We start from the raw sequence: 57,671 nt of genomic DNA on the forward strand, positions 1-57,671 counted from the left end.
TTTAGCTTTTGCTATTTCTTTTGCTTTTTCTTCTTCTTTAACTTTTACTTCTTCTTTAGCCTTTACTATTTCTTGCGCTTTCTCTTCTTCTTTAGCTTTTACTTCTTCTTTAGCCTTTACTATTTCTTGCGCTTTCTCTTCTTCTTTAACTTTTACTTCTTCTTTAATTTTTGCCTCTTCTTTAGCCTTTGCTATTTCTTGCGCTTTTTCTTCTTCTTTAACTTTTACTTCTTCTTTAATTTTTGCCTCTTCTTTAGGTTTTACCATTTCTTGCGCTTTCTCTTCTTCTTTAACTTTTACTACTTTTGCCTCTTCTTTAGGCTTTACTATTTCTTGTGCTTTCGTTGTTTCTTTCGCTTTTGCTACTTTCTGCGTCTTTATTTCTTTCTTTTCTTTAACTGATTTTTGTACTTTCGCTACTTGCTTCGTTTTCTCTTCAGTTTTCTTTTCAGTTGGTGCTGTACTTGATAGGAAAGAAACGTTTGCATAAGCAGTTTTTCCTTTATACTCAAATTGCAGCCATCCGTCTTTTACTTGATGCGTTGATTCAATTACATCATCTTTTTTTAGTCTGCCAAGAATTTCTGAATCCGTGTTTGCTTCAGTACGTACATTTAACAAATTCGCCGTTACATGATATACATCTTTTGTAAACTCCGAACTTACAAACACTTCTTTACCATTCAACTCAATTTTTGACCAGCCATCTTCGGTATTTATGACTTTTAACTCTTGCCCATTCTTTACTTTTTCGACCACTTTTGATTCTGTAGTCGGTTTTTCACGTACGTTAAGTACATCTGCTGTTACGATTGTTTCTGCGGTAGCAGTTGTGGTAAACGCTCCTAATCCAAAAACAGTTGCTGTTGCTGCGCCAATTACTTTTTTCATATTAGCCTCCATTAAATTTTTTTGAATTTTATCAAATGCCTCCGTAAAATTGTATAATTTTACATAATATCAAAACATTTGCAACAGTATATTAATACGGCTTAATATACTGTTATTAAAAATCCTCACTTCAATACTAACAAATTCTTATTTCTAATTCTATATATTATAAATCTCCTTATCTTTTATAAAAGCTCCATGCCCTTCTTCACACTAAATAGTTGTGGCAATTCCCGCCAAAAATAAACTTACGATTGCTAAAATTTGAGTAGCGACTATAGCCCCTCTTAAATGAAACTTATAATCTTTATATCCTTTCATACCTTCCGTACTAGGAATCACAACAAACCTTGGAGTAATCCAGCAAAAAATTAGCCAATCAATTATAAGTAAATCTACTAAATTGAAAATCATTAAAATACCAAAAGTGTGTAAATAGGCATCCATATACATTAACTTTTCATGCTTATGTAGTATATATGTAGAAACGAAAGGACTACCGAAAAGAATAGTATTATATACAATATTAAAATAAATGGTTTGCTTTTTTTCATGAATCGATTTTGGAAAAACTACTTTTTGAATATCTTTCGGATAATCAGTTAAAGAAAGTCGTGGATTATAATATAAGGACCCTAAAATCATTACGGATAGTACAATAGACATGATGACACCAACGTACATCATTTGCTCAAATTGATTCATAAGCTTCATTCACCCTTTTCTGTAATTACTATGATGGTCATTCACTTAATTACATATTGTATGTACGTACATAATCAAAAATTAACAACTAGCTTTAATAGCGAAGCAAAATTGTTGCAATGCAAATTTAATACAGTGGAAGCCTAATTGATACAGATAGGATTGGTGAAACCTATGAAAATTGAACATATTGCAATTTGGGCAAATGACTTAGAATGTATGCGTGATTTTTATATGAAATACTTTAATGGTAAAGCAAACTCTTTATATTATAATAAAACGAAACAATTTGAATCTTATTTTATTACGTTCGAATCTGGAGCAAGACTTGAACTTATGCGTAAAAAAGGGATTGAAAATAAGCCTAATTTAAACATAACTGGCTATGCTCATATGGCTTTTTCTGTCGGTAGTGAAGAACGTGTGAATGAACTGACAAAGGTGATAAAAGATGCTGGTTATCCTTTATTAAATGGACCACGTTTTACTGGAGATGGCTATTATGAAAGTGTAATAGGCGATCCAGAAGGCAATCAAATAGAAATTACGATTTAACTTACCCTTTTCCACCACCTCCGTATTTTTCCACGGATTAGGCGGTGCTGTTGCTGAGGTGCCAAATGAGGCAACTGCTTACTTTTACCGAAAAGCACTATCAAACATGTCAATATTCGCTACTTGGGAGCAACCAGAAGGTGCCGCTGGAAGTATTCGATGGGTTGAAGACTTCCGCTTAGCGATGCTTCCATTTACAAAAGGTGTCTACGTTAATACGCCTGACCTATCCATTAAAAATTGGCCAGATGCATACTTCAGTTGCAACTTTGACCGATTAATGAAAGTAAAAGCGAAATATGATCCGAAAAATGTCTTTAACTTTCCGCAAAGTATTCCGCTTTTTTAACTGTTTAAATATTTTTTCAAACTGCTAAATAAACATTCATTTTATATTGTTTATTTAGCAGTTTAGTATAAAGACTCTTTTGTTTACATAATAATATTAAGGATTATAAGATATTACTCTTTTACTTCTCTTTTTACTTATAATTACTCTTCCTATATTAAAAGCAAAAGCGATAAAAAAGATAATACTACCCATTAGAAACACTTCATTATAACTACGAATAATTCCTTGCTTATATTTCTCCTTTAGTTGTTTGTAAATCTTGCTCTCCTCATCAGTTTTTAATACTATCTGTTGTTTTTTATTTATTGCTTGCAATACTTTTTCCCTTTCTAAATTTGACAAATCACTTTTTTTAATCACCGTCACTACTTCCCTATTTATCTTCTCTTTTTCAACTAACAACTGATGATTCAGAAACATCACCAGTATTGCTACCCCAACAATACTTCCAACTGTTCTAGAAATATTACATACACTTGCAGCAACACCTGACTTTTCAATCGGTACACTTAAAACTGCTGTTGTTGTATACGGTGCTAATGTGCACCCAGTTCCAATCCCAACGATTATTAATCGCCAAATATAATCCCATGTAGTAAAATTTGAATCTATTTGACTAAATAAATATGATGCTACGATAAATGTTAATAGCCCTATACTACCTACTAATGAGCTTCCCCGATTTGCTGCAATTGGTGTTACGATTACTGTAACAAGCATTGAAACAATCGCTAGTGTGCTAATTATTAAACCTGACTGTAATTCAGACATACCTTCTACTTGAACGAAATAAAAAGCAAGTATAAACAAAAAGTTCATTAATCCCATTCCAACAAAGAATAAAGAAAAATTCGAAATTGAAAACTCTTTATTTGTGAATAACTTTAATGGCAACATTGGATTTTCACTTTTCTTTTCAATGATAAAAAATAATATAAAACCTATGAGTGAGAGCATAAAAAGAAGTATTAAGCTTATCGTGCTTAAATGGTTTGTATTTACTTGTATGAGTGCATATACAAGTAAGCATAGTGCAGATGCAGAAGTAATCATACCTGCCCAATCTATTTTAGAGCTTGCAGCATGATCATAGGATTCCTTAATACAAAGAATCACGAAGATGAAAGATAATATACCAACTGGAACATTAATAAAGAACACCCAGCTCCAATTCAATTTGTCAGTTAAAATGCCTCCAAGTGAAGGGCCAATTGCCGCTGCTAATCCCCCAAAAGCTCCCATGATGCCTCCTATCATACCTTGTTTCTCTCTCGGTACTAAATTAAGACCTAGCGGCATAGCAACTGGTACGATAACTGCTGCGGAAATTCCTTGTATTATCCTAAAAGCTACTAATGTATGAAAAGAAGTGGCTATACCACACATAAACGAACTAATAGAAAATCCCAATAAACCAATAATATATAGCTTCTTGCGACCAAACTGATCCGCCAGACGTGCTGCAATTAATAAACACGATACAAAGGCAACATTATAAGTATTAGCAACCCAAGAAATTGTATCAATTGAAGTATGAAATGTCTTTGTCATTTCTGGTAATGTGATATTCACAATATTTGAATCTAAAATCGCCATAAAAAATCCTGCAATTAAAGCTATTAATGCAAATTTATTCCTCATTTCTGCCACCCTTATTCGTTTTATTGATTTAAAATGCCACTCACAAATAAACTTACACATGTCTCTATATACTCTTCTAATTGAATTTCTTCTTCCGATATACTTACATTCATAATGTATAAAAACAATTGTCCATAAAACATATTCGCTATCAAACGGTAATTACAGGTAGAAATGTGTCCCTTCTCACCAAGTTGCTTTAAATATTTTTCTAAGTGATTCACTAGATGTGAATTCAACTCATGTAGTAATGCTTTCATCTCACTATTTTGTCTTGATTCTATTAATGCAGCCCAAATATAATTTAGCTTTGGTAAATTGGTTTGAATATATGTTTCCGCCACTTTCGTAAGGTCCTTATGTAAATCACCAGTAAATTGCTCTTCTATTTCCTCTAGCAAAGCAACTGGTGTCGTCCGTAAAATAATACTCTCCCTAAAAAGATTTTCCTTATTTTTAAAATTACGGAATATCGTTAATTCGCTTACTCCTGCTTTTTCTGCCACTTCACGAATGGTTGTCGCTGTATACCCCTTTTCCCCGAATAATAAAGTAGCAGCTTCCATAACTTTTTCTCGTGCTGTTAATTTCCCCATCTATATTCCTCCATTCAATATGTAAGTAAGTAATTACTAACATATTATCACAAAAGAAAAATGAAAGTAACTAGTTACTTTCATTTTCTGGAATTTCATTATCTAATTTCTTGAAAATAAAAATTTCTCAAATATTAACAAATCGTCTCATTTCCAATCTTCCAGCTAAACCATCTCCCGTGCCCTTCTGTTTCTCCAACCGTTTCACGATATTCGTTTCCGTTAATATAATAATCAATATGAAGGTCACGATCCCACATGTTGTTATACAGGTGGAATACATCACGTTTTGCGCCAATTTCTTGTATTTGTTTTTCTAACTTATGTTTTACTTGTTCTGGTATTTGATTTGCAACATGTGTATGGAAAATACAAATAACAGCTTCTTCACTTATTTGTTCAATAATAGATGATAATAGCTCTACACCGTCTCCTTCTATTAATTGGACAGATTCATTTTTCACTAAAGATGCAGCTTGATCAAACATCTCAAGCCTTTCTTTATGTTCTGGCCAAATTAAAGCACGTAACCATAAATAATCTTCCTCATTATGTAAATCATTCACATGTAAGTCCAGTCCAATTCTTTCTACGACAGATGGGCTTTCTTTTAGAAAATGCGGCACATTTTCCCCTCTTATTTCAGAAGTTACATGCACATTTGAATTTATATTTCCGTACATTTCATCCGTCCCGTACGAATAACTATATTGGTCCCAGAACAGTTGCAACCCAGAACTTGTCCCAATTTCAATTAACGCTAACGGCTTCTTCACTTTGTTAAATATGTAGCAGAAACTTGGGTATAAGTATGCGCACCGTCTTACTTCATTTGTTTGAACCAGTTTCGTTTGTAACAAAGTAATGATTTCTTCTCGGTACTCTTTACAGAAATCTTTAAAATGATTAAAAGCTTTATCTAAATTTGTATCAGCATTTTCAACTAAACTACTATAATACGTTTTTAAATGATGTTCTTTCCCTGCTAGCAATAAATAATGTACTGCACCTAATAGTAAGTTTGGGACTGGTTGACCTACCTGAGCATAGGACGATAGTGTAAGTACTTCCTCATCTTCAGCAATTTTCATTGATAAATATTCATATAAATCACTTGACCCTTTACATTCCTTTATTGAAAAGTTTCGAAATAAGTTTGAAATTTGTTCTTTTGTACACATTAGAGTCCCTCCTTTTTATTTTTCAGAATAATCTTACCATTATAGAAAGAATAATCCTATAAAAAGGTACTCGATTTAGTCACTTAAGGATACGTAAGCTTTTTCGAGATAATTTCAAACTGTAATTTTTTTCTATTTATCACCTTAAAAGAGCTTGTTAAATAAGATTTTTAGCGAATAAAACGTTAAATAGTTTAAAATTATCAGATAACACTAGATATTTTAGTCTATTAATTATTATAATAGAGTATGAGATGGTTATATAATTGAGACAAAAAAGGTATACACCTAGGTGGGGCCTAGGCGGTGTTTCTCTTTTACGGCTTAGACATAGAAAACACCTACACTTTTTTGCCAATATAGGGGATGGAGAGATTATCATGAGCAACATGCAGCAAAAAACAGACGTTATCTTAATTGGTGCAGGAATTATGAGTGCAACGTTAGGCTCATTACTAAAAGAATTAGCACCAGAATGGGAAATTAAAGTTTTTGAAAAACTCGCAAGTGCCGGGGAAGAAAGCTCTAACGAATGGAATAATGCAGGTACAGGGCATTCTGCGCTATGCGAACTGAACTATACTTCCGAAAAAGCTGACGGATCTATAGATATTAGTAAGGCTGTAAAAGTGAATGAGCAATTCCAGCTTTCAAGACAATTTTGGGCATATCTTGTAAAGAGCAAATTAATTCGTAATCCACAAGATTTTATTATGCCACTACCTCATATGAGTTTAGTACAAGGGGAAAAAAATGTTGAGTTTCTAAAAAACCGTTTTGAAGCGCTTTCAAAAAATCCACTGTTTCAAGGAATGGAATTTTCTGATGCTCCTGAAACATTAAAAAAATGGCTTCCACTCATTATGGAAGGCCGCACATCTAATGAACCGATGGCGGCAACGAAGATTGACTCTGGAACAGATGTTAACTTCGGTGCATTAACACGTATGTTATTTGATTACTTAAAAACAAAAAATGTCGAGCTAAACTACAAGCATAGTGTCGAAAATATTAAGCGCACGAAAAATGGTTTGTGGGAAGTAAAAGTACACGATATGAATAGTGGTAAAATTGAGCATCATACTGCTAAATTCGTCTTTATTGGCGGCGGTGGCGGTAGCCTACCTCTACTTCAAAAGACTGGTATCCCTGAATCAAAACATATCGGTGGATTCCCGGTAAGTGGACTATTTATGGTATGTAAAAACCAAAAAGTTGTAGAGCAACATCATGCGAAAGTGTACGGTAAAGCTAAGGTTGGTGCTCCGCCAATGTCTGTACCTCATCTAGATACGAGATATATAGACAATAAAAAAGCTTTACTGTTTGGACCATTCGCAGGCTTCTCACCTAAATTCTTAAAAACAGGTTCAAATCTTGACTTAATCGGTTCTGTAAAACCGAATAACGTCTTAACGATGTTAGCCGCTGGTGTAAAAGAAATGGGACTTACAAAATACTTAATTCAGCAAGTTATGTTATCACATGAAAAACGTATGGAAGAATTACGCGAATTCATTCCGAACGCGAAAAGTGAAGATTGGGATATTGTAGTTGCTGGGCAACGTGTACAAGTAATTAAAGATACTGATGCTGGTGGTAAAGGGACACTTCAATTTGGTACAGAAGTAGTAAGTGCAGCTGACGGCTCAATCGCCGCATTACTAGGCGCATCACCAGGTGCTTCTACTGCTGTTCACGTCATGCTTGAAGTATTAGAAAAATGTTTCCCAAGCCGCATGATAGAATGGGAAGAAAAAATAAAAGAAATGATTCCTTCATATGGCATTTCACTAACTGAAAATCCAAGATTGTTCCAAGATCTTCACACTTCTACTGGTCGTACACTTGGATTAAACGAAAAAGAAACTGTTCATAATTAATGAAGAAATAAAAAAACGTCCGATATATTCGGACGTTTTTTTGTCTACTAAAAATTATACTTATCAATATTATCTTTCGTAAATACAACTCGTTCTGGTAATACGATAATTCCATTCCCTTCTGCCTCATAATCATATCCTTGAATGGAGTTTGGCTCTACCTTCACTTTTCCAATTCCTTTTACTTCGAAGCTATCCCCTACTTTTAACTTCTTCCCTTTTACAACAATTTCATTTGCTACATACGTTGCGAGAGCACCTTGTTGTTTTACATCCCATAAACCAAATTGTGCTACTGTTCCTCGTTTTACGTAATCACGCATAACGTTTGGTGTAGAGAAGCCAGTTACGACAACCTTTTTATCCATTTTTAAATTTTCAGCTGCTTGTGCCATTGCCGGAAGTGCCGTTGCATCTGGACAAATGACTGCATTAATATCAGGATACGTTTTTAAAATATTCTCTCCTACTGACAAAGACTTTTGCGCATTATTTTCACCGTACTGCGTCGTTACAATTTCCCAGTTCGGATATTTCTTTTTAATAATTTCTTTCGCTTTCGTTACCCATTGGTTTTGATCCGTTACTGTCGGGCTAGAATAAAAGAAGGCTACTTTTCCTTTATCTCCAATTTGCTTTGAAGTCATTTCTATTAATAAATTAGCAAGTTGGTCTGGTGTTCCTTGGCTGATATAAAAAGAACGATCTTTCGGATTCACATCAGAATCCCATGTTAACACCGTCATCCCTTTTTTCTTAGCACGTTGCAGTGATTGCGATAACCCATCCACTGACGTAGATGAAACCATAATCGCATCATAGTTTTGATTAATGAAATTGTTTATATATTTAACTTGCCCTGAAACACTCGCTTCAGACGGTCCATCATACTTCACTTGCACGCCTAACTTATCTCCCATCTCTTTTGCCCCTTCACCACCCGATGTGAAGAAACCAACTCCTGTTAATTTCGGAATAAATGCAAATTTCACATCATCAACCTTTTTCTTATCTGCTGTTTGGCTAGAACACGCAATCAAACCGATTAAACAAATACATACAATCAATACAATCCCCAGTTTTCTCTTCATGACATTTCCCCCTTATGCAAATTCTTTCTTTTCTCCGCTAAGAATTGATGTAATTTGAAATGTCTCATAATAACTGAAAGAATAAGGATAATACCTATTACTACATTGGATTGTTCATTTGTTAAACCCGTCATTTGCAAGCCATACTGCATGAGCCCAATGAAAATACTCGCCAGTACAGTACCAATAATGCTTCCTTTTCCGCCTGTAATAAGTGTACCGCCTAAGACGACTGCTGTAATGATTGGTAAAATTGTTTCACTTCCCATATCAGCACGTGCGGAACCGAAGTAGGCAGTTAAGAAAGCGCCTCCTAATCCACCTCCTAACCCTGAAAGTATGTAAGCAATAATGACTACTTTTTTCGTTTTAATCCCGGTGTATTTTGCTGTATTTTCGTTCGCACCTGTTAATTTTACATGGCGCCCGTATATAGTTCGGTGAAATAATACAGTACATAAAACTGTTAATACGATCAGTAGCCATAATAAATTCGGTATTCCTATAAAACTACCGTTTGCCAGTTGTACAAATGTGTCAGGTAAACCGCTTATTCCCTCGTACCCAGAAGCACCTGCCCCTCCTGAAATGACGAGGGCAATTCCCCCGTATAAAAACATCGTTCCGAGTGTAACGACGAGTGGTTCTACATCCGTCATTTTTATAATGAGTCCGTTTAAAGCGCCTGCTAAACAACTAATTATTAGGGCGATTATAACAACAAACAAAATAGGTATTCCGTTCATCCAAAGTACACCGATTAAGATTGAAGTGAGCCCCATTATTGAGCCGATCGATACATCAATTCCTCCTGTTACTATAACAAAAGTCATTGGTATCGCCGCAATTGCGATAAATAGGAAATCATTTGTACTAAAAAGGAGATTACTAATATTTAAGAAATCACTATTTATTAAACTAAAAAGGATGAATTCTACAAGAAGTAATACAATTAGAACCCCTTCCCATCTATATACATACTTCATAGATTCATCCTCCTTTCTGCCTTCCACTTTTTCATAACACTATCTAATATGATGATAAGTAATAATAAAAAACCTGAAATAGCATTATTCCAAAATGCTGGTATTTTTAAAAAGACGAGTGAGCTACTTATTGTTTCTAAAAATAACGCTCCTAATGCAGCTCCAAATAAAGATCCTGTTCCTCCTTTTAAATGAATTCCTCCTAGTACAGCGGCTGCGATTACTTGTAATTCTAATCCTGTACCTGTTTGATTTGGCACGAAACCGATATTCATAACAAATATGCAACCAGCGAGCGCAGCGCTTATGCCTGAAATCATAAACGCATATATCTTCACTTTATTTACAGGTATACCAATAAGCCTCGCGCCATCTTCATTATCACCTACCGCATAAAAGTATCTTCCCAATGGCACTTTTCTTAAAAAGAAGTATAGTAGTAGTAAAATAATAAGAACGAACCATACAGTTATAGGTAAACCAAGAATGATGATAGATGACAGCTGCTTAAAATCGTTTGGAATATCTTCAATCCACTTCCCGCCTGTGAAAATTAACATTGTACCTCTAATAATTCCTAACATGCCTAATGTCATAATAATGGCTGGTACCCGAAACTTCGCAACTCCAATACCATTTACGAAACCAATAATGGCCCCAAGTATAATAGCTACAAATATCGACAAGAATGTACTATACCCATTCGTTAACATCATTCCGCAAACTGCTGCACTTAACCCCATGCTTGAACCAACTGATACATCTATATTTTTCGTAAATAAGACGAACGATTGACCGATTGCTAGCACGACTAAAATAACGCTTGATTTCATCAGTAAAGATAACGAGTTAAATTGAATAAAACTAGGGTTTATCATTCCTACAATAGCTATATAAATTAGTAGTAACAGTATGATAGACGTTTCATGCATTTTTAACATATGTTTCATTCCGCTACACCTCCGTATGCAAGGCGTGTAACTTCATTCACACTCAGTTGTTCTTTTTCCATATGAGAAACAAATCGCCCATTTCTCATTACATATACACGGTTTACTAATTGGACAATTTCTTCAACATCTGAAGAGATTAATAAAATTGCGAGTCCTTCCCTTTTCATTTTTTTTATCGTCTCATACACTTCAAGCCTTGCTTTCGCATCAATTCCGCGAGTCGGCTCATCAAGAATAATAATTTTAGGATTACATGCAAGATACTTCGCAAGCACGACCTTCTGCTGATTACCTCCTGATAAAGATGCCAGTTCTTTATTCATATTCTGTACAACAATTCGGAACTGTTCTATAAACGAATTAACTAAAGCGCTTTCTTTTTCTTGATTTATAAAAAAGCGATTATTTTGATATAAACTTGCTGCTGCAATATTTTCTTTAACAGAAGCAATTGAGAAAATTCCATTCCTCGCCCTATCCTCTGGCACATAAACTAGTCCTTCGTCTAGCCTTTTATGCAAAGAACACGTATCAATTGATTTTCCACCCAATAAGATAGACCCTGATTTTATAGTTTTCAATCCAAATATCGCTTCTGCTAATTCCGTTCTGCCAGATCCTATAATGCCAGCAACACCTACAACCTCACCCGCATGTACAGTGAATGATATATTTTCGAATGCGTGACCATTTATATCAACCACTTCTAATATTTTTTTCGTCTTTACTGTCTCTTGAACTACTTCTATTTTCTCTTTCTGTTTATATCCTTTTGGCAATAGTCCCTCCATCAGCATGTCATATGTATAGTCACATACATCACCTTGGCTTACAACCATTCCATCACGTAGTATTGCTACTTTGTTGGCAATTTCAAAGATTTCTGGAAAACGATGCGTAATATAAATCATCCCAATTCCTTTTTCTTGTAAACTTTTCATCAACACAAAAAGACTCTTAATTTCGTGTGTTGTTAATGTCGATGTTGGCTCATCTAGAATAAGAATCTCAGCTTCTCTTATTAATCCTCTAACGATTTCTACTAACTGTTGTTGCGCAATCGATAATGTTCCTCCTAGTTTATTAAGGTCAATATCCCATCCTAAGCTGCTAATCAATTGCTGAATCTGTACTTTTAGTTTCTTTTTCTTTTCTTTTAACCCGATACATATATTTTCTTCAATAGTCATATGCGGAAAAATGAGTGGTTCTTGCGGTATTAAATAAATACCTTTTCGGTGTGCTTCTGATGGATTTGAAAACTGTTGCTTCCTTCCTTTTACATACATCTCTCCATCATCATACGAATATAACCCCGTTAATATTTTCATTAATGTTGATTTCCCGGCGCCATTTCCCCCCACTAAAGCGTATATATCTCCGCGCTCTACTTGTAAGTTCACTTCTTTTAATACAAGTTGATTTAAAAACGCCTTACTCATTTTCTTTACTTGTAATAAAGGTACGTTCTCCACATGATGTCACCTGCCTTTATCCAGAACATTTTTTGAGAAAATGATTATTTGTTCTACTTGTTTTGTAGCATTGTATATTCCTTTTTTTATATCTAGAACACTTTTTTCTACGTACTATTAATCGTTTCAACTGGAATAAACAAAATATATGGTACATATGTTTAAGCTGTGGTCAATTGTTGAAAGGGATGAAGAGTATGACTCAGCTGAACTTTGAAGAAAATTTATTAACTAAAGTAGCTTGGTACTATTATAAAGACCAATTAACACAACAGGAGATCGCGTCACTTCTTCATATTTCAAGAAATAAAGTCGTCCGGTTATTAGATAAAGCGCGGAGTGAAGGTATCGTTACATTTCACGTAAAAGGGACTGGTTTGCACTGTTTAAGTATTGAGCGTGACCTAATGAAAAAATTTCACTTAAAAGATGCTTTTATTATCCCTACCCCAGTAAACAATTATCACGCTTCTCTCGGAAAAGCTGCTGCACAATATTTAGAAACTCATCTCCAGCAAGGCGATTTACTCGGTATTGGCTGGGGAGAAACAATTAGCAAAATGCTAGAAAACATTCATTTTGAAAGTTCTATCAACCTTTCAATCGTAACGCTCACAGGCGGGGTAAATCACTATCTCCCGAGAAAACAAAACTATTTACACTACATGCAAGGCGAACTTCACATTATCCCTACGCCGTTTCTAGCGTCTACAACCGAAATGGCACAAAGTATTCTATCAGAACCGAGTGTAAAAGATATGCTTCAAGTCGCTTCACTTGCTCATACGGCTGTTGTCGGTATTGGGGGATTATCTCAAGACGCTACGATTGTAAAAGAAGAAAAATTAACACTACGTGAGATGACATATATTCGTAGTCAAAACGGTGCTGGCGATATTTTAGGACAGTTTTATAATACAAATGGCGATTTATTAGAACTCTCGCATCACAATCGTCTAATTGGCACGCCCCTCTCTATTTTGCGCAATATGAAGCATGTCGTCGGTGTTGCTGGAGGTACTGAAAAGATAGATGCAATTTATGGTGCCTTAAAAGGAAAGTTTATTCATTCATTAATTACCGATGAGGAAACTGCCCTCTCCTTATTACGAAAGGATGGTGATTGTTAATGTCCCATTTATTAGCTTTCGATGCTGGTACAGGGAGCATTCGAGCAGTTCTTTTTGATTTACATGGTAATCAAATTGCAGTAAGTCAAAAAGAATGGATTCACAAATCTGACCTTCGTTATCCAGGCTCTATGAACTTTGATGTAGTAGAAAATTGGAAGCTAGTACAAGAATGTACGAAAGAGGTGCTTCAAAAAAACAACACTCCTGCCTCTTCTATTCTTGCTATTAGCGCTACAAGTATGCGAGAAGGATTTGTTTTATATGATCAAGATGGGCAAGAAATATGGGCGTGTGCAAATGTTGATGGGCGCGCATCCGTCGAAGTTAGTGAATTAAAAGAAATTCGGTCACATCTTGAAAAAGATTTATATACAAAGTCTGGTCAGACTTTTTCATTAGGTGCTTTACCACGCCTACTCTGGATAAAAAAACATGAACCCGACGTCTATAATACTATTCACTCTTTTACAATGTTAAACGATTGGATCTTATATAAATTAAGCGGAGTGCTGCAAATCGATCCTTCAAACGGATGTACGTCAGGTATTTTTGACTTACAAAATAGAGTGTGGGATAACGATGTCGCTAAGGAGTGCGGTCTATCTTTGCCATTTTCACCAACAGTAAATGAAGCTGGTACAGTAATTGGCAACGTTACAAAAGAGTGTGCAGCATTAACTGGATTACGTGAAGGGATTCCTGTCGTCGCCGGGGGTGGAGATGCTCAAATGGCATCGCTCGGAACAGGAATCGTGAAACCAAATCAAACGTTAATATGCGGGGGTAGCTTTTGGCAACAAGAAGTGAATGTTACTGAGCCAATAACAGATCCACATGCTGCGATTCGAGTAAATTGTCACGTCGTTCCGAACCTATGGCAATATGAAACAATCGCCTTTTTCCCAGGTCTCGTTATGCGCTGGTTTCGAGACGCTTTTTGCCAAGAAGAAAAGAAACTTGCTGATAAACTTGGTGTAGATGCTTATGAATTACTAGAAGAACAAGCGAAAGACGTACCTGTCGGTTCACATGGCATTATCCCTACTTTTTCAAACGTTATGAACTACATTTCTTGGCGTCATGCCGCACCTTCATTCTTAAATTTAAGTTTAGACGCTGACAAATGCGGAAAAAAAGAACTGTTTCGTGCTATTGAAGAAAATGCAGCCTTCATTACACTTGGAAACTTAAAATTAATAAAAAATCTAACTGGCACATTCCCTTCTGAAGTTATTTTTGCTGGCGGTGCCGCTAAAGGAAAACTATGGCCACAAATTCTATCAGACGTACTCGGTATTCCTGTAAAAGTACCTGTTGTGAAAGAAGCAGCTGCTTTAGGAACTGCGATTGCTGCTGGAGTTGGTGCTGGCATATATTCATCTATGGAAGAGACTGCCGAACAATTTGTACAGTGGGAAAATACATTTGAACCAATCACTGAAAATCACGAGCTATACAAAGAATTCTATGAAACATGGAAAACCGTATATAGCAGTCAGCTCGCTTTAGCTGATAAAGGACTTACAACACATATGTGGATTGCACCTGGTGCACTGTAACTCATTTACATAAAGGAGTGAACTGTATGTTAAAAGCGAATGAAAATGATTTCTCCTATCGCTTCGGTGATAACGGGCCGAAATATTTAATACAAGGCCCGAATATTGATCTTGGTCTTGTTGTCATTCAGCCTGGGCAAGAATTTCAAAATCATTACCATACAACGTGTGAAGAAGTTTTTTATGCGTTAGAAGGTGAAATAGACTTCTATGTAAATAACGAAAGAGTTCCGATTAAACAAGGTGATGTCCTGCAAGTTCGCCCTCATGAATCTCACTATCTGATTAACCATTCTGACAAACCTTTTAAAGCTGTTTTTATAAAGTCACCACATTTACCAAATAAAGATACGGTACAAACGGAAAATCCAACATTAACGAAGGAGTGATTTTGAATGACTTGGGGATTTAAAAATCGATTAAATACAATTTTACCTGATGGTAGAGCGGTTATGTTAGCAATAGATCACGGTTATTTCTTAGGACCAATTCACGGACTAGAACAACCACTTGAAACAGTTAAAAACTTACTTCCTTATACAGACTCCCTCTTTTTAACACGCGGTGTACTTAGCTCCTGCATTCCTGAAAACTGCAACACACCGATGGTTATGCGTGTATCTGGTGGCGCTACTGTCGTCGGTAAAGATTTAGCGAATGAAACAATTGTTACACCTGTGAAGGAAGCAGTGAAGCAAAACGCAATTGGCGTTGGCGTTTCTGTTTTTGTCGGATCAGACTATGAAACACAAACTGTTACAAATCTCGCAAATGTAGTTTCTGAAGCTCATGATTACGGCCTACCAGTACTCGGCATTACCGCAGTCGCAAAGGAATTACAAAAACGTGAAGCTCGCTTTCTAGCACTTGCTTCCCGCGTATGTGTTGAAATGGGTGCTGATATTATTAAAACGTATTACTGCGAAGGATTCGAAAAAATAACGAGCACATGCCCTGCCCCAGTCGTCATCGCGGGCGGCCCAAAACTAGATTCAATTGAAGACGCATTAAACATTACGTACAATGCATTGCAAGAAGGAGCAATTGGAGTAGACATGGGCCGAAACATATGGCAATCCGAGCACCCAGCTGCGATGATCCAAGCAATACATGGCATTGTGAAAAATGGATTGAATGTGAAAGAGGCACTTGAACTTTATGATGATGTGAAGAATTAATGTGAAAAGACAGACTATTTATTAGTCTGTCTATTTTACTTTACAGTGAAACTTTCTTAATCCGTCTTCTAATATGATACATACTTAAATTTTATACACCTTCAAATGATTACTCTTGTTGATCGCTATTAAGCTTTGAAACTTTCTTACCTTCTCTATAATCAAGACAAGACACTTCAATTAATAAGCCATTAAATACTGTAAAATAAAAACCATAACTACTACCTCGCATCGAATAAGGTTCCTTATCTATTTCAATGCCGCCTGCTACTAAACGATTATACGCTTGATCAACTTCATTTGAAGTATCCACTAAAAAACCAATATGAAAAGCTTCTGGATACATCACTTCCTTATTCCCCTTAAATGCTTTGGGGTCGCTTAGCACCAGTATAAATCCACTCTCATCACTCATTACTAATAATGCCTTTCCCTTTTGCTCTAAAAATTGAAAATCAAAAAATGTTTCAAAGAAATGTCTCGCTTCTGATAAATCATCAACACATAAATTCAAATGATTTAACTTCATTCACTCATCTCCTTTTAAGCAGAGGGTATGTAGACTCATTTTCATAACACTTAAATATGAAAGGTAAGATATTCAAGCGTTCCGTCTAAGACTATGCTTTATAAGTCTAATACTTTTCTCCATAGCCTAGAACGTTTTTTTAAATGAATGAAAGATTTCCTATCATTCCCATCCCCCCAGTCATAAAAAAGAGGATACATGATTGCTTCTACAACATGTATCCTCTACTTATATATTACGACTGTTGATAAGCCGATTTCGATGATTTCACATAATAAACTGCATGATCCACATTAATAATATGATCTGGCTTTGGTTTACCACGGCCCGCTCTATGTCCAGCTAAGTGTTCTTCACTTGTTTCCCAGTTTTTCCATGCTTCTTCAGATTCCCAGCGAATCATTACGACAACTTCTTCGTCGCCGCGTCTTACTTTTTTCACGAGAACACTTAAATCGATGAAGCCTTCAAATTTTTCAATAATACCTTCTCCAGTGAAACGTTCTACAACTATATTTGATGTACCTTCTTTTACTGTAAATGTTTTCGTTTCGATAAACATATATCCCACTCCCTCTTTGTTATACGAATACTAGTATTCTTCTATTATAATTGATTATGATAATTATTTTCAATTGTAAAGTTTTAATTTTTTGAATTATGCTGATTTCTTTTCTATCGCCTCATCTAAAAATTTGAAATATGGAAGTAACATCCCTATTAAAGATGTAACACATATAATTGCACCGATGATTACATATAGCGCTCTTACTCCCCACATTTCACTCAATATCCCCCCTACTAACACACCTAATGGCATAGCGGATCGTATAAAAAATAAACGCACTGAAAATACTTGTCCTATCATATTATTTGGGACGGTTTGTTGGCATATTGTCGTGTTATGAACATTGAAAAATGCAATACAAATCCCTGCTATTACTTCAATTATTATTGCAATGATAATACTATGATTGAATCCTAATGAAATGTATGTGAGTCCCCCTATAAACAATCCTCCAAGCATAAGTATACGCCGGCTTTTATATGTTACTTTTCCGACTAATACTGAGCCAATTACGTAGCCAAGTGGAAAACCCGCCATGAAATAACCGTACTCTGCATATCCCGCTGACAGCTCGTCTTTTATATAAGGAAGATTTGTGACCATCGTTACCCCTACTCCAAACTGCACGAAAGTAAGAAATATACCGAGCCAAACGATGATTGGTTTTGTGAAAAAATATGTAAAACCGTGAAAAAACTGTTCTAGCCACGTTTTCCGAATAGGTTGCGACGTTCTATTTTCTTTTATATAAAATAAGAAAGTGCCACTAACAAATAAACATATGCATACGAAAGATAATGTAAGTTCTGTTCCAATCAAATGAATGACTACTCCGCCTAATACTGGCGCAAGAAACATCATAAGGCGAGTCATTCCATCAATGTACGCATTTGCATCTTGAAGTTGTTCTTTCCCTACAATGCTCGGTGTAATTGCTTGACTTGCAGGTGTATAAAGTGGTGTAATAAGTCCCACTACAATTTGAACAACATAAATGTGCCAAACTTCTATACTACCCGAAACTAGCATCACCAAAGGTAATAAAAATACGGACGCTCGTATCCATTGTGAAAATATCATAATCCACTTCCGGCTCCATTTATCAATAAATGGGCCACTTATTAATTGCAATATGAGTGATGGGATGAAATATAATAACCACATACTACTTAAAGCCATTTCTGATCCTGTTAACTCATATACTAGAATTGAATTACATAACGTTCCGAAAGCCCCTCCTAATTCAGAGATTGCACTACCAATCCACATAAAAAAGAACGAACGATTTTTCAATATATTTTTCAATTTCACACACCAACTTTTCTTTTATATTCCTCCCTTTATGTACATTCTCGTTGTTAATTATCTATTCAAAAACATATCTAATTCTTTCGCTAAAGACTGTACTGCTTTCTTTCTTAATACATATTTTCCGTCATGTATATCAACTAACTTCGCTGCACGTAACAATTTCAAATGATGGTGTACAGTCGATTTACCGAGTTGCAATCTTTCCGTTATTTCCTGTAATGTACGTTCTTTTTCAAACAACATTTTTACAATTCGCAATCTCGCTTCATCTCCAAGAGCCTTATATTTTTGAACTAAAAAATAATTCGGTTCATACGGATCTTCAGGATGAATACTTTCATTCGCAACTGGATAATGAAATACTTTCGTATCATCAATATCTGCTTCAATATTCCACGGTCTGTACGTCATTTGCGGAATAAGAAGTACGTGATGAACACTTGGCTCTGGCATATAGTTCACTCCGCCAGTCGCCCACTCGACAAACTCTTCCGGCTTCATCTTTTTATTCATTTCATTTTTTGCTTCATAATCTCGTTTTAATATAGAAAGTATTTCTTCTTCCTCACTCTTAATTACACTCTCATACCACCCTGTCATTACAGCGATTAAATGAGATTTCAGCACTTGTACATCTACATCACATATAAAGCGAATGTACGTAGAGAAAAACTGATGATCATGTGTTAATTCCTTTAGTTCATGTATTGCAGTTCCATCTCTACTTGCGGCTAAACGTCTTTTTTTCTCATATTTCTCCCCTAAAAACGGTAAACATATATACTTCAAATCTTCTTCTGAAAGTGAATCGATTTTAGCATGAAACTGCGATACACCCTGTATGTCTTCTTCATACAACAACTGAAGCAATGCTTTCCACGTATTATTTTCTTCGACAAATTGTAAGTGCTCTCTCATTTCTTCTGTTAATGATTTCTTAATTTCTTCCCATTCATTTTGACTCTTTTCAAGTGTATCAATTAACCTCTTATGAGTACTTGCTGCAATGCCAAGCGCACATTCGAAAAGTATCGAATATTTCACTTGAACGTTATAAGTTTCCCTCTTTCTACTCGTTATGTGATAGACCTCCATTTTTATCCCCTCCTTGTTTGCTATATATCAAATTCTATTTTTATCGAATTTAACCTTCTATATTTTTAGAATTATTTTGCGACTTCAAAAAAACTCTAATCCATGAGCAAATAGAGAAAGGTTTATACTCTTTTTCATTCTGACTCAATTAAAGCCTTGATTATTAAGTATCATATTAAAAAGAAGTTTTTTAATGGCTCTGTTATAAGTTGTCTTTCACCCTCTTGTGCAACTATAGAAAAGGTTTATTGAAGAGAAAAGAGAATTGGTTTTATTAAGAAAAATGAACAGGAGGCTATACGAATGGGAAGAAAAGAAATGTTGCAAAATGGAGTCCAACAAGTTTTTTACGAAGAAGAATGGTACCCACCAATATCAGAAGCGTTAAAGAATCTTACGGTTGAACAAGCATGTTGGCAACCAGAAGGTGCTGCCAGTAATACGATTTGGGAAAATGTGAACCATTTATTAATCTTTAAAGAACGCCTACTTTCCCGTTTACATGAAGACGACACATTTGTTGCTCCACAAAATAATGATGAGACGTTTATCCAAGGTGGACCTAATGATGATGCCGCTTGGCAGCAAACCGTAAAGCGAACGCTTCAAGTACATGATGCCTTACAATCTTCATTAACCGCCCTTCAAGAAGCAGAACTAGATCAACTAAGTCCTTCTCTACCAGTTTGGCAACAATATATGAATATCCTTTTGCATGATGCTTATCATACAGGACAAATTATACAGCTTCGGAAACTTCAAGGTTCATGGCCAACTCACCGTTCTTATTTATAAAGTGAAATTTTAATCAGCTCTTACCAATCGTGATTTTGCGGGCAGCCCATCCCCACCTCACTTCTTTGCTTTCCTTGAATTTTGAGGTAAAAATCTTACTGCCCGTTAATGCGGAATAAACGATGTTTAAAATCGCATACGTTTAATATCCAACAAAACAATTGAAAACAGCTAATTGTTCGATAATTACTGCGATTGCTCAAAATAAAGCAAATTAAAATACATTGATTCCTAACATAACTTACATGCTTCATAACTTCTAATCATAATCCAAATTTGGAAGAATAGATGCTTTTTTATATACAAATAATAACTCTCAAGGAGTTGTTGACATGCATTTCATATTGAATATGTTAGGGATTTTCGTTGTCATATTAATCATTTTCTTATGTTCGCCTAATAAAAAACATATAAAATGGAGACCGATTGTAATTCTCATCCTATTGGAGCTTTTTATTACGTGGTTTATGTTAGGCACAAAGCTCGGCAGTATTATCATTAATAAAATTGCGTCATTTTTCAGTTGGCTACTAGCATGTGCGAATGAAGGTATTCGATTTGCATTTCCTTCAGCTATGGAAAGTCAGCACATTGATTTCTTCTTTAGTGCGTTACTTCCTATCATTTTTGTTATTACTTTTTTCGATATTCTTTCTTATTTCGGAATCTTAACTTGGATTATTGATAAAGTAGGTGCAGTTATTTCAAAGATTTCTCGTTTACCAAAGTTAGAAAGTTTCTTTTCGATTCAAATGATGTTTTTAGGAAACACCGAAGCACTTGCGGTTGTTCGTGATCAATTATCTGTTTTAAAAGAAAATCGATTATTAACTTTTGGAATTATGAGTATGAGTAGCGTTAGCGGATCCATTCTTGGTGCTTATTTATCAATGGTTCCAGCAACATATATTTTCAGCGCAATCCCATTAAACTGTATTAACGCATTAATTTTAGCCAATGTATTAAATCCTGTGGAAGTTTCGAAAGAAGAAGACGTTGTTTACACACCTTCAAAACATGAAAAAAAGGATTTCTTTTCTACTATTTCAAACAGTATGTTAGTTGGGATGAATATGGTTATCGTTATTTTAGCTATGGTAATTGGTTATGTAGCTTTAACAGCATGTTTAAATGGGATTTTAGGATTTTTTGTAACGGGGTTAACAATTCAAAAAATCTTCTCCATTATCTTTAGTCCTTTTGCATTTTTACTCGGTTTATCAGGCAGTGATGCTATGTATGTAGCTGAATTAATGGGGATCAAAATAACGACGAATGAATTTGTTGCAATGATGGATTTAAAATCAAACTTAAAGTCGCTACAACCGCATACGGTTGCGGTTGCAACGACATTTCTAGCTTCTTTTGCTAACTTTAGTACAGTAGGTATGATTTACGGAACTTACAATTCATTATTTGGCGGAGAAAAATCATCAGTCATCGGTAAAAATGTTTGGAAGCTTCTTGTTAGCGGGATGGCTGTTTCTTTATTAAGTGCTATGCTCGTTGGGCTATTTGTATGGTAATTAATTTTTATAATAAAAGACACCCAAGCCAATTGAGTGTCTTTTATTATTATTTTCGAATTTGCCCATTTCCACGAATCACATATTTTGTAGAAGTTAATGCTGGAAGCCCCATTGGTCCTCTTACGTGTAACTTTTGTGTACTGATACCAATTTCCGCTCCGAATCCAAATTCGGATCCATCTGTAAAACGAGTCGATGCATTATGATAAAGTGCCGCGGCATCTACAGAAGTAAAAAACTTGCTGACGTTTTCCTCGTTTTCAGTAATAATTGCTTCAGAATGCATAGATCCATACGTATTTATATGATGAATCGCATCTTCAACAGTGGAAACCACTTTCACTGCTAGTGTGAGAGATAAAAACTCAGTTTCCCAGTCTTCTTCTGTCGCAAGTAAGATAGAAGAATCAATCGCCACTGCTTTATTATCACCACGTAGCTCCACTCCTCTTTCCTTCAAGGAAGAAAACAACTCGCTACCATATTGCTCTGCCCAATTCTCATGAAGTACAATCGTCTCAATTGCATTACATACAGATGGACGCTGTGTTTTTGCATTTATAATAATATTAAACGCCATTTGTTTATCTGCTGTTTCATCAATGAATATATGACAATTTCCCGCACCTGTTTCAAGTACTGGAACAGACGCTTCTCTCACAACAGTATCGATTAATTGTTTGCCACCTCTTGGAATAAGAACGTCTAGATAATCCTTCATTGTAAACAACTGCTTCGCGCTATTTCGCGTTGTATCTTCTATAAGCTGTACGCTTTCTTGAGGTAAGCTTGTTAGTTTGAGCGCTCTGTGAATAACGGCAACGATGGCCTTATTAGAATGAATAGCAGAAGAACTACCACGTAATATGACTGCGTTTCCTGTCTTCAAACAAATTGTAGCTGCATCCACTGTTACATTCGGTCTTGCCTCATAAATCATGCCTATAACACCAAGTGGTACGCGCATCTCCTGAATAGATAGTCCATTTGGCCTTTCCCATGCACTTACACATTCTCCTACAGGATCACGTAATTCAATTAGCTGCTTAATCCCCTCTGTCATATCAATAATACGATTTTCAGTTAGCAGAAGACGATCAAGGAGTGAATCAGAAAATCCTTTTGCCTTACCTTCTTCAATATCCCTCTTGTTTTCTTCTAAAATATAAGCTGTTTCTAATATTAACTGATCAGCTATTGCGGAAAGTGCTTCGTTTTTTTGCTCTGTAGATTTAAGCACAAGCTCTCTAGCAACCTCTTTTGCTTTTATCCCCTTTGCCAACACTTCATTCATTTTTATTTCCTCCTTTTTAAAGTGAAACCCAATGATCCCTATGGATGACTTCATAACTATGTCTCTCGCCTCTTACTTGAATATCTTGGCTTTGCATACCTTTTACATCTCTTAGTTCCTCTGCACTATATGTGCATTGTCCTTTTCCTATTACGCGCCCTTGTTGCGTTACAACCTCTACAACTTCACCCACTTGGAAAAATCCTGATACATTCGTAACACCAGCTGGAAGTAAACTCTTACCATGCTGAATGATGGCAGTAGCTGCCCCAGCATCTACTTCAATTTGTCCGCTAACAAGCGAATGTAAGGCAATCCATTGCTTGTTCATCTTCATTTCTTTTTGAGGAGCATTACCAACATACGTTCCATCACCCTTACCCTTCAAAACATCTACAAACTTTTCCTGTCCACGTCCTGTTCCGATAAATACACTCACACCAAGAGAGAGCGCTGTCTTTGCAGCGTCGATTTTTGATTTCATACCGCCAGTCCCAAGTTTTGAGCCAGCATCTCCTGCAAGAGAAGAAATTTCTTCCGTAACTTCAGGAAGAAAATAATATTTTTTTGCATCCGGATTTTTCTGAGGATTTTTGTCATATAACCCGTTCACATCCGTAAAGATCATAAGCATATCCGCCGAAACAAGCCCGCTTACTAAAGCTGACAGCATATCATTATCACCGAACGTCAGCTCCTCTAAAGAGATGGAATCATTTTCATTAATAATTGGAAGAGCGGAGCGGTTTAATAATTCTCCTAACGTAGCGTAAGCATTACTATATTGTTCTTTTCTAGAAAAATCACTCCTCGTCAGCAAAAGTTGCGCAGTAACGATGCCATATTTACGGAATTCCTCCGTGTACGCCTGCATTAACAAACTTTGTCCGACAGCTGCTGCAGCCTGTTTCCCTTTAATCGTTACAGGTCTGCTAGGATATCCTAGCGCTGAAAAACCTGCAGCGACGGCTCCAGATGTAATTAACACAACCTCGTGCCCCTCTTCTTTCAACCGAGCCAATGCGGCAACGTGATCTGAAAGCTGTTCTGTAGAGATGCCTCCGTGACTATCTGCCAAGGAACTACTCCCAATCTTTACAACAACTCGTTGTTTTTTCACTTTTTTATCCCCCAAGTCTAAAATCAAAGTTTTTTATAAATTACACTTCATTCACTTTGTAACTATATCTATTCTCATCAATGCTGCAATGAGGTATTTAAGAGCAAAATAAAAATGACCGCTTCGCCCTTAATAAAATAAAAAGGACGAAACGGTCATTGTTCCGCGGTACCACCTTAATTGATATACATAGATATCCACTTGGTGCCTATAACGCAGGCGAACGCCTAAACTTTCATTTAAGACTCAGGGATAGGTTCGATATATTCTATACGAGGAATCTTTCAGCCGGTGAATTCCACTCTCTTTCGCAAGAAGACATATGTACTAATTCCCTTCAACGATTTTCAATCTAATTTTTTTATATTATGCGATATAGTTCGATTCGGTGTCAAGAGGTATTTTTAAAAATAAATAGAGCCGCAAGTTATTTGTATGAAATTATCGCCCTACTGAATGAAAATACAAAATGATATAAGTTTAACTCATATTCATAAACATAAAACCTTACATTATAGTGTATATATTTACATAATGTCGAATATAATTAATTTTTATCTTTTAGTGTTGCAAAAAGGAATATATTCTCTTAGAATGTTTCTTTATATTGCACAGGGATGTTATTCTTATTCTAAGAAAATAATATCAAACCGATATAATTGATTATAAAAGGAGCAAGATTGAGTTATTATGGATAAACAAATTGGATTCATCGGTTGCGGAAATATGGGAATGGCTATGATTGGCGGAATGATAAACAAAAATATAGTGTCTTCAAATCAAATTATTTGTTCAGATTTAAACACTGCTAATTTAAAAAATGCTAGTGAAAAATATGGGCTAACTACAACTACCGACAACAATGAAGTAGCTAAAAATGCTGATATTTTAATTTTATCAATCAAACCAGACCTATACGCGTCAATAATTAATGAAATAAAAGAAATAATCAAAAACGATGCTATCATCGTTACGATCGCTGCTGGGAAAAGTATTGAAAGTACTGAGAATGCCTTTAATAAAAAAGTAAAGGTTGTAAGGGTAATGCCTAATACTCCTGCTCTTGTTGGAGAAGGAATGTCTGCATTATGCCCGAATGAAATGGTGACAGAAAAAGATTTAGAAGATGTACTAAACATTTTCAATAGTTTTGGTCAAACAGAGATCGTAAGTGAAAAATTAATGGATGTTGTCACATCCGTAAGTGGTTCTTCACCAGCTTATGTATATATGATTATAGAAGCGATGGCAGATGCTGCTGTACTAGATGGTATGCCAAGAAATCAAGCATATAAATTCGCTGCTCAAGCTGTGTTAGGCTCTGCAAAAATGGTACTAGAAACAGGAATACATCCAGGTGAATTGAAAGATATGGTTTGTTCTCCTGGCGGAACGACAATAGAAGCTGTAGCAACATTGGAGGAAAAAGGACTGAGAACAGCGATTATTTCAGCTATGCAGCGTTGTACGCAAAAGTCTGTTGAACTATCTGGTCAAACTAAAAAGTAAAACTGTAAAAGAGATCGCGTTAGCTATGAATTCATATGAATTTAATTAGAAATTCACTACATGATAAACGGCCAAACTCATATATAATTGAGTTTGGTCGTTTCAGTTTTAATTATATTAAAATAATTTCATTCAAATCTTCTTTACAGGTTCTGTTTTATCCCTTACCTATTCCCTACTATGATTGTGTAATTTTATTAGAAACTAATAATTTTTCAATGCACTTCGGTAACATATCTAATAGCGTTTCAAATGCGTAGTTTACATCTAGACGTTCTGTCCATTGATGTGCATCTTTTCCTACCGGCCCCATATTTAATACTGGAACATCAAACTCTTCTAATTCCTGAAGCGGAATTGAATAACCTTTATCCCATAATGGCATATTGTCTACAAGCGAACTCATTGAATCCAGTGGATACTGCAAGCCTACATAACTTAAATCTGAAATCCCCCCAAAATAATTTTGGTTTTCAAATGTAATTTTATGATTGTAGTGTGCATACTTTTCCATTTCTACAACTACCTCTTTTATTAAAGGATTGTTGCGTGAACTCACAGCTGGATAGTACGGCGGAGCGAAGAAAAGTACAATCATCGGTGCCTTTTCTTTACATAAAATCGCTAATTTATCTACTAAATCAATGGTTACCGCACGATCATCTTTATCTCCTCTATTTTTTATAATATTAGATTGAATATGATTTATTTTTTCTCGTCCATGTTGCTCAATTGCATATGTGATAAGCTCTTCATAAGTTAATACATTTACTTTGAGATTAGGTGGTATAAATGGATTATATTTAGAAAAACGATATGCATGTTTTTCATACGACTCTTCTATTTTCTCTGCTACTTTCGTTACTTTTTGACGTAACAATGAAACTACATCTGTCATTGATTTTTCTAATAAAAACAAATTAAATAATGTAACTGCACGATGCGGAATTTGTACAGAATAATCCTCTTTTAAGTCCCTTTGAAGTAAGTTAGTTGGCGGAGGACTCGCTTCCCCTTCTACAATATCACAAAGGTCTGTGTTTAACTCTAATTCTGCTGTTATTAATGAAGCCATATAACTCCCATTTAACCCTGCAAAAGGTTCACCTACATGTGTCTCTTTTCCGTAGCAAAGAAAACCAGGTAACACTTTACCAATAGAGCCAGTGTAAATATACTTATTTTGGTCACCAGGATGTCTTGAAAACATAGGCTCTGAGTTTAGTACCGTTTTATACTCTAAATCATGTTCTCTTGCTAACTCTAGTAATCTTGGAACAGCAGCTCTCATCCCTACAGAGTTTACTTCTTCATCTGGTACAGCCAATAAAAGAACATTCCCATCAAATCTTTCTTCGCAAGCTTGCTCAATCATTGCCATTTGTAATGCGAGGCCGCATTTCATATCCATTGTTCCTCTACCAAACAGCCATTCTCCATGTTCTATATCTTCACGTACATGGTCTGGAAGTTCATCTTTATGAGAATAAAACATAGATGTTAACTTTTTAGGATTAAATGCATCTTCTTTCCACATTCCGTAATCTTGTACATCTACAACATCAAAGTGACTTACTAGAATTACAGTATTTTTTGTACTATCGCTTTTCTTTACTAGTGCTGTAACAAAATATCGTCCGTCCCCTGTCGGATTTTTTTGCAAATGGTGCGGGTTTTGTTTGAAATACTGTAAGTCAGATAATTGTTCCACAACAAAGTCTGGCAATATTACTTCAGCTTCTGAACCGGTAATACTAGGAATTTCAACAAGACTGCTTAATAATTGAACCAATTGTTCTTTTGATTGCCACTTTGACATATAAATCCCCCTATTTTCCGCATTATGAAAACTAATTCCAGTATATGAATAAAAAATGACGACAGCTATCAAAATTATAGTTCTGATGTACTGCCGATTTTTATTGATATTTCATGAGCCGCTTGTTTTACCTTGCTAATAAGAAAAGATAGTCGATCATCATTAATACGATGACTAATTAACCCAACACTTAATGCTCCTACTACTTTATGATTAAATCCGATAATAGGTGCAGCTACTGAAGCTGTCCCTTCTGTTTTTTCACCATAACTGACAGCATATCCTTCATTTTTTATTTGCTTTATTTGATTAAGAAGAATTTGCTTTTGTTCTGGTAATGAAGGAAGTAAATACTCTACAATATGTTCCATTTCATTCGTTTTCATATTGGCAAGCATCGTTTTATTTGCAGCACCAATTGAAAGTGGAATTTGTTCTCCTAGATTATCGATAACTCGAATTTTTAAAGGACTATCAATTCTTTCAATGATAATAGAATGTGTTCCGTTTGGAATATTCAAATAGACACTTTCTTCCACTTCAGAAGCCAAACGTTTCATCACTTCTCTCGCAACAGATCTATAGTCTACCTTCTCCAATTGACGCAACCCTATTTCCATCCACATTGGTCCAATTTTGTACTGTTTTGTCTCTGTAATTTGTGTAACTAACCCATGCTCCATTAGAGAGTTAAGTAATCTATGTACTGTACTAACCGGGAGATGTGTTCCATCAGCTATATCAGAAATAGCCCAATACTCTTTTTCATTTGTAGAATTCAATAATTTAATAATACTTATCGCTCGATCAATGGACTGTACCATAACTCGCCTCAACTTTACTCGTAATATGTTAGTACGCTTAATTAACTATCAATTTAGCAAACATTCGAAATGAAATCAATCTATTTATTTAATTTTCTAACAATAAAAACATATCACTAACAACGAATTGAAAACGCAAACAAAAAAATATTGACTTTTCTTTTTAATTATCTGAAAATTATAACAAGATTTCACATCACGGAATACATTCCATAATACGGAAAAACATCAAACGTTATTCTATCAACTACGAAAGTGAGGAAAACAATGGCGCAAGTAAGCAATACAAACAATGAATTAAAACGTACGATGAAAAGTAGACACTTATTCATGATTGCACTCGGTGGTGTGATTGGAACCGGGTTATTTAACGGATCTGGCTTTATTATAAGTCAGGCTGGACCTGGTGGATCCGTACTTGCCTTTATTGCTGGTGGATTATTAATGTATTTCGTTATGCTATGTCTTGGTGAACTTGCTGTAGCCATGCCTGTTTCAGGTTCTTTTCAGGAATATGCTACTAAATTCATCAATCCTGCAACTGGCTTTACAATCGGATGGTTGTATTGGTTAAGCTGGGCGAATACGACCGGTCTTGAATTTACAACTGCCGGTATTACAATGCAGCGCTGGTTTCCTGATATTCCTGTTTGGGTTTGGTGTTTAATATTTGGCGTTACCATCTTCACTATTAACGCATTATCTGCTCGTAGTTATGCAGAAACAGAATTTTGGTTTTCAAGTATAAAAGTATCTGCCATTATAGCTTTTATAATTCTTGGTGGCGCCGCTATGTTCGGTTTTATTGATTTAAAAGGCGATGAACCAGCTCCACTTCTTTCAAATTTCGTAAATCATGGTGGTTTATTTCCGAATGGACTTGCAGCTATTCTATTAACAATGGTTACAGTCAATTATTCCTTCCAAGGTACAGAGCTTGTCGGAATCGCAGCAGGTGAAAGTGAAGATCCAGCAAAAACTTTACCTCGTTCTATTAGAAATATTATATGGCGCACAATGTTTTTCTTCGTCTTAGCAATCTTTGTTCTTGTTGCTTTAATTCCTTGGGAAGAAGCTGGATTAACAAAGAGTCCATTCGTTGCTGTTTTTGATAATATCGGTATTCCATATGCAGCTGATATTATGAACTTTGTTATTCTTACTGCTGTTCTTTCTGTCGCAAACTCAGGACTATACGCTGCTACTCGAATGCTTTGGTCTTTATCAAAAAACGAAATGGCTCCAGCATTTTTAAAGAAATTATCATCACGTGGGATTCCTCTCAACGCTTTAATCATGACAATAGCTATTTCTGCTTTTTCTCTTTTGACAAGTGTAGTAGCTGCTGAAACTGTTTACTTGTGGCTCATTTCAATTTCCGGAGTCATTACCATTATTGTTTGGATGTCAATTTGTGTTTCTCAATTCTTTTTCCGCAAACATTATTTAGCAGACGGCGGAAAATTAGAAGACTTAAAATTTAAAACGCCACTTTATCCACTCGTACCAATTCTTGGTTTTGGATTGTATGGCATTATATTAATCAGTCTTATTTTTATCCCAGAACAACGACTTGGAATCTATTGCACTGTCCCATTTATCATCTTTTGCTACACTTACTATCACTTTAAAGTTAAGAAAAGAAATTCTACTAACACTCATAGTGAAACTAAAATTAGCGAGACTTCGTAATATTTGACTATACATAAAAGACTACACATGGCGTTTCACTTCATGTGTGGTCTTTTTTCATCATTTTAATATGATTTCATCTGAATTTAATGAATATATCCCCTTTCCTACAAAAGTAGTAGAGTGTTCATTTAAACACTTACTACCTCAGTGGGATTTATCACATTTCAATATAATAGCAAATAGGTATATCGGATATAGATGTACATTACTAGGCTTATACATATTTCAACTTTAGAATTATATTCACTATTCAATTGGTAGTTACCAATAAAGAAAGAAAGGAATGATCATAATAATACAGAACATATACGAAACTCATTTACATGTAAGAAATTTAGAGAAGGCAATAAATTTCTATCAAAACAAGCTAGGATTAACGTTAGCAAGAAAACTCTCCAAAAGAAGAGTGGCTTTCTTTTGGGTCGGAGAAAATAAACAACAAATGCTTGGACTATGGGAAGTACATAACATTGAAGACTTTGAGCCGAGACATTTTGCTTTTGGTGTAAATTTAGAGTTTTTAATGACTTCTAAAGCGTGGTTAGAGGAACGTGGAATAGCAGTGATAGGAAGTCAAGGAACAGGAAATCAAGAGCCAATTGTCCAAAGGTGGGTGCCTGCTGCAAGTGTATACTTTCTAGATTGTGATGGAAACAAATTAGAATTCATTTCTATGCTACATGAGAATCCAGATGAATTAGAATATGCGTCCTATTTAAGTGTATGGAATGCGGAACACCAAGAAAAATGAATGGAATTTTCGTTCAAGTCTTTTCTTATTTTTGGATATAATGTTGTACGATCCCCCCTTTTACTATGAATTTGTTAACATAATGCATTTACTGTCATCTTATATTTGTACTTACGTACGAGCAATTCCTAATCTGCTTCAATTACAATTTGAATTATGTAAATTTTCCTCTTATCTGGCATCTACTCTTTAAACACAAACTCCCCTTAAATCGAAAATGATTAAGGGGAGTTTTATATACGATGCAATTATAGTTCAGATTTCACTCGAACAGAAACATTATTTTTAATTATATTTTTGACATCTTTAAAGCTAACAAAATTGTTACTTTTCTCATCCCAAAGACGGAAACGTAGTGATTGTAAGCTTGTAGCAAGCGTAATCGTTGGTACATTTTTTAACGGAAGCGTATTATTGTGTGCCTCTTCTAGTTTATAGTTAGGTACCCTTGGGCTTAAATGGTGAACATGATGGAATCCAATATTACCAGTTAAGAATTGCAAAATTTTAGGAAGCTTATAAAAAGAACTTCCTTCCACTGCCGCTTTCACATATTCCCAATCTTTATCCTCTTCAAAATAAGAATCCTCAAATGTGTGCTGTACGTAAAACAGCCAAATCCCTACTGAACCTGCTATTAAGAATATAGTACCATGTACTAACAGAAACGATTGCCACCCAATTGCCCAGCAAAGTATAGCTACTACAGCAACAATTATAATATTCGTCAAATAAGTATTCATACGTTCTTTCTGCCTTGCACCTTTTCGGTTAAATCTATTTTTAAGCAAGAAAACATAAATCGGACCTAATCCAAACATAACGAATGGATTGCGATATAAGCGATATGCTAAACGAAGTCTAAATGGTGCAGCTACATATTCATCAACTGTAAGCGTCCAAATATCCCCTGTACCCCTCTTATCCAAATTACCACTCGTAGCGTGGTGAATAGAATGTTCATGCCCCCACTGATCAAATGGGAATAATGTTAAAACACCCATACACGTTCCAACTATTCTATTTGCACGTCGACTTTTAAAGAACGAATAATGGGTGCAATCATGAAAAATAATGAAAATTCTTGTCATAAATCCAGCGGCTAACAGTGCTGGAACTAATGTTAACCAATAAGAAACTGACAAACTTTTATAAGCAAGGTACCATAAAATAATAAATGGCACGATTGTGTTGATCAGTTGCCAAACACTTTTTTTAATCGTTGATTTTTCAAAAGGAGCAACTTGTTTTTTTAAATTTTTAGTATTTTCTAAGGTCATTGTTCTAATTCCTTTCCTTTTTGTTGCTAATTCATATTATAGCACACTATTAGTATCAGGTGTTAAAAGTAGCTATAATAAATATTATATACTATGAAAATCTCTTTTTTCTTACTCATTACTTACAAATTACTTACGCCCAAAATAGCTTCTATAATTGGACAGGCGGAGTATTTTATTTATAAAAGAAACTTCGAATTTTTCCAATAAGTACATAAAAAAACAGCAAGTTTTTTCACAAGAAGAAAAAAGCTGCGATAAGTCAGTTTCACCGACTTATCGCAGCTCCTCTTCGTTTTACCTTATTTTATCGATGAAGCCACACTGCACCTGCAGACTTGTCTTCAGCTTGGCCTACCACTTCAAACTTCAGTCCTAGTTTCGGTAACTTACGTCCTGCATCAGGAATAATGCTGTTGATGTATTGCTTAGAATCATCAAATTTTGCCACTCCTGGTAATCCTTTATAATCGAAGATACCGCGAGTTGGTGAATTTACTTTCCATGCTGGTGTTTGATCAAATGAGAATGCCGCATCGGCAATTTGGTAACGCGTACTGCTCTTCACAGTAGGTTGTCCGTTTAATGTCCCTACAATTGCCTCTGGATGAGAATCTACTACTCCTAAGAACCCTTCACCTGGATGAACGCCTACCCAGTTATCTGTAAAGCTTTGATCCGCATACCATACAACCATTCCTGTATTAAATACTGGGCCACGTGCATGTTGTAACGCAATGTCAGAACCAGCGTAATTTCTCCACTCTACATAGTAATTATGTTTTTTCTGTTCAAATCCGTTAGACACAGTAAAGCCTTTTAACGTCATTGCTGGCTGACCTTCTGCATCATCAGAGAAAACAACTTTTCCATCTACAGTTAATGCTGCATTATCTAACGCAAACCCTTTATAAGCTACTGCAATATCTGTTAAGTACTCAAATTGCAGTTTTACTTTTTTTCCTTTGAATTGGCTTAAATCGTATGATTTATCAACCCACTTACCATCAGTTGTATCCGCGCCGCCTTTTACATCTTTTTCGCCCATTCTATCAATGCGTGTCTTCGTTCCATCTTCTGCAATCGCATATACGTCAAGGAAATCATACTTCGCTTCAAGTTCGTAAAATGCCTTATAATCGAACTTAGCATCCTTTGCATTTGTTAAGTCAAATACTGGTGTCTCAAGTGTTGTATGAATGTCATTTCCTTTTGTACTGTAATAGAACTTCTTACCAAACGCTGATTCGATATTTTTTATATCTTTGTCCGGCAAGTTAACACGAACGATTCCAGGTCGTTTAGATTTTGTAGTACTTTGATCTACATATGTCGCAACACCGATTCCTTTGCTAAGTTTGTCATAATCTACTTCAAGGATATTCGCCCAGTTCCCCTTCATATTCTTTTGGAAAAATTCTTTATTTTGTGGTGAGAAACTCGTTGGCTCTGTTCCTGCAATTTTTCCAGCCCAGCTACCACCACTCATAATAGACCATGACTCAACAGGTTCACCTTGTCCTGAGTACTTTGTATCATATTCATCTGGTAAGCCTAAATCATGGCCATACTCATGTGCAAACACACCAACTGCCCCGTCTTCAGGCTCGATTGTATAATCATATGCAGCCATCTTTCCGCCCCAGTTCGAAACAGAAGATTTCGTGCCATCAATTGCATATGGTTTTGAACCTAGTTTTGAACGATGTGACCAAATCGCATCATCTTTCAATTTACCGCCGCCAGCTTCTTGACCAACGCCAGCATGTACAACCATTAAATGATCAATAATGCCATCTGGCTCATTTTTATTTCCATCACCATCTTGATCGTATTGATCAAATTGGTCATAGTCTGCTAAATTGATTCCTTTTGCTACCGCTGCTTTTAATGCTTCTTTCACAAAATCTTTTGGTCCTAAAGGCCCCTTGTTATCATGCCCAGTACCCGCATCAGCACCATAATCTGATGCTTTTCCTGGAACAGTAAGCCATTCTGTTACAGTCCCATCAACTGTGTAGCTACCACCAGATTGTTCTTCATAATATTGCTTAAATGTGTTAATCTTCGATCCATCAAATAAAGTAAATGGTTCATCACCAAATAACATTTTTTGATAATGTTCACGATTAAAGTCTTTAGAATACATGTATCCTGGCTCTTGATCAATATTGTTATGCTTAAAATCGCTAAATTCTACAAGTAAAACAAGTACTTTATCTTTTCGAACAGCTCCATTGTATTCTTCTTGCTTCGCTGATGTAGTAGGTACTTTTCCATTTAATTTCCCAGGGTTCAATGCTGCACCTTGTCCAGCTACTGGGCCTACTTCAGGCTGCTGCGCCTGTTCATTTTCCTTCATTTTTGCATCTTTTACTTTTTTCATAAAATCAGAAGCTTCTTGCGTAAGACTATCTCCTGTTAAAATTTCTTTCCCAGGGTTTTCCCCTTTCTTTTTCTCAACATATTTTTCGACAGCCTTTGACGTCTCAGCTTGCGATGCAGATTGATCAATTACCCCCCGTTGTTTTAGCGCTTCAGCCAAGCGCTCCTCCGGTATTAAGTGCTCATCTATTGGTAGAGATGATGTTGGTGTCTCAGCATGCGCTGCGTGACCTCCAAAAGCAAACGTACTACTTAGTACTGCTGCTGTTGTTAATACCGCTAATGGTTTTAATTTCTTTTTCTTTTTCAATGTATTTCCTCCCCAGTGTCTGCAAATTATCGTTTTTTGCCGATAACAACATAATATTCGTTATAATACGAATATTCAATCTTTTTCAACAAATAAAATGTTGAGAAATATTTTTTATGAAGGGTGAAATACATACAATAGAAAAACAAACTCACCTATAAATAACAGTGAACTTTTTTAGTAAAAATAAGAATTAAATATTCTCTATACTATTTAATCTATGGGTTACCATATTACTCACTATTCTCATTATTACAAGCTAATAGTGGTTCGTACATCATTATAGCGTGATTCTCTGTTACATATTGATCTTCTATTAACTGTTTCTGTAGATTATATACTTTACGTTGAATCACATTATGTCGTATATAACCGCCCCAGTATGCAGGTTGAATTGAGTGTTCTTTCTCATACACTTCATATTGATAAAGTTGCGGATAGACTGTTCTCCATTCACCAACTAAATGTTCATCTGTCATATAAAGGTGAAGTTGATACGGTTGGTCCGTTTCATTTTTAATTTGTAAATCCAAATAGTTATAAGAACAAGTCGCCCCACTCCCAAACGGTTGAGTTCGCCTAGAATCAGGAAAGACATCAAAGCTATGACGATATCGTTCGGTTACTGTCAGTGGTGTATGTAAAGTCATCCAATATATTAAATTCGAAAGCTGACAAAGACCTCCTCCAATACCTGTTTGAAAAGATCCGTAGTGTAATACCATACCTTCTACATACCCTTTTTTCTTCGTTGGCTTACCTATTAAACGCCAGTAAGAAAATGTTTCTCCCGGTCTAATGACGATATCATTTAGTTTTTTAACAGCAATTTTCAAATTAACAACCTTATTCTGTTGATACCACATATCTACATCTTTGAGCTTACGAAGTAATATCGTTTGGTGCTGAATTGCTGTACAAGGTAGCTTTTCTTGTTGGAACCTTTTTGCATATGTTTTTCCGTCTGCTAACCACTGAATGTACCTCTTTGTAGAGTAATACCACTTCCCTAGCATAATGCGATACTTAGACCGCTGTTTAGGACGTAAGTGCACTATATTCATTTTATTCCCTCTCTCTTTCTTCAACTAAATTCTAATATATTTCTAATTCAATAAACTACAGTTTTCTTAGCTGCATAATAATTTTCGCAAAAAAAATAATAAATTTACTCTAGTGGAGATTTTATTTTGATGATTGCTTTATAATTATATAAAACTGCGCTGAAATACAATAAATTGAAATAAATACATTATAAATATAACGGATAACCTTAAATAAAAAATAATGAAAATTAAAGAAATTCTAAAGTATTAATATATTTTTCGTAAATATTAATTGATAACACATTAGACTTTACTATATGTATAAATTCTCTATTCTACAAAACGAAATTTTTTAATGTAAGAAAAAATATAACTCCCCTTTCACATTTATACAAGTCTCATCTGGAAAACTTTCCAAAACAATCCGAACCCTTATATTTAGAATAAACACAAAAAATTGCCACCAGTTAGCTTAACTGGTTGGCAATTTTTTAACGAGAATGCTCTACAAATAGTTGAATTGCTTCTTCTGGTACATAGCACTTTCCATTACTCTCTACAATAATACTTTTTAATTCATACCCTTTACCATTGATACGAATTATATTTTTGTTACCAAATAATTGTGCTTCTACTTTATTATGTTTTACTACGAGTAACGGGTTTGCTCCTTCGGTTTTGTCGGCTGTTACAGTTGCACCGATTTTCTTAAAGGCTTGTTCACTCTCTAAAAATATTTTATTCGTTACTTCTTCTAAGTTAAAGCCCATCGCTTTCGCCATCGTCTTCGCAATGTCTGTATTTTGGATTAAGCCTTCTGGTTTTTGAGGTCCATAAGAATGTAAGAATACATCCTCACCTGTATGTCCTCCTGTCGTAAAGCCGATATTTGCACGATTAGCCAATAATGTAGTAAGAATTCGTCCTACATCCATTTTCTTTTTTGCCGCTTTTAATTTTTCTTTTTCATCATGAGTTAGATTATCCAAACCGTATAGTTTAGCTACATCTTCTACATTTGATAAATCAGATTTCAGTTTATTTATAGTTCCTTCAAGTGTCATTTTCGCCTTTTTCAATGGATCAATGTATGCAGAAACCGGTGTAGTATTGTATCCTTTTGTCGTATTCCTATTCCCTATAGAGATGCCGCTGTTACCATGATCAGTTAAAGCGATGAGCATCGTATCCCCATCTTTCTTCGCAAATTGTAACGCCTTTGCTACCGCTTCATCAAATGCCAATATATCACTAATCATCCCAATTGGATCATTAGCATGGGCTGCCCAATCAGGCTTACTACCTTCTATGAATAAAAAGAAGCCATCTTTATCTTTTGATAATGTTTGAATTGCTTTTTCTGTCATTTGAGAAAGTGTTGGTTGTTCTGGGTTTATTGCTATACGATCCATATCAAACGCAAGAGCATGATGTGAGAAAGAGCCCCAAATTTTATTAGATTTGGAGTTCAATAACGCATCTTTCGTTTCAACGAAATCGTATCCTTTGTCCTGAATCACCTTCACTAAATTTTCACCATCTTTTCGGATTCCATTACTTTGCATAGGTAGCAGCGCTGCTTTTCCCCCGCCTAATACGACATCTATATTTTGATATACTTGCTGCTTCGCAATTACGTCAAATTGCTTGCGATTGACATGGTGAGCCGAGAATCCCGCCGGAGTAGCATGCTGAATTTCAGATGTAGCAACAATTCCAGTTGCACGACCAGTACGTTTTGCCCCCTCTAATACGTTTGCGACCGGCCGTAACTTGTCCTCTTCTTTTATTGGCTCTAAGCTAGGCGAACTTACAATAGAAGGTAATACACCTACATATCCTGAATTTGATTTATTTCCAGTTGCTAATGCTGTTGCTGCTGGCGCTGAGTCTGTAATAGCTGATTCCGCCGAAAACGTACGAACTCCTCCTGTTACAATTTGATCTAACGTAAGCGGTGCCCCTTTATACCAGCGAGCCAATGTTGTCGCCGTTGAACTCGTTCCGTCCATAACCATCATAATTATATTTTTAGGCTGGTGTTCTATTTTTTTCACCTTAGCTTTGGCCGCATGATAATTCATCATACTTTCCGTACTTAATACGCTTACTATTATAGCTGCCACTAATAGCAACTTTTTCATCTTCACACCATAATTCAACATGATTGTTCCTCCATAAACTTTGCATTCATTTTAAATACACACTATTTCCTTTTCCATACCAAAACCTACATATGTTTTATTAGTTCCCAATTCTCATAAAGCTAACAATAGTTACTTTCCCTTTCTTTCCTTTATTAAATATCGGTATGTATCATCTATCTTATAAAAAAGATTTAACATCCTTTTCATTAATTACTTGTTTAACAATAAATCCTCGATCAAAATAAATAAAAATTTATTGTTAAACAATAAATTTCGTGTTAAATTAATAAGATATTAAATAAATGAGGTGCTTTTTATGAAACAAGGATCCACACTCTTTTTAAAGACCGTTGTGATTCTGATCGGAATCCCCGTTCTTGCTATGTGCATTTTTTTAGTCCCTAAAATAGGAGCTTTCGCTGCAGAATTATATCCAGATATTGCATATATTAAATATCTTGTATTTATCAATTTATATGCAACAGCAATACCTTATTACTTCGCACTGTACCAAACATTTAAGCTTTTAAACTATATTGATAAAAATAAAGCATTCTCAGAGTTATCTGTTCAAGCTTTAAAAAATATTAAGTACAGCGCATTGGCAATTAGTGTATTATATGTATTAAGTATGCCACTTTTCTATCTCGTGGCAGAGAGAGATGACGCCCCTGGCATTATTATTATCGGAATGATTATGATTTTTGCTTCAATGGTAATCGCGGTCTTTGCTGCCGTTCTCCAAAGACTATTAAAAGATGCTATAGATATAAAATCAGAAAATGATTTAACGGTCTGAGGTGAATAATATGGCAATTATTATTAATATTGATGTAATGTTAGCGAAAAGAAAAATGAGTGTAACAGAGCTTTCGGAGAAGGTTGGAATTACAATGGCTAACCTTTCTATCTTGAAAAATGGAAAAGCAAAAGCAGTCCGTTTTTCAACTTTAGAAGCAATATGTAAAGCATTAGAATGCCAACCGGGGGATATTTTAGAATATCAACCTGAAGATACCGAGTAAAAAGAGTCCTTCATACGAGAAGGACTCTTTTTATTACACATTACGGCGCAAAACTAATTTGACCAGTAAACAATAGGATAATCGCTATGATCCAAAATATAAAAAATGATGAGGACAGTATTAATGAAAGAATAGCAATCCCCTTCTTCTCTGTTTTTTTCGTCATTGTGATTATTGAAAGCATGATCCCTACACCTGTCAGGGCAATTGTAATATAATCTCCAACTATATTACCTGCATTCGCTATCCTTGTTGGCGTTATAAAAACGAATAGAAAACACAAAATGCCGATGAGTAAAGATACATAGCTTATTATACTGTACTTCTTTTTAGGAACTATTTCAGTTTTCATACTAACCCCCCCCTTCTATATAGCTATGAGTTTATATTAGCATGAATAACCATAATTTGGTTATGATAAAAAGCAGATAAAACGGACACTATCACTTTATCTGTCTATTTCTATCTAACAACTAACCTGACTATTTCTTTACTAAAGATATACAATCATTCTTTAATCCACGGCAATTGGTATATAATAGCTCTAAAAAATAAAGACTGTACCTTTAAAAAATAAAGACTGTACCTTTAAAATGAAAGATACAGTCTTTATTAATAACTTTTTTTATAAAGAAAACTCTCTATCACTCACTACCTTAAAAAACTCCGAGTAATGTGATAAAGAATAATCCGCTACATCACAATTACCTTGAAACATACATGTTGAAATACCTAATTCTTTTGCAGGTAATAAATCTAATTCTCTATCTCCAATAGCTAAATCAATATTGTATTTTTTATGCAGATGATTATAAGCTAAAGAGTTTGGCTTTCGAGGAAAGCCATCGTCAATTGTAACCATATCTACGAAGTATTTTTCCCAGCCGTAATATTTTAAAATGCCCATAACCCCTTCCCTATGTTTATGGGTCATAATCACATTTTTATTTGCAAATTTCAAAACCTCTTCGACACCTGCAAAAGGTTTCATATCTTTTGGCGTGAATTTCTCCTTCAAAACTTTAATCTTTTCTTCCTGCTCGCATGAAATATTATAATACTGAATTGCATGAGAGTATGATATTTTTAAGTTTTTGTATATTTCTTGTTTTTCTACTGAGTCACCTAATATTTCAGAAAGCATCATTGTATATGCAGGATACGTATCAAATAACGTCCCATCAAAATCCCATAAAATATTCATTCTATTCACCTTCTATTTTCAAATCATTCAATGACTAAATCCGCCCTATCCCTCGGCAATTCCGTTTTTAAGTAATAATCCTCTGCTTTCCAATACCTATTTTCAAACTTTGAAAGGTTTTTCTGCGTTTTTTCACTCTCACGTAGAAACCTTGTCTCTCTTGGACAGTCCAAATAGACCATATAATGAAAAAAATCTCTCCATTCTTTTCGCTGCAGAAAAACTCCTTCAATAACAATTACGCCTACAATAGGAATCTGTACTTTTTCCATTTCACATATATCTGTTTCTTCATGAAAGAAAGGTAATTTCAATTTTGTTTCATGTTGTAGCTTTTGAAAAAATTTCTGCCTTAGCCATTCAATGTCCCATTGTAAATAATAATACTCGTACCATTCTTCATATCCAGTATGATATCGTTTATTACGCTCCACTATGTGATCATCAATATGGAAAATATGAAACGGAATGCCTTCTTGTTTCATATTTTCTTTTAAATTGGCTACGAATGTTGTTTTTCCAGATCGACTTAAACCATCTATCCCTAAAATAAAGCGGTTTTCTTTATGCTTCTTCATAACATTTATAAGCTCATTTGTACTCATTACTTCTTCCACTCTTCTTTTAATAACGAGTATAGAATGGTATCATGAGCGACACCATTTTGAATCATATGTTTTCGAAGTAATCCTTCTTCTTGAAATCCTGCTTTTATTAACAATTTTTGAGAAGCTTTATTTTCTACATATACAACCGCTGCGATTCTTATTAGTTGCAGCATTTCAAATCCGTAAGCTAAAATCGCTTGTAATGCTTCCGATGCATATCCTTGTCCCCAATATGTATCATCTAATTCATAACCAATTTCAGCTCGTTTATGATGATTATTAATTAAATGAAATCCGCACGTTCCGATTAATTGGCCCGTCCCTTTTTTCTCGATTCCCCAGCGAAATACACTGCCCTCTTCATAACGATTTTTAAACGTTTGAATCGTGGTTTTCGCTTGCTCAATATTTTGGAAAGAATCCATTCCGAAATAACGTATAACTGATTCTTTCGAAAAATATTGGAACATCGTTTCTGCATCTAATAGTGTAAGTTCTCTTAAGAATAAACGTTCTGTTTCTAGTTTCGGAAATCCCATCTCTCTTTCTCCCTCTATTCTAATGAACTGCAAATTTCAATATAATTTCCATCTGGATCAGCAATGTAGGCAATTGTTTGTCCCCACGGTTTTACAATTGGCTCCACTAAAATTTTAATACCTTGCTCTCTAAATTGCTCAATCGTTTCTTGTACATTCTCAACAACGAATCCTAACTCGAAATGAGAAGACTGTAATTCACCTTCTGTAAGCGGTAGTCCTGTTAATTCTTTCACATCTTGCCGCGTATTCATCGCTAAAATGGTAGTTCCAGTATTAAATTCAATATATGTGCCGTGCTCTGCTTTTATAGGTAACTGTAAAATATCTTTATAGAACTTTAAACATTCCTCAAACTTTTCTACATATAAAATGATGTACTTCATTTTCAAATTCATTTTACATCCCCCTTTGTATCTATCCCTAAAATTTCGACAAAAGTCTCATAAAAACCTTGTTCCTTGTAGTAATGAGCAAAAAAAAATGAGGCCGATTTCTCGGCCCCCCAGCTTATTGGCATAAAACAGGAGATTTGGTTTGGACATAACCAGTTCGTACTTTTATTATATTTTATTTTTTCTGAATTTTAAATACATTAAACACCTATTTATATTGAGAAAGTTTTTTGCTTGCATAAAATTAAAGATTTTAAGAAATGATACAAATGGAGGTGTATACATATGGAACCAATGCTATGTCCAAGTTGTAAAACGAACCGTACTCGCTTTAATATTCTTGAGCAACAAGTAAAACCAGTCAAAATAAATCCACAAACTGGTCAAGTGGAAGAAGAATACACAAATGAAACGATGAATGCTTTTCATATGGCTTATCAAGGACCTACATACCGTGTCCAATGTGCTGTATGCGGACTTGTTGAAAACCCTGAACAATTTATTAAACCTGCGCAAAATCAGTCTTTCTAATAAAAATATGATTATCCCTTGTAGAAATAGATTTTTCTATAAGGGATTTTTTCGTTTAATACGTTAATTAAAAATGTATTTCTTCCTTATTATATGTTAAATTCCACACCATTTTAGTAATATTTATATAAGGGAGGTGAAACAAATGATTTTAAATAAAAAGATAATGCTTCCATCAACATTTCTACTATTAACTTGTCACATAATCATCTTTTACTTTTGGATTTCCGATTGGAAGAAAATCTCGAGTTCTTACGGTTTAGCTATATGGATACTTTCTACTATTTGTGGTCTTTTACTTTATTTCCTTTATAAAAAACAAAAATCTAATAAAGTGATATTCATTGCTAGTTCGTTATTATTAATTACTTCTTCATTTATGATTTTTTTAGGTATTGTTACTGGTATCATCTTTGTAACTGTTAGTTCTATTCCTTAAATATACAATATTTTATTATATAAAAAATATCCAACAAAACAAGGATATATAGAAATTAAAGAAGATGATTTCCATTCAATATACAACCATCTTCTTTAATAAACCCAATCTTTGTTACAATATTTCATTTTTTAACTTTTTAATCTTCCTAAATAAATTAATAAACGCATATAAATATATACAAACTAAAAACCCAACCATACCTTTATATAATCCTGATTCTGATACTCCAAGAAAACATAAGTAAAACACTGGAATTAACATTACAAACATAATTGCAACGAACTGTATCAATTCAACAAATTTTTGTATCTTCGTTTCTTTGTCTGAATAAATATCAGGTAACTCATTTTCCTCGTCTACTTCTTTACAAAAATAATTCCACTTCGCAAAACTCGTTACATGTTTCCATCCACACATTTCATATATTTCAATATATTCTTTTTGTTTTTCTTTTGAATCTTTATAATCCAGTCTAAAATCCGCTTTATATACTACATCTTTTGGTTCAGTTTTCTTAAACGTATACATTACATTATACTTTTGTAAAGCCCATCCCTTTTGATGCATTTTTCTTAAAAAAGCTTCTTCTTTTTCCAAGCTCCATATCGCAAAAGGTTTGAATATCTTCTTTGTCTCCATCGCTCATTCACTCCCCTAATATACTATTTCCATTCCTTACAGATCTCTGCAATCTGTTATACTCGAGCTCTAACACTTCTCTCCCAAACGGCGTTAACTCATAGCACTTCTTTCTGTCTGTAGAGGCAACTTCAACAATTAACTTCTCTTTTAGTAATTTCGTCGTATTTCCATATAAAGTACCAGGGCCGAGCTTTACTTCCCCATTTGTCATCTCTTCTACCATTTGCATAATTCCGTAGCCATGCAACGGCTTCACGAGTGACAATAATATGTAATATGTCGCCTCAGTTAACGGAATATATTTTTGCGCCTTCGCATTCATTATAACTACCTCCGATACATCGATATATGATATATCGACTCACGATACATCGTATATCGATATTGTATAATTATATTCCAAAATATGCAAGAGTAATTTAATAATTAAATATCCATTTCTTTGAATTAAAAAATCATACCAATTTTCTGAATAATTTGTTAAAATATAGAAATATTAGCTCTTTTATAATGAAAGGAATGGTACATATGATAAATAAATTGAAAGAAAACATCGGATCTGTGTTTGTTGGTAAAGAAAATGTTATTGATCTACTGCTCGTTTCACTTCTTGCTGATGGACATGTACTACTCGAAGACGTGCCTGGTACTGGGAAAACGTTACTGGCGAAAACCATTTCAAAAAGTATTGGTGGTAGTTTTTCTCGCGTTCAATTTACCCCTGATGTACTTCCAAGTGATGTAACAGGTATTGAATACTTCAACCCAAAAACAAGCGAATTCGAATTAAGAATTGGACCAGTTATGACAAACATTTTGCTAGCAGATGAAATTAACCGTGCAATGCCGAGAACGCAGTCGAGTTTGTTAGAAGCGATGGAAGAACGACAAGTGACGCTGGAGAAGCAGTCAACTCCTCTTCCGAAACCGTTCTTTGTTATTGCGACGCAAAACCCAATTGAATCACAAGGGACTTTCCCTCTTCCAGATGCACAGCTTGATCGCTTTTTAATGACGATTTCAATCGGTCATCCAACTCCTAAAGATGAGTTACAAATGATGCGACGTTTTCGGAACGATTTACCATTAGAAAGTGTCACATCTGTCATCTCATTAGAAGATATTTTAGAAGCTCAAAAACGAGTAAAAGAAATATTTGTTTCGGAACCGTTAGAACATTACATTATTAAACTTGCTCATGCTACAAGAAATCATGATTATATCGCTAACGGTGTAAGCCCACGTGCCACATTAGCTTTAGTACGTGCTGTTCAAGCTTTAGCCTTTTTACACGGGAGAGAATATTGCACACCAGAAGATATACAATTGTTAGTTCCTTCTGTTTGGAATCACCGTATCGTCTTATCAATGGAAGGTGCCCTGCGTACGACAAAGAATGATATTATGCAAAGTATTTTAAAAGAAGTTGACGTACCTGTGGAGATTGAACAAGCATGAATGGACAGCGTGTTGTAACTGTGCCTTTATTTTTTCAACTCCATATTATTCAACTAACCGTTCCAATCGCATTACTTTTCACATTCTTTTTCCCGCAACGAATGCTTATGTTTCTCTTTTTCTTCTATTATTTATTTGCGATTTTTATTTATAAATATGTCGCTTTCATAGAGAAGAAGTTTCAAATCATAAATGAGAAACAAACTACACGGATTTTTCCTGAGGAATCTGGACAGTTTTTTATTCATTTAAAAAATGGAGCCAGCATACCAATCGTTAATGGTGTTTGTTACTTTCATTTAAATTCGTCCCTTATACCGCATAAAGAGCAAGGCATTGAACAAATATCAAAAACGTTATTCTCTTTCCCATTTTCACAACCTGCACATTCGGCACAAAAATGGGGGTTAACATTAACCGCCACGAAGCGTGGTGTGTTTCAAATTGAACAATTTGAATGTGTATTAAAAGATCCATTTCATCTATTAACTGTACATTTACCTGTTTTTGATAAATTAAGGACTGAAATTATTGTGTATCCTTCTCCTAAAGAAGTAGCAGGTTTGCAAGAACTTCAGCAACTTTTGAATGGATCTTATCGAACGAATTTTTCTTTTTACAATGATGAAACATCTATTATCGGTGTAAAGCGATATGAGCGTGAGTCTTTCCGCTCTATTCATTGGAAGGCATCTGCTAAAATGCAACAATTACAGGCGAAGCAATATGAACCTGTAAAAAATTATAGTTGGACGATTTGTCTTTCTTTAGCTGCCGATCGTGGATTTGGTTGGAAAGATAATGTAGAAGAACTTATTTCATATGGAACATACATTTTCCAGTATGCAACGAAGCACCACATTCCGTTTGAATTGTTTATTAGTGTATTAGCAGAAGGCGGTGCATTACATGTACCGTTAAATGAAGGACAAACACAATATGCAAAAGCTTTAGAAGAATTAGCCCGTATTTCAGATGATAGTACGTTACTTCCGAAACAAGGATTCCTTCATTATGTAAAGAGAAAAAGAGAACGATCGTCTACAATGATATACATTGGTTTACAAAGAAATGAACTCCCTCTTCTCTCGCAGCCAACGTTTCTCATTACTAGTGAAGGGATGGTGGAACCAGTTGAAAACTTGGCTATATCACATTCATGATTTCATTCTGCTCCTTCTGCTTTCATTATTAACAGAAAGAGATGAACTAATTAGTATTGCAATATTTTTAACAACAGGCTATATTGGAGTATTTCTTATTCATAAATTTATGCAGAAAAAAACAACAGGATTTGTAATACTTTTAGTTCTTCAAATCGTTCTTTTCTCTTTATTTTTACCTTTTTCTCTATTTGGCACAATCATATTACCACTATTTTTCTTTATCGTACATGTGGTCGGACCTGGATATCCAGTTCAAAAATCTTTAGGTGGTATTGTATGGTTTGTCGTTTCAGCTATATTTTATGCACCCTTTCCACCGCTGTGGAAACTATTAATGTTAGCCTTGCATCTTATGATTACATTTTGGTTAACCGGGGCAAATCGCAAACAACAACTATTACGTTTTTCTTCTATCATTACGATTGGCTTAATGAGTATATTAATTGTTCAAGTATTTCCTTTCATTCGACTTATTTTTGGTTTTATAACGGAAGTAGTCGCATTAGGCTTCGGCTATGCTTTAATGCCATTAATTAAAGCAGCGGAATTAAAAGATACTGAAGATGTTTGGGCAAATAAAGGACATCTCTTAAAACCAAAAATTGAAGACGGAAAAAAAATTCCTGATTTTGATCCAATACTCATAAATAGCACTACAATAATAGTCTGTACAGCTATCGCTATTTACGTCGTTTGGAAAATAGTAAAAAAACGAAAACATTTAAGTTTACCAAATATGCCCGCCTTCGAATCTACTATCATTACTGATAAAGAAGGAATGAGCCAAAATCGTTTTAAACGAAATAAACCGCCACATAACGAAATTCGGAAGGAAATTTTTAAGCTAGAGAGTAAGTTAACCCCTCCTTTAAATAGAAAACGGGGAGAAACTGTTGAGGCTTGGCTAGAAAGAATAAACGATGAAGAAGATGTAAATATTCAAAGTGATATTATTATAGATACTTATAATACGGTGCGTTATTCAAATAGTGCAAACACTGTACTTCTACATGAATTTAAGGAAGAGATTCATAAGCTTTATGCATATCAAAAAAGTTTGAAGAAATGAAAGAAATAACGTAACAAAAAGACTCCTATATTCATAGGAGTCTTTTTGTACTTCTACGTTGCTTTTTAAATGGAAGCATTCTTCCCTGCTTCAATTTCTAATGACTCTTCATGCCACCAAAGTGTTTCTTCAGGGTCTTCTTTAGCGATTTGGTGTGCTTCTTTTTTCGTTTCTACTGTAGGATATGAACCTTTTAGCGCACGCCCTGAAGTTGTAACGAATAGTACACTAAATACAACTAATCCAATAATACTTACACCTGCTAAATAAAATGCCGGTGCGAGCGGGTTACCAGTTGCATGAACTAAGTATGAACATACAAGCGGTGTTGTTCCACCGAATATCGATACAGAAATATTAAATGAGATCGAAAGTGCTCGATAACGTACATCAGTGAAAAAGAGTGATGGTAATAATGAAGGTAATGTTCCTTCATATACACTTAAGAAGAAACCTAGTACGAAAATACCTGCAAATATAGCTGCAATATGTCCGTTACCTATTAGTAAAAATGCTGGAATTGCAAATACAGTTAAACCAAGTAAACCAATTTGCACAACGCGTTTATTACCAATTTTATCACTTAATTTACCGAAATATAGTGCTAGTGGAATCATAAGTGCCATCGTAATAGAAATAATTAATAAGCCTGTTGTTTCTTCGACTTTAAGTACTTGAGTTAGATAAGAAGGAATATACGAAAGAATCATATAATTTGTAATATTAAAGAAGGCGACAATTACTGTGCTTAATAAGAAGTCTTTTTTGTGATATTTAATAATATCCATGAATGAAAATTGTTCATTGTCTTCAGATTCCTCTTGTGCTTTTTCCATCTCTTCAAAGATTGGAGATTCATCTAGATGACGGCGTAAGTATAAACCGACCAAACCAATTGGTGCAGCTATTAAGAACGGAATACGCCATCCCCAGCTGAGCATTTGCTCATCTGTTAACAATAACGTCAAAATGGTAACAATTACCGATGCAGCAATGTAACCTGAGAGTGTTCCAATTTCAAGACCACTACCGAGTATACCACGCTTTTTATCTGGAGAAGATTCTGCGATATAAACCATTGCTCCTGAATATTCGCCGCCTGTAGAGAAGCCTTGAATCATTCGGGCAACTAAAAGTAGTATTGGTGCCCATACACCAATTTGTTCATAGGTTGGTAGTAATGCGATGAATAATGTAGAAAGTGCCATTAAAATAATAGTAGTACTTAACACGATTTTTCGGCCGTACTTATCTCCTATTCTACCAAAGAATACACCTCCGATTGGTCGAACGAGAAAGGCTGCTGCAAATGTACCGAATGTAAGTACAAGTTGCAATCCACTATTATCAACACCAGAGAAGAATAATTGACTTAAAATTACCGCTAAATACGCGTATAATCCGAAGTCAAACCACTCCATTGCGTTCCCTATACCAGTAGCAATTACTGCTTTCCTGGCTTGTTTAGGATTAACAATATTAACGTCTTGAGGTTCAAAATTTAAATCATTATTTTGTTGCATATAATAAAACAGCTCCTTATTTAATTTAACTTCTTTAAGCACACCTTCTCTTATTGAATAAAATTAATTCGAAGCACTTAAGGAAAAGCAACGTCTCCTTATCTGTTATTATTATTTCACATAATTAATTATTTGTCCAATTAAATGCTCTTTTTATATAAAATTAAACCCTGTTTAACTTGTTATAGAATGACGTTCAGCTTATATAACACATACCTTTACACTACAAATGAAATTTTAATTTATTTATATCTATACGTTTCTGTAATTGCTTCCTTTAACCTAGAAATTAGTAACTTTTACTAAAGATTTGCATATATTTAAAAAGTGAACTCATTAGCTCGAATTTTGTCTTATTACATTCAACTATAGTATTATTATAGATTTAAAGGAGGCTATTTTATGTTGGAAATAATGCTTTTACTTGCTACTGTTTCTTTTCTCTTCATTATTTCTGGATTTTTCATTACCTTAAAACAATATAAAGAAATAAAAAATATAAAGACTATATTAACTACAAAAAAAGAAAATGAGAAAACTACATCCAAAAACTCAATCCCTATGCAATTAGACCTGAGCGTTCTCAATAATTTACTCGCGTCTGGAATAAATAAAGGTTCCAATTCAAGTAATGAAAATTCTAAGTCTGATAAAACTAAATAGTCGTTACGTATATAATAAAATATATATCTCCTATTTTATCTAACCTTATTAATAACTACCTCTGATTCAAAAGGAGACTACTTATGTGTAAAAATCCGATTTCTATTATTATTCGTATACAGCATAACATAAAAGTTTTACCTGAAATTTTGAAAGCCTGTGAACAACTACAGCCTTTAGAAATTATCCTTACTATTAACGGATGTATCGATGATTCCATTGATATTGCACAATCTTACAATTGTAAAATTATCACACTAGAAGAACCGACAGAATCAAATAATTGTTATGTAATTGGTGCAAAAAAAGCAAAGGGTAAGTACCTCTTATTTTTAGATGCAAATTACATTATCCAATCTTCCTTACTTACACAATTTCTTCAACCATTACTAGACGAATCAGCTGACATAGTATTAAACAATTTAAATGACTTTTTTTATCAAAAGCAAAAGCCAACTATAGAAATGATTTGGCAGCAAGTTACGAATCATTTTTTTCATCGTCCAGATTTACATGTTAACTCACTATTATTTCCTCCCTATGCAATAACAAAAGAGATTCTTGATGCAATTACTCCAGAAAGTTTATTAAATCCGATATTGGCACAAATGAAAATTATTAAAAATAAATTTCGCATTAGCAATCATTTTAAAATTTCTATACCGCAAATTCCCTCCTTCCCCTCAAAACAACTCATTCGTTATCACCTAGAAGCAATTGAAAATTGGGTAAATATATTACAAAATTCAAGAGGAAACTATACTGATAATAATCGAAGGCGGGATATTATTTTAGAACTTCAAAACGGCGAACAAAGAGCTATATCCAAAATAATTACAGGTAAAGAGTTTTATTCAAATACTTATGGAAATAAACAATTATCCATCATTATCCCTGTTCAAAATGAAGAAAAAACGATAGAATCTATCATTTTTGAGGTGCAGAAATTAAAACCTTTAGAAATCATCATTATTGTTAATGGATCAACAGATAAAACAGAGGAATTGGCGAAGAATTGCGGTGCAACAGTTATTACTTACAAAGAAGCACTCGGCATTGATACCGGACGTGCCGTTGGTGCATATTTTGCAAAAGGTGATATATTATTATTTATTGATGGTGATTTCTTAATTCCTAGTTCTGATTTATTACCATTTATACAATCTGTTCAAAATGGAACCGATTTAGCTTTAAATAAATTAGAGCACTACTACATGTATCGTGTTCCTTATACTATCGTAACTGCATGTAAGCATGTTGTTAATTTAGCATGTAATCGAAAAGATTTAGGTATGGGCTCCACAACTGCTGTCCCTCATGCTTTTAGTCGAAAATGCATTGATACAATTGGGTTTGATTCTCTTCTTTCACCAACCTTAAGTCAAGTTAAAACAATTTTAGCAGGATTGCATGTACAAAATGTTCATTCTATCGACGTTGACAAGATAAATCGAGTTCGACCAGAAAAACACTTCTCGCAGGAAGGCTACCTTTCATTAGCAACGCAACAAATCATTGGTGATCATATAGAAGCAATTTCTTACCTCATCGAACAAAAAAGAAACACTGAATGCTTTTAATTGTATATTCTTACCACCAAATAATATATGAATTCATTTTAAATATATAGCAAAATAAAAAAGATGGTTGTAACCATCTTTTTTATTTTTACATTAGATCAAAAGAAAAGTAGCAGGCAGGCTTTTCATTTCTGTATCTTTCTTAAGAAGTTTGAAAATAGAGGCTTGTTAATGAAGAGTCAACACTTAAATCATCTTTTAGTGCAATTGAGAAACATGCAACTAATGGTAAAGTAATAACAATTGATCCACTAGGACTAATTACAATAGTAGGACTTGTCCCACATGTGCCTCCACAATCGACTACTGCATCAATTCCACTACCAGGGGTAATTGTAATTTTAAGACACACATCTAAACAAACATTATTCGTAGTACATGCCATAACTCTCCCTCCTTTCTTTTAACAATATATGCAGTTAATTAAATTCGGACACGACTCTCTTACTAAGTCTTATAAATTAGATGTTATTTTATTATTAACTGCATAGAAAATTAACGTTTTATTAAACTATCTAAATCAACTAAAAAACTCAAATCATCCTTTACTGAAATAGAAACACATGCAATAAACGGTATTACATTAAAATTAGATAAACATTCATCATTGCACCTTACGAATATTTCTGCCCCACCATTTGGATTGACTTTAGTTTCTAAAGAAATATGAAAACAACTTTTATTGATGCAAGACAAGATATTCCCTCCTTTCTTATATCTAATATCAATTTATCCAAAAATAAAAATACCGTTACAACTTTATTTACTCTTTACCTTCCATACTTAAAATAAAAAAGATAAAAGCTTCTTCATATATATAAAGAAGCCTTTACCTTTTAGTTACTTGTTCATTTACTATCAGTCAGTGAAACATGCTCTTCACTTGTACCTGAGCTAAAAATAATAAAAATTTTTGATTTTAGTTTCATTGCAATACTAAATATCGTCAAGTTGCATAAATGAAATGTTTAAGTTACTCATTCAATAGACAAATTTACCTTTTAAAATAAATCTTTAAAATCCTTATTCTTCAATAAATATGAAAGTCCTTCTAAATGATCCCCAGTAATTCTCAATACAGCTGGTGGATGTCCTATCGTCGCAAAATGCTCTTGTGGCCGAATACGATTTGGTTTCATTACATCTACAAAATGGACACATTCGACTTTATACCCTTCTAATATTGCCTTTACTTGTGCAACACACGCTGTGTGAAGAGTGTCCCAGCCAATTCCCTCTAAACATTTTCTACTAATAGCATGGGGAACAGCAATTGTAGATCCTACCCCTAAATCTTTACGGTTACAAGCAATATTCAACATATATTTATATAAACTTACAATATATAGAGGAAATCTAAGATTTAAATTTAAATCATTTAAAACCATATCAACACCATCCGCAACAGCTTGTGTTAACGGATGAAGATCTTTTGCTGGAATAGCAAAATCAGCATCAATAAAGAGAAGTATATCTCCTGTCGCTTCTTGTGCACCAATTGCCCGTCCTACATCATGCCCTAATCTTTCTTTATAAACAATTACTGTTGCCCCTGATTGCTTAGCAATTGCTTCTGTTTGATCTGTTGACCCATTAATGACAACAATTATTTCTTTCGGTTCAATTTTTCTTGCCTCAAGAATAACTTCTTTAATCGTTGATTCTTCATTTTGTGCTGGTATAATAATTGATAACTGTTTTCCATTATAAATAGAGGAATTCATTCCCCATCCTTTATGGAAACGTGAATAATTCTTTTGTTTTTTTAACTGCTCTATAATTTCTCTTTTTCTTCCTCCATCTGTATAATTACCTCTATCATCTTTTCGTTGTAACCAACTCTCCAAAGCTTTTATATTTTCTTTAATCTCATATACTTCTAATTTAGTTAATCCATTTTTATAGAAAGAGGTTTTGTTTGCAGGCATATTATTCAAGGAGGTGTTAGTGATGGCTGACGAGGATTGTAGTCGCCACCCTTTCTCAATAAGAGTTACTTGGGACAGAATAGGGTTCTGCAAGATATCATATCCAATGTCTTCAATTGCTTTTTTAGTAATAGCATATGGCATAGATAACATCGAATCATATTTTAAATCCATACGCCCCAATACATCGTTTACTATTTTTCTATACACCATAGCAATGCTTGGCCATTCTACTCTCATCTTTTCAAAACAAACCGAGTCTATATTATTTAAAATTACATCCTGTTCCTTTTTTAGTAGCGGTTCTATAAATCGTTCTAATTCTACCGAAAAAATAACATCTTCTCCATTTAAAAATAAGACTACATCACCATTGGCGACTTTTGCCCCATGAACTGGTGCTTTCCATTTACTTTTCTCCTCAATCACAACAACGTTACTTTCAACAAATGTTGGTATAGATTGTATCGCACTCATTCTATCATCAGCTACAATAATAATTTCTAGTGGTTTTATATGCTGCACTTTATTTAAAATTTGATTCAATTTTGATTTTTCTTCTCCTAAAACTATAACAACTGATAGGTCCACTTCTTTTTGTTCTTCTTTTACAGTCTGATTAGGTTTTACTTTTTTTATATATTCAATTGTTTCACTCTTCCCTACAGCTGCATGCCCTGCTTTTTTATCAAAATATAAGTCAATTATAATTTGATTTACTTCCGTGTCTTTATCAAGTTGCTCTAATTCGGAAATAAATGGTAGCAAATGATTTTGCACATCAAATTCACACGCGAAATTTTGCAAAAAATAAATATTCGGTACATATTTAATGTGATTAAAAAATTTCACAACATTAATTCTTTCACCAAATTTCTCTTCAACTTCTTCTCTTGATAAATTTGGATAAGACAAATCGAAAACTAGATTTATTGGTACAGGTATCCATTTTAATAAATTTGTTTGAGGATTATTAATGAAAGCTGTGGAGCCCTTAACGAATCCAGCTAAAATTAAAGACATAAATCCTCCCCCAGAACTGCCATAAAACAACACATTTTTCGAATCAACTTTTAACTTTACAAATACTATTTCTAAAATATTTGCTATATCTTGTAAATAAAATCTATTTAACTCTCCCTGTCCCCAACCTAAAGATAATTTTCCAAGATATAACGTAGGGTCATTATAATATATAACAGTATCTTCAAATTCATCCATCCAAGAATGTCGATGAAAAATAGGTGGACCAATTGGCTGTTCTTGAAACCCACCTGCTCCGGATCCAAAAACAATAGTGTTAGAAGCATCGGGCTTAATACGAATTAAAAATTCATACGTTACTTTATCCCAATCAACCTTGAGTATAAATGGTTCTGTAATTTGAAAATCCATTTGCCATAATTGTTCATATGAAATGTTAATTATTTTATACTGGTCTAACAGTTTAATCACCCTTTCCATCCATTTCAAGTTGTTCTATCAAGTAAGAGAGAGCTTCAACGTGATCACCAATGATTCTTAATACTGCCGGAGGATGCCCATTGTGACTTACATTCTCCATTAAACGAATTCTATTCGGTTTTACAACATCAACGTAATGTACACATTCTACTCTATACCCTTGTAATATTGCTTTTACTTGTGCAAGACTAGGGCATAGTAAGCTTTCCCAGCCTATTGCATCTAAACATGATCTACTCATAGCATGTGGAATTGCTACTAATGAGCCATTGCTTAATTCTGGACGATTATATGCTAAATTAAGCATATATTTTACGACGTCTACAACATAAAACGGAGGGTGTAACATCGGATTCAAATCATTTAATGCTATGTCTACACCAGCTGAAACTGCTTTTGTAAAATGATGCAAATTACTTCCTGAAACACTAAAATCACCATCAATAAATAAAAGAATATCTCCTGTAGCTTCAAGCGCTCCAATAGCACGTCCAACATTATGACCAAGTCGTTCGTTATATTCAATAATAGTAACACCAAGTCTTTTAGCAATATTAGCCGTTTGATCTGTCGAACCATTTACAACGACGATGATTTCTAGTGGTTCTATTTTTCTCGCCTCAAGTATTACTTGTTCTATAGTCTCTTCTTCATTTTGTACTGGTATAATGACAGAAAGTTGCTTCCCATCATAAATTGAAGAATGCATTCCCCACCCTTGATGATAGGAAGGGTATCGCTTACATTCACCTAGTTTTTGAACAATATCTCTTCTTTTTCCTGCATCAGTAAACCCTACTCTTCTTCCTTTTTTCTCTATCCATTTAGCTATACCGCGTAAATATCTTTCTACTTTCTCTTTTTCATTTTTGGATAACTCTTTTTTTATTAAATATCCTCCTTCCTCTATAGTCTCATCTTTAGATAACGTATTGATTGCATATTGATCGTTAATCCGCCACCCTTGATTCACAATCTTCATATGAGATAGAACGATATCTTCCATATAATTAAAGCCGATATTTTCCACTACTTCCTTCGTAAGCGCATATGGTAACGAAAGTATTGAATTGCTTTTTAAATCTGGTCGACTTAAAATTTCATTTAACATTTTTCTCCATACAATATCCATATTTGGACATTTACCTATTTCTATCAATTTATCTATTTTATTTAAAACTACATCGGCTTGATTTGTAACAATTGGCTCAATAAATCTCTGCATTTCATTTGTGGATAACGAAAAATTGCCATCTAAAAATAATAAAACTTCTCCTTTTGCTGCCTTTATACAAGCTCCATATCCATCATAATGCTTATTATATTTGTCCATAAAAACAATATGACATTTATGTTTCTTTGCTATTTCATACAAATTACTTCTATCGTTAGGAACTAAAATTATAATTTCAAGAGGATTTAGCTTCCATATAGATTGAATTGACTCTTCTAATATTTGCTCTCTTTCACTGTACAAAATAATAACCGTTAACGATTTCATTACACGCCCCCTTTACACATCATGTGACATAAAATATTAAGTATTACCATTTCCTATGAATTTGCTACTTTATTAACATATTCAAAAGTGAATTATACTGTGTGAAAACAAACGTCTATTTTTAAAAATATAATTCTGCACTTACCTCCTTTCTCTTATCATTGTTTGTTACAACTCTCACCATAAAAAACAAAAAAAGTCCTAATTTCTTTAGGACTTTTTTAAATAAATTTATCAATATTATTAATTTTATATACTACCTTTTTCCATGTTATACCGCGATCTTTTGTAGTAAATATTTCTTTTTTATTACACGCCCAACCTTTACGCCGATTAAAAAAATGCAAACAAAATACATTTTTTAACAATGGATTACTTGATACTTTAATCCATTTTGCTCCTTTTTTTATTATTTGATACACACTTCCATTTTCACTATTTATAACCCAGCCATAATAGGAACTTAAAAACGAAACAGCCACTTTACTAGTATTTATTGTTTTATTTGAAATATGCCACGAATTCCCCTTATCAAATGAGTAATTCATTAAAAATACATCATCATTCTTTTTAGTTGGTATTACTAATAAGTTATTTTTATAGATTGCTTTATAAGCCATAGCAGTCCCATTATTAATTCCTTCAAGACTTGGAATATCTTTTATAGGATGCCAACTTTCCCCACCATTTATTGTTTTAAATACCGTTGATGTTTCATAATGTTTTTGTAATGAAATAAACCCAATTAGATCGTTTATAAATGTTATCCCTGAAATACTATCACTAATACTTATATTTTTTATTACTTTCCAAACTTTCCCTTTCGTTTTCAAATAGTATAAATTATGTTCAAATTTATTTGATGCAAGCTTTCTAGATAATACAATCCATATACTATCCATATTCGTAGCATGCAATTGTACTTGAACATCAGTCGATTTCTCCCAATCTTCTTCAACCGGTAAAATAAACTCACTCCACCTTTCTCCTCTATTAACTGTATAAAATATAGCTGGCAATAAATCGTCATTCTTTTTTGTTAAACCATATGCCCAAGAGCTTCGAGCGTTTATTGGATACCCAAATAATACAATTGAATTAAGAGGATTGACAACATCCCATTCTACTCCTCTATTTTGAGTATATAAGATAGCCTGCTTTTTATTTGTATATTGAATACTAGCCCAACCATATTTATCCGTTCTCATTTGTAAAGAAGTAAATTGAATATCATTATTTTCCAATATATCACCTCATTCTTATTATTTATATATTCGTATGCTATTATTTTCAAAACGTTCTATCATTAGTTATTTAAACCACCCGCTTTATCTACTATCTTTATACTTACTTTCCCTTTTCTTCACCACTCAAATATAACGAAATTCCTTCTATTTTTCCGTTATCATATACAAACGACTGTATTTTACAAAATTCAACTATAAAAAATGCACCCCAATTGTAAACTATCCCCAACAATTAGAGTGCACTTTATATAAAATATAGCTTTAATTTTTAAGCACTTACTACAGCAGCAACTTTATCTAAACAAATAATAAACTGATTCATAAATGCGTCAATTTCCTCTTTCGTAATAATATACGGCGGAAGTAATCGAATAATATTCCCTTTTGTTACATCGACTAACATTCCTTTATTCATTAGCTCAACCTGTAATTTCTTCACATTTTCATTCGTATCATTCAGACTAATTCCAAACATCATGCCAGCATGACGCACTTCCTGT

At 34.3% G+C, this 57,671-nt stretch carries 56 protein-coding genes and 1 other annotated feature (1 of these 57 running past the window's edge); of the genes, 21 read left to right on the forward strand and 35 right to left on the reverse strand.

What is annotated here, in order from left to right; genetic code table 11:
• Both DN401_RS28945 and DN401_RS28950 read right to left on the reverse strand, forming a co-directional pair.
• Window positions 1-891 (reverse strand): SH3 domain-containing protein (locus DN401_RS28945; RefSeq protein ID WP_255481550.1); only part of this gene is annotated, 891 nt, incomplete at its 3' end.
• A gap of 213 nt (window positions 892-1,104) precedes the next feature.
• Entirely contained in the window at window positions 1,105-1,596 is a 492-nt protein-coding gene (locus tag DN401_RS28950) for a hypothetical protein (protein ID WP_001071240.1), read from the reverse strand.
• Between the two features lie 174 nt (window positions 1,597-1,770).
• Here DN401_RS28950 and DN401_RS28955 point away from each other — a divergent pair, with 174 nt between their 5' ends.
• Together DN401_RS28955 and DN401_RS28960 are read left to right on the forward strand one after the other, a co-directional pair.
• Entirely contained in the window at window positions 1,771-2,151 is a 381-nt protein-coding gene (locus DN401_RS28955) for a VOC family protein (protein ID WP_000687529.1), read from the forward strand.
• A 58-nt stretch (window positions 2,152-2,209) separates the two neighbouring features.
• A complete protein-coding gene (locus DN401_RS28960; protein WP_002025969.1) occupies window positions 2,210-2,500 on the forward strand; it encodes a BBE domain-containing protein in 291 nt (96 codons plus the stop codon).
• Window positions 2,501-2,596: 96 nt separating this feature from the next.
• On the opposite strand, the gene DN401_RS28965 is transcribed toward DN401_RS28960, so the two are convergent.
• From DN401_RS28965 to DN401_RS28975, 3 genes are all read right to left on the reverse strand, one after another.
• Entirely contained in the window at window positions 2,597-4,144 is a 1,548-nt protein-coding gene (locus tag DN401_RS28965) for an MFS transporter (protein WP_001244610.1), read from the reverse strand.
• Window positions 4,145-4,164: 20 nt separating this feature from the next.
• Complete coding sequence (locus DN401_RS28970; protein WP_000517411.1) at window positions 4,165-4,740, reverse strand: TetR/AcrR family transcriptional regulator; 576 nt, start codon at window positions 4,738-4,740, stop codon at window positions 4,165-4,167.
• A gap of 134 nt (window positions 4,741-4,874) precedes the next feature.
• Entirely contained in the window at window positions 4,875-5,921 is a 1,047-nt protein-coding gene (locus DN401_RS28975) for a DUF2332 domain-containing protein (protein WP_098213095.1), read from the reverse strand.
• Between the two features lie 380 nt (window positions 5,922-6,301).
• Between DN401_RS28975 and DN401_RS28980 the strand changes: the two genes are divergently transcribed.
• On the forward strand, window positions 6,302-7,804 hold the full coding sequence (locus DN401_RS28980; RefSeq protein WP_000069137.1) for a malate:quinone oxidoreductase: 1,503 nt from the start codon (window positions 6,302-6,304) through the stop codon (window positions 7,802-7,804).
• A 47-nt stretch (window positions 7,805-7,851) separates the two neighbouring features.
• On the opposite strand, the gene lsrB is transcribed toward DN401_RS28980, so the two are convergent.
• The 4 genes from lsrB to DN401_RS29000 are packed head-to-tail and all read right to left on the reverse strand — an operon-like array spanning window position 7,852 to window position 12,309.
• Entirely contained in the window at window positions 7,852-8,895 is a 1,044-nt protein-coding gene (gene lsrB / locus DN401_RS28985; protein ID WP_000823660.1) for an autoinducer 2 ABC transporter substrate-binding protein LsrB, read from the reverse strand.
• The gene (locus DN401_RS28990; protein ID WP_137396539.1) at window positions 8,892-9,881 is read right to left on the reverse strand and encodes an ABC transporter permease; all 990 of its coding nucleotides are present in this window, start codon (window positions 9,879-9,881) and stop codon (window positions 8,892-8,894) included. Before DN401_RS28990 ends, lsrB begins: the two co-directional genes overlap by 4 nt.
• Window positions 9,878-10,831, reverse strand: a complete 954-nt coding sequence (locus DN401_RS28995; protein WP_000682147.1) for an ABC transporter permease subunit — start codon at window positions 10,829-10,831, stop codon at window positions 9,878-9,880. Before DN401_RS28995 ends, DN401_RS28990 begins: the two co-directional genes overlap by 4 nt.
• On the reverse strand, window positions 10,828-12,309 hold the full coding sequence (locus DN401_RS29000; RefSeq protein ID WP_000432617.1) for a sugar ABC transporter ATP-binding protein: 1,482 nt from the start codon (window positions 12,307-12,309) through the stop codon (window positions 10,828-10,830). Before DN401_RS29000 ends, DN401_RS28995 begins: the two co-directional genes overlap by 4 nt.
• Before the next feature lie 197 nt (window positions 12,310-12,506).
• Here DN401_RS29000 and DN401_RS29005 point away from each other — a divergent pair, with 197 nt between their 5' ends.
• Genes DN401_RS29005 through lsrF form a run of 4 tightly spaced genes read left to right on the forward strand, consistent with a single transcriptional unit; the run spans window position 12,507 to window position 16,179 of the window.
• Window positions 12,507-13,439, forward strand: a complete 933-nt coding sequence (locus DN401_RS29005; protein WP_000192709.1) for a sugar-binding transcriptional regulator — start codon at window positions 12,507-12,509, stop codon at window positions 13,437-13,439.
• Entirely contained in the window at window positions 13,439-15,001 is a 1,563-nt protein-coding gene (lsrK, locus tag DN401_RS29010) for an autoinducer-2 kinase (protein ID WP_000018808.1), read from the forward strand. Before DN401_RS29005 ends, lsrK begins: the two co-directional genes overlap by 1 nt.
• Before the next feature lie 26 nt (window positions 15,002-15,027).
• Window positions 15,028-15,390 carry a cupin domain-containing protein gene (locus DN401_RS29015; protein WP_000909986.1) on the forward strand — a complete coding sequence of 121 codons (363 nt, stop codon included), beginning with the start codon at window positions 15,028-15,030 and terminating at the stop codon, window positions 15,388-15,390.
• 6 nt (window positions 15,391-15,396) lie between these two features.
• Window positions 15,397-16,179 (forward strand): 3-hydroxy-5-phosphonooxypentane-2,4-dione thiolase, encoded by a 783-nt coding sequence (gene lsrF, locus DN401_RS29020; RefSeq protein ID WP_000219765.1) that lies wholly within the window; start codon window positions 15,397-15,399, stop codon window positions 16,177-16,179.
• 109 nt (window positions 16,180-16,288) lie between these two features.
• On the opposite strand, the gene DN401_RS29025 is transcribed toward lsrF, so the two are convergent.
• The 4 genes from DN401_RS29025 to DN401_RS29040 form a co-directional block, all read right to left on the reverse strand.
• Complete coding sequence (locus DN401_RS29025) at window positions 16,289-16,708, reverse strand: VOC family protein (protein WP_000773073.1); 420 nt, start codon at window positions 16,706-16,708, stop codon at window positions 16,289-16,291.
• A gap of 235 nt (window positions 16,709-16,943) precedes the next feature.
• A complete protein-coding gene (hmoA, locus tag DN401_RS29030; RefSeq protein WP_000469498.1) occupies window positions 16,944-17,270 on the reverse strand; it encodes a heme-degrading monooxygenase HmoA in 327 nt (108 codons plus the stop codon).
• 96 nt (window positions 17,271-17,366) lie between these two features.
• Window positions 17,367-18,587 carry an MFS transporter gene (locus DN401_RS29035; protein ID WP_000769173.1) on the reverse strand — a complete coding sequence of 407 codons (1,221 nt, stop codon included), beginning with the start codon at window positions 18,585-18,587 and terminating at the stop codon, window positions 17,367-17,369.
• 51 nt (window positions 18,588-18,638) lie between these two features.
• Window positions 18,639-19,682: an ArsR/SmtB family transcription factor gene (locus DN401_RS29040; RefSeq protein WP_149288117.1), complete on the reverse strand. Its 1,044-nt coding sequence runs from the start codon at window positions 19,680-19,682 to the stop codon at window positions 18,639-18,641.
• A gap of 303 nt (window positions 19,683-19,985) precedes the next feature.
• Between DN401_RS29040 and DN401_RS29045 the strand changes: the two genes are divergently transcribed.
• Both DN401_RS29045 and DN401_RS29050 read left to right on the forward strand, forming a co-directional pair.
• Window positions 19,986-20,477: a DinB family protein gene (locus tag DN401_RS29045; protein ID WP_000532733.1), complete on the forward strand. Its 492-nt coding sequence runs from the start codon at window positions 19,986-19,988 to the stop codon at window positions 20,475-20,477.
• A gap of 332 nt (window positions 20,478-20,809) precedes the next feature.
• Window positions 20,810-22,003 (forward strand): NupC/NupG family nucleoside CNT transporter, encoded by a 1,194-nt coding sequence (locus DN401_RS29050; RefSeq protein ID WP_000545479.1) that lies wholly within the window; start codon window positions 20,810-20,812, stop codon window positions 22,001-22,003.
• 49 nt (window positions 22,004-22,052) lie between these two features.
• Here DN401_RS29050 and DN401_RS29055 read toward each other — a convergent pair whose 3' ends face one another.
• Complete coding sequence (locus DN401_RS29055) at window positions 22,053-23,300, reverse strand: glutamate-5-semialdehyde dehydrogenase (RefSeq protein WP_001006608.1); 1,248 nt, start codon at window positions 23,298-23,300, stop codon at window positions 22,053-22,055.
• Window positions 23,301-23,316: 16 nt separating this feature from the next.
• Entirely contained in the window at window positions 23,317-24,420 is a 1,104-nt protein-coding gene (gene proB / locus DN401_RS29060) for a glutamate 5-kinase (RefSeq protein WP_000744809.1), read from the reverse strand.
• A gap of 139 nt (window positions 24,421-24,559) precedes the next feature.
• Window positions 24,560-24,770, reverse strand: a binding site (T-box leader).
• Between the two features lie 340 nt (window positions 24,771-25,110).
• Between proB and proC the strand changes: the two genes are divergently transcribed.
• On the forward strand, window positions 25,111-25,929 hold the full coding sequence (proC, locus tag DN401_RS29065) for a pyrroline-5-carboxylate reductase (RefSeq protein WP_000360723.1): 819 nt from the start codon (window positions 25,111-25,113) through the stop codon (window positions 25,927-25,929).
• A 178-nt stretch (window positions 25,930-26,107) separates the two neighbouring features.
• Here proC and DN401_RS29070 read toward each other — a convergent pair whose 3' ends face one another.
• A complete protein-coding gene (locus DN401_RS29070; protein ID WP_000049571.1) occupies window positions 26,108-27,748 on the reverse strand; it encodes a M20/M25/M40 family metallo-hydrolase in 1,641 nt (546 codons plus the stop codon).
• 74 nt (window positions 27,749-27,822) lie between these two features.
• Entirely contained in the window at window positions 27,823-28,572 is a 750-nt protein-coding gene (locus DN401_RS29075) for an IclR family transcriptional regulator (RefSeq protein ID WP_000250758.1), read from the reverse strand.
• A gap of 267 nt (window positions 28,573-28,839) precedes the next feature.
• Between DN401_RS29075 and DN401_RS29085 the strand changes: the two genes are divergently transcribed.
• Both DN401_RS29085 and DN401_RS29090 read left to right on the forward strand, forming a co-directional pair.
• Window positions 28,840-30,264, forward strand: coding sequence for an amino acid permease (locus tag DN401_RS29085; RefSeq protein ID WP_000079991.1), 1,425 nt, complete (start codon window positions 28,840-28,842; stop codon window positions 30,262-30,264).
• A 295-nt stretch (window positions 30,265-30,559) separates the two neighbouring features.
• Window positions 30,560-31,018 carry a VOC family protein gene (locus DN401_RS29090; protein WP_031312742.1) on the forward strand — a complete coding sequence of 153 codons (459 nt, stop codon included), beginning with the start codon at window positions 30,560-30,562 and terminating at the stop codon, window positions 31,016-31,018.
• A gap of 248 nt (window positions 31,019-31,266) precedes the next feature.
• Here the strand turns inward: DN401_RS29090 and desA are convergent, their stop codons facing one another.
• From desA to DN401_RS29110, 4 genes are all read right to left on the reverse strand, one after another.
• On the reverse strand, window positions 31,267-32,298 hold the full coding sequence (gene desA, locus DN401_RS29095; protein WP_000171504.1) for a Delta(5) desaturase DesA: 1,032 nt from the start codon (window positions 32,296-32,298) through the stop codon (window positions 31,267-31,269).
• Between the two features lie 307 nt (window positions 32,299-32,605).
• On the reverse strand, window positions 32,606-34,993 hold the full coding sequence (locus tag DN401_RS29100) for an immune inhibitor A domain-containing protein (protein ID WP_000727439.1): 2,388 nt from the start codon (window positions 34,991-34,993) through the stop codon (window positions 32,606-32,608).
• Window positions 34,994-35,226: 233 nt separating this feature from the next.
• Complete coding sequence (locus DN401_RS29105; RefSeq protein ID WP_001028241.1) at window positions 35,227-36,057, reverse strand: VanW family protein; 831 nt, start codon at window positions 36,055-36,057, stop codon at window positions 35,227-35,229.
• A gap of 473 nt (window positions 36,058-36,530) precedes the next feature.
• Window positions 36,531-38,204, reverse strand: coding sequence for an alkaline phosphatase (locus tag DN401_RS29110; protein ID WP_000935913.1), 1,674 nt, complete (start codon window positions 38,202-38,204; stop codon window positions 36,531-36,533).
• A 298-nt stretch (window positions 38,205-38,502) separates the two neighbouring features.
• On the opposite strand from DN401_RS29110, the gene DN401_RS29115 reads away from it, so the two are divergent.
• Together DN401_RS29115 and DN401_RS29120 are read left to right on the forward strand one after the other, a co-directional pair.
• Complete coding sequence (locus DN401_RS29115) at window positions 38,503-38,985, forward strand: DUF2975 domain-containing protein (RefSeq protein WP_048538282.1); 483 nt, start codon at window positions 38,503-38,505, stop codon at window positions 38,983-38,985.
• 10 nt (window positions 38,986-38,995) lie between these two features.
• Window positions 38,996-39,211, forward strand: a complete 216-nt coding sequence (locus DN401_RS29120) for a helix-turn-helix domain-containing protein (protein WP_000974619.1) — start codon at window positions 38,996-38,998, stop codon at window positions 39,209-39,211.
• Window positions 39,212-39,251: 40 nt separating this feature from the next.
• On the opposite strand, the gene DN401_RS29125 is transcribed toward DN401_RS29120, so the two are convergent.
• The 5 genes from DN401_RS29125 to DN401_RS29145 all read right to left on the reverse strand — a co-directional run bounded on the left by DN401_RS29125 (window position 39,252) and on the right by DN401_RS29145 (window position 41,960).
• Window positions 39,252-39,563 carry a hypothetical protein gene (locus DN401_RS29125; RefSeq protein WP_000845559.1) on the reverse strand — a complete coding sequence of 104 codons (312 nt, stop codon included), beginning with the start codon at window positions 39,561-39,563 and terminating at the stop codon, window positions 39,252-39,254.
• A 273-nt stretch (window positions 39,564-39,836) separates the two neighbouring features.
• The gene (locus DN401_RS29130; RefSeq protein ID WP_001024236.1) at window positions 39,837-40,415 is read right to left on the reverse strand and encodes an HAD-IA family hydrolase; all 579 of its coding nucleotides are present in this window, start codon (window positions 40,413-40,415) and stop codon (window positions 39,837-39,839) included.
• 23 nt (window positions 40,416-40,438) lie between these two features.
• Window positions 40,439-41,020 (reverse strand): kinase, encoded by a 582-nt coding sequence (locus tag DN401_RS29135; RefSeq protein ID WP_000106109.1) that lies wholly within the window; start codon window positions 41,018-41,020, stop codon window positions 40,439-40,441.
• Window positions 41,020-41,562 (reverse strand): GNAT family N-acetyltransferase, encoded by a 543-nt coding sequence (locus DN401_RS29140; RefSeq protein WP_000506639.1) that lies wholly within the window; start codon window positions 41,560-41,562, stop codon window positions 41,020-41,022. Before DN401_RS29140 ends, DN401_RS29135 begins: the two co-directional genes overlap by 1 nt.
• Window positions 41,563-41,576: 14 nt before the next feature.
• On the reverse strand, window positions 41,577-41,960 hold the full coding sequence (locus DN401_RS29145) for a glyoxalase/bleomycin resistance/dioxygenase family protein (RefSeq protein WP_001049849.1): 384 nt from the start codon (window positions 41,958-41,960) through the stop codon (window positions 41,577-41,579).
• Window positions 41,961-42,242: 282 nt separating this feature from the next.
• Here DN401_RS29145 and DN401_RS29150 point away from each other — a divergent pair, with 282 nt between their 5' ends.
• Window positions 42,243-42,488 carry a hypothetical protein gene (locus tag DN401_RS29150; RefSeq protein WP_000433602.1) on the forward strand — a complete coding sequence of 82 codons (246 nt, stop codon included), beginning with the start codon at window positions 42,243-42,245 and terminating at the stop codon, window positions 42,486-42,488.
• Between the two features lie 145 nt (window positions 42,489-42,633).
• Window positions 42,634-42,927, forward strand: coding sequence for a hypothetical protein (locus DN401_RS29155; protein WP_149288118.1), 294 nt, complete (start codon window positions 42,634-42,636; stop codon window positions 42,925-42,927).
• Between the two features lie 114 nt (window positions 42,928-43,041).
• On the opposite strand, the gene DN401_RS29160 is transcribed toward DN401_RS29155, so the two are convergent.
• Together DN401_RS29160 and DN401_RS29165 are read right to left on the reverse strand one after the other, a co-directional pair.
• Window positions 43,042-43,497 carry a DUF2812 domain-containing protein gene (locus DN401_RS29160; protein WP_306292317.1) on the reverse strand — a complete coding sequence of 152 codons (456 nt, stop codon included), beginning with the start codon at window positions 43,495-43,497 and terminating at the stop codon, window positions 43,042-43,044.
• A 79-nt stretch (window positions 43,498-43,576) separates the two neighbouring features.
• Window positions 43,577-43,894, reverse strand: a complete 318-nt coding sequence (locus tag DN401_RS29165) for a PadR family transcriptional regulator (RefSeq protein ID WP_000991882.1) — start codon at window positions 43,892-43,894, stop codon at window positions 43,577-43,579.
• A 206-nt stretch (window positions 43,895-44,100) separates the two neighbouring features.
• Here DN401_RS29165 and DN401_RS29175 point away from each other — a divergent pair, with 206 nt between their 5' ends.
• The 3 genes from DN401_RS29175 to DN401_RS29185 are packed head-to-tail and all read left to right on the forward strand — an operon-like array spanning window position 44,101 to window position 47,265.
• Complete coding sequence (locus DN401_RS29175; RefSeq protein WP_000608783.1) at window positions 44,101-45,030, forward strand: AAA family ATPase; 930 nt, start codon at window positions 44,101-44,103, stop codon at window positions 45,028-45,030.
• Entirely contained in the window at window positions 45,027-46,193 is a 1,167-nt protein-coding gene (locus tag DN401_RS29180; RefSeq protein WP_001014399.1) for a DUF58 domain-containing protein, read from the forward strand. The genes DN401_RS29175 and DN401_RS29180 overlap by 4 nt, the downstream gene beginning before the upstream one ends.
• On the forward strand, window positions 46,165-47,265 hold the full coding sequence (locus tag DN401_RS29185; protein ID WP_000860488.1) for a DUF4018 domain-containing protein: 1,101 nt from the start codon (window positions 46,165-46,167) through the stop codon (window positions 47,263-47,265). Before DN401_RS29180 ends, DN401_RS29185 begins: the two co-directional genes overlap by 29 nt.
• Window positions 47,266-47,330: 65 nt before the next feature.
• On the opposite strand, the gene DN401_RS29190 is transcribed toward DN401_RS29185, so the two are convergent.
• Window positions 47,331-48,788, reverse strand: coding sequence for an MFS transporter (locus DN401_RS29190; RefSeq protein WP_001186926.1), 1,458 nt, complete (start codon window positions 48,786-48,788; stop codon window positions 47,331-47,333).
• Window positions 48,789-49,190: 402 nt separating this feature from the next.
• Here DN401_RS29190 and DN401_RS29195 point away from each other — a divergent pair, with 402 nt between their 5' ends.
• Both DN401_RS29195 and DN401_RS29200 read left to right on the forward strand, forming a co-directional pair.
• Window positions 49,191-49,451 (forward strand): hypothetical protein, encoded by a 261-nt coding sequence (locus tag DN401_RS29195; RefSeq protein WP_000890039.1) that lies wholly within the window; start codon window positions 49,191-49,193, stop codon window positions 49,449-49,451.
• 83 nt (window positions 49,452-49,534) lie between these two features.
• Entirely contained in the window at window positions 49,535-51,031 is a 1,497-nt protein-coding gene (locus DN401_RS29200) for a glycosyltransferase family 2 protein (RefSeq protein WP_000335246.1), read from the forward strand.
• A gap of 142 nt (window positions 51,032-51,173) precedes the next feature.
• On the opposite strand, the gene DN401_RS29205 is transcribed toward DN401_RS29200, so the two are convergent.
• The 6 genes from DN401_RS29205 to DN401_RS29230 all read right to left on the reverse strand — a co-directional run.
• Window positions 51,174-51,416, reverse strand: a complete 243-nt coding sequence (locus DN401_RS29205) for a hypothetical protein (RefSeq protein ID WP_000752474.1) — start codon at window positions 51,414-51,416, stop codon at window positions 51,174-51,176.
• Between the two features lie 110 nt (window positions 51,417-51,526).
• On the reverse strand, window positions 51,527-51,727 hold the full coding sequence (locus DN401_RS29210; protein ID WP_001277646.1) for a hypothetical protein: 201 nt from the start codon (window positions 51,725-51,727) through the stop codon (window positions 51,527-51,529).
• Window positions 51,728-52,032: 305 nt separating this feature from the next.
• Window positions 52,033-54,354, reverse strand: coding sequence for a glycosyltransferase (locus DN401_RS29215; RefSeq protein ID WP_127064234.1), 2,322 nt, complete (start codon window positions 54,352-54,354; stop codon window positions 52,033-52,035).
• Between the two features lie 52 nt (window positions 54,355-54,406).
• Window positions 54,407-55,924: a glycosyltransferase family 2 protein gene (locus tag DN401_RS29220; protein ID WP_000839308.1), complete on the reverse strand. Its 1,518-nt coding sequence runs from the start codon at window positions 55,922-55,924 to the stop codon at window positions 54,407-54,409.
• Window positions 55,925-56,145: 221 nt separating this feature from the next.
• On the reverse strand, window positions 56,146-57,168 hold the full coding sequence (locus tag DN401_RS29225; protein ID WP_000429610.1) for a hypothetical protein: 1,023 nt from the start codon (window positions 57,166-57,168) through the stop codon (window positions 56,146-56,148).
• 271 nt (window positions 57,169-57,439) lie between these two features.
• On the reverse strand, window positions 57,440-57,671 hold the 3' end of the coding sequence (locus DN401_RS29230) for an aspartate aminotransferase family protein (protein WP_001286473.1). Its footprint extends 986 nt past the window's final position; only the last 232 of its 1,218 coding nucleotides appear in the window; the start codon falls outside the window, past its right edge — the gene reads right to left on this strand; its stop codon occupies window positions 57,440-57,442.

It is taken from the genome of Bacillus sp. BF2-3, assembly GCF_008368795.1.
GTDB classification, from domain to species: Bacteria; Bacillota; Bacilli; order Bacillales; family Bacillaceae_G; genus Bacillus_A; species Bacillus_A cereus.

Coding starts and splice junctions, on each gene's coding strand:
- DN401_RS29005 (WP_000192709.1), top strand. CDS start 12,507: ATGACTCAGCTGAACTTTGAAGAAAATTTATTAACTAAAGTAGCTTGG.
- DN401_RS28970 (WP_000517411.1), bottom strand. CDS start 4,740: ATGGGGAAATTAACAGCACGAGAAAAAGTTATGGAAGCTGCTACTTTA.
- DN401_RS29200 (WP_000335246.1), top strand. CDS start 49,535: ATGTGTAAAAATCCGATTTCTATTATTATTCGTATACAGCATAACATA.
- DN401_RS29195 (WP_000890039.1), top strand. CDS start 49,191: ATGTTGGAAATAATGCTTTTACTTGCTACTGTTTCTTTTCTCTTCATT.
- DN401_RS29015 (WP_000909986.1), top strand. CDS start 15,028: ATGTTAAAAGCGAATGAAAATGATTTCTCCTATCGCTTCGGTGATAAC.
- DN401_RS29215 (WP_127064234.1), bottom strand. CDS start 54,354: ATGGATTTTCAAATTACAGAACCATTTATACTCAAGGTTGATTGGGAT.
- lsrK (WP_000018808.1), top strand. CDS start 13,439: ATGTCCCATTTATTAGCTTTCGATGCTGGTACAGGGAGCATTCGAGCA.
- DN401_RS29180 (WP_001014399.1), top strand. CDS start 45,027: ATGAATGGACAGCGTGTTGTAACTGTGCCTTTATTTTTTCAACTCCAT.
- DN401_RS29140 (WP_000506639.1), bottom strand. CDS start 41,562: ATGGGATTTCCGAAACTAGAAACAGAACGTTTATTCTTAAGAGAACTT.
- DN401_RS29130 (WP_001024236.1), bottom strand. CDS start 40,415: ATGAATATTTTATGGGATTTTGATGGGACGTTATTTGATACGTATCCT.
- DN401_RS29155 (WP_149288118.1), top strand. CDS start 42,634: ATGATTTTAAATAAAAAGATAATGCTTCCATCAACATTTCTACTATTA.
- DN401_RS28955 (WP_000687529.1), top strand. CDS start 1,771: ATGAAAATTGAACATATTGCAATTTGGGCAAATGACTTAGAATGTATG.
- DN401_RS28995 (WP_000682147.1), bottom strand. CDS start 10,831: ATGAAACATATGTTAAAAATGCATGAAACGTCTATCATACTGTTACTA.
- DN401_RS28990 (WP_137396539.1), bottom strand. CDS start 9,881: ATGAAGTATGTATATAGATGGGAAGGGGTTCTAATTGTATTACTTCTT.
- desA (WP_000171504.1), bottom strand. CDS start 32,298: ATGACCTTAGAAAATACTAAAAATTTAAAAAAACAAGTTGCTCCTTTT.
- DN401_RS29105 (WP_001028241.1), bottom strand. CDS start 36,057: ATGAATATAGTGCACTTACGTCCTAAACAGCGGTCTAAGTATCGCATT.
- DN401_RS29085 (WP_000079991.1), top strand. CDS start 28,840: ATGGCGCAAGTAAGCAATACAAACAATGAATTAAAACGTACGATGAAA.
- DN401_RS29145 (WP_001049849.1), bottom strand. CDS start 41,960: ATGAATTTGAAAATGAAGTACATCATTTTATATGTAGAAAAGTTTGAG.
- DN401_RS29025 (WP_000773073.1), bottom strand. CDS start 16,708: ATGAAGTTAAATCATTTGAATTTATGTGTTGATGATTTATCAGAAGCG.
- DN401_RS29150 (WP_000433602.1), top strand. CDS start 42,243: ATGGAACCAATGCTATGTCCAAGTTGTAAAACGAACCGTACTCGCTTT.
- DN401_RS29050 (WP_000545479.1), top strand. CDS start 20,810: ATGCATTTCATATTGAATATGTTAGGGATTTTCGTTGTCATATTAATC.
- DN401_RS29175 (WP_000608783.1), top strand. CDS start 44,101: ATGATAAATAAATTGAAAGAAAACATCGGATCTGTGTTTGTTGGTAAA.
- DN401_RS29220 (WP_000839308.1), bottom strand. CDS start 55,924: ATGAAATCGTTAACGGTTATTATTTTGTACAGTGAAAGAGAGCAAATA.
- DN401_RS29165 (WP_000991882.1), bottom strand. CDS start 43,894: ATGAATGCGAAGGCGCAAAAATATATTCCGTTAACTGAGGCGACATAT.
- DN401_RS29075 (WP_000250758.1), bottom strand. CDS start 28,572: ATGGTACAGTCCATTGATCGAGCGATAAGTATTATTAAATTATTGAAT.
- DN401_RS28975 (WP_098213095.1), bottom strand. CDS start 5,921: ATGTGTACAAAAGAACAAATTTCAAACTTATTTCGAAACTTTTCAATA.
- proC (WP_000360723.1), top strand. CDS start 25,111: ATGGATAAACAAATTGGATTCATCGGTTGCGGAAATATGGGAATGGCT.
- DN401_RS29190 (WP_001186926.1), bottom strand. CDS start 48,788: ATGCAACAAAATAATGATTTAAATTTTGAACCTCAAGACGTTAATATT.
- DN401_RS28950 (WP_001071240.1), bottom strand. CDS start 1,596: ATGAATCAATTTGAGCAAATGATGTACGTTGGTGTCATCATGTCTATT.
- hmoA (WP_000469498.1), bottom strand. CDS start 17,270: ATGTTTATCGAAACGAAAACATTTACAGTAAAAGAAGGTACATCAAAT.
- DN401_RS29160 (WP_306292317.1), bottom strand. CDS start 43,497: ATGCATCAAAAGGGATGGGCTTTACAAAAGTATAATGTAATGTATACG.
- DN401_RS28965 (WP_001244610.1), bottom strand. CDS start 4,144: ATGAGGAATAAATTTGCATTAATAGCTTTAATTGCAGGATTTTTTATG.
- DN401_RS29040 (WP_149288117.1), bottom strand. CDS start 19,682: ATGGAGGTCTATCACATAACGAGTAGAAAGAGGGAAACTTATAACGTT.
- DN401_RS29135 (WP_000106109.1), bottom strand. CDS start 41,020: ATGAGTACAAATGAGCTTATAAATGTTATGAAGAAGCATAAAGAAAAC.
- DN401_RS29110 (WP_000935913.1), bottom strand. CDS start 38,204: ATGTTGAATTATGGTGTGAAGATGAAAAAGTTGCTATTAGTGGCAGCT.
- DN401_RS29055 (WP_001006608.1), bottom strand. CDS start 23,300: ATGAATGAAGTGTTGGCAAAGGGGATAAAAGCAAAAGAGGTTGCTAGA.
- DN401_RS29205 (WP_000752474.1), bottom strand. CDS start 51,416: ATGGCATGTACTACGAATAATGTTTGTTTAGATGTGTGTCTTAAAATT.
- lsrB (WP_000823660.1), bottom strand. CDS start 8,895: ATGAAGAGAAAACTGGGGATTGTATTGATTGTATGTATTTGTTTAATC.
- DN401_RS29120 (WP_000974619.1), top strand. CDS start 38,996: ATGGCAATTATTATTAATATTGATGTAATGTTAGCGAAAAGAAAAATG.
- lsrF (WP_000219765.1), top strand. CDS start 15,397: ATGACTTGGGGATTTAAAAATCGATTAAATACAATTTTACCTGATGGT.
- DN401_RS29115 (WP_048538282.1), top strand. CDS start 38,503: ATGAAACAAGGATCCACACTCTTTTTAAAGACCGTTGTGATTCTGATC.
- DN401_RS29125 (WP_000845559.1), bottom strand. CDS start 39,563: ATGAAAACTGAAATAGTTCCTAAAAAGAAGTACAGTATAATAAGCTAT.
- DN401_RS29045 (WP_000532733.1), top strand. CDS start 19,986: ATGGGAAGAAAAGAAATGTTGCAAAATGGAGTCCAACAAGTTTTTTAC.
- DN401_RS28980 (WP_000069137.1), top strand. CDS start 6,302: ATGAGCAACATGCAGCAAAAAACAGACGTTATCTTAATTGGTGCAGGA.
- DN401_RS29070 (WP_000049571.1), bottom strand. CDS start 27,748: ATGTCAAAGTGGCAATCAAAAGAACAATTGGTTCAATTATTAAGCAGT.